This is a genomic window from Arthrobacter globiformis NBRC 12137 (genome assembly GCF_000238915.1).
Lineage (GTDB): Bacteria > Actinomycetota > Actinomycetes > Actinomycetales > Micrococcaceae > Arthrobacter > Arthrobacter globiformis.
In genome coordinates, this window is sequence record NZ_BAEG01000058.1 from 56,091 (window position 1) to 104,642 (window position 48,552).

Genomic DNA, 48,552 nt, shown 5'->3' on the forward strand with positions numbered 1-48,552 from the left:
GCGGGAGTGCACGCGCCACGGCAAACCCACACTTGGGTCCGGCGGCGCCTACAGAGGCAGGGCTCGACGGCGGGATCCATTGGAAGACGTCCGGAAAACGCGCCGAAGATGACCACGAATGTCAGGCGCGTTACTGACTGTGACGGCACTGATCGAGCTCTTCCGGAGCGCCGCCGACGGGCGTAAAAAGGAACTGGAGGGCAACATTTGTAACCTTCGCCTCACCGGGCCCCGGGAACCCGGAGTCCGGGAGACGGGCTGACAAGGAGGTCGTCGGGTGTCCCATCAAGATCGTCCTGACCCGAAACAGCGCCCCGTCCCGGGGGCTCCCCCTGGCGCCGGACGGCCAACCCGCAACACTGCAACCCGTGGTCGGGCGCGGCGCGCGCCGTACCGTCGTCGCCGGCGTATTGCTTTCCTTGGCGATCCTGCTCCCGCTGATGCCGCAGACCTACTCCTTCAACGCCCCGACCCTGGGCGGCATGCCGTTCTTCTACTGGTACCAGCTGCTCTGGGTTCCCATTTCCGCGGCCTTGAGCGCCGTGGCGTACAGGCTTGTGACAACGGAAGACCGGCGACGGCGGGCAGCGGCCCGCGCTGGCGCCGCCGGGTCCGGCGGCGACGCAGCAAACGGAGATGAACGGCCATGAACGGGCGCGAGATCAACTGGACCGCCCTCATCATCGTGGTGCTGCTCTTCGTCATCGTCGCCGTCATGGGCTTCATGGCCGCCCGGTGGCGCCGGACGGCAGAGAGCGAGGGGCTGCACAGCCTGGACGAGTGGGGGTTCGGTGGCCGCGGCTTCGGGACGTGGATCACGTGGTTCCTGCTGGGCGGGGACCTCTACACCGCCTACACGTTCGTCGCCGTTCCTGCGGCGATGTGGGCCACAGGCGCTGTCAGCGGCTTCTTCGCGGTGCCGTACACGATCGTCCTCTACCCGATCATCTTCATCATCATGAGCCGGCTCTGGTCGGTGTCCCACCGGCACGGCTACGTCACCTCGGCGGACTTCGTGGGCGGCCGCTACGGGAGCCGGTGGCTGTCCCTTGCCATCGCCGTCACTGGCATCGTGGCTACCATGCCCTACATCGCCCTGCAGCTTGTGGGCATCAAGGCTGTGCTGACGGTGCTCGGGCTGGGCAGCTCCGAGAACGTGCTGCTGACAGACCTGCCACTCATCCTGGCGTTCGTCGTGCTGGCGGCATACACCTATACCTCGGGGTTGCGGGCGCCTGCGATGATCGCCGTCGTCAAAGACCTGCTCATTTACCTCGCGGTGATCGTCGCGGTCATTTACCTGCCGATCAAATTCGGCGGCTGGGACGCGATCTTCGGAGCGGCGAAGACGAAGCTGGACACCGTGAACGAGGCGACAGGGAAGCCCACCGGGGTGTTCATCCCGTCGGCTGCCAACTTCTCGGCCTACTGGACACTGGCGCTCGGGTCGGCCCTGGCACTGTTCATGTACCCGCACTCCATCACCGGCGTGCTCGCGTCCAAGGGGCGCAACACGATCCGGCGCAACGCCGCGATTCTTCCGCTGTACTCCCTGATGCTCGGCTTCCTTGCGCTGCTGGGATTCGTGGCCATTAAGGCGGGCACCCGGCCGATCGACCTCAACGGGCAGGTCAACCCGCAGCTCGTGGTCCCGCAGCTGTTTCTGGACCACTTCCCCGCGTGGTTTGCCGGCGTGGCCCTGGCAGCCATCGCCATCGGCGCGCTGGTGCCGGCGGCGATCATGTCCATTGCCGCGGCAAACATGTTCACCCGCAACATTTACCGGGACTTCCTCCGGCCTGATGTCGACCCGAAGACCGAGGCGAAGGTGTCCAAGATCGTCTCCCTGGTGGTGAAGGTCGGCGCGCTGATTTTCGTCATTGCCATGGACCAGTCCGCGGCCATCAACATGCAGCTGCTGGGCGGCATCTGGATTCTGCAGACGTTCCCCGCTGTTGTCGCAGGACTCTACACGCGGTGGTTCGACCGGTGGGCGCTGCTGGCCGGATGGGCCGTGGGCATAGCCTTCGGCACCGCATCGGCCTACAACGTCATCAACCCCGTCACGCGCGCACACTTCGGCGGCTCCCTTGCTCCCATCCCGGGAACAGGCTTCACGGTGTACATCGCCGTGTCGGCGTTCGTGCTCAACCTGGTTGTCGCCGTCGTGCTTACCCTGGTGCTGCGCGCACTCAAGGTGCCCCAGGGAGAGGACAAGACGCGCCGGTCTGACTACGGTGCTGATGAAACGGACCCGAAGGTTGTGGAGATCGAGCGGACCCAGCGTTTCGTTGAACCCGGAGGGCCGGCGCCGGTGTAGCCGGCCAGGTGTCCCGGGGAGTCGCCGCGCAGGCGCTCGAAACGCACGTGGCCCGGCGTGACACGGCCTAGGCTGGTTCGGTGACCCCAAACCCTTCACCGACTCCGCTGGATGTCTTCGTCCACACCGGACCCGCCGAGTGGTGGCAGATTCTGGCAGCACTGGGCCCCTTGGCAGTCCTGCTCGGTGCGCTGCTTGCCGCGTTCATCGGTTGGAACACCCTGCGGCAACGCACGGTCGCCGATGAAAAGGCGCTGGCCCAGAAGCGTGAAGCCGACAGCCGGGCCGAGTGGTGGCGCCGCGCCCAGTGGGCGTTCGAAGCTGCCATGGACGAAAATGAGGAGAAACAGGATGTGGGCCTCGCTGTGTTGGAGCTCCTCAATACCAGCAATCTGGCCGGTCCGGAGGAGGCCGAGATTATTGCCGAAGCCTGGAAGCGACCGCTCCAGAACGGCGAGGCCACGCTGGACCTGTTGCCGCCGTTGCCGGACAATGGGGTGACAGACGACCCTGAGGATGGTGAGCAATGAGTGCAGTAGCCGAAAAGAAGACTGCGGACGAAAGCCCGAAGCGATATGTCAGTCCTGCACAGGAGCGCGTCATTGTTCGTGCAGCCCGGCTCCGCCTGTCGACAGACAAGAAGCAGGGCATCGAGAGCCCGGCCTGGGTCAGGAAGATTGCCCGGCGGCCCCTCTAACCCCGTAGCGTGCTACAGGGCCAGCCCGCGCCAGTCAGGCTGGCCCTTCTGTTAGTGTTTTCAGACTATTTTTATCCAGCATCTGGATTTATTCTGAGGGAAGTCCCCGGAGCTTTATCTGCCGGTCCGGGGTCCTCCGTTCCGTCGAAAGGCTGGTCTCAGAATGTTTGGAAAGATCATGCGCCCTGTGGTTCTCGGCATCGGTGGTGCCTCACTCCTGGCGCCCGTTGCAGCACTGCCGGCTAACGCCGCTGCTACGCAGGGCGTCGAAACCATCGAATCGTCGTGGTGCATTCCCATCGAGGAGTTCGGCATAACGGTCTGCTCCACCGCAACGGAGCGCTACCTTGAGGTCCACACCCCGACGGGGCGGGCACTTTTCCGCAGCACGGGAACGTCCACGATGACCACCACCTACGACGACGGAACGGAGGAAACGTCCGTCGGCAGCCACCGCGTGCAAAGCGTCTTCAGCTTTTGGCTGGACCCGCTGATCTACGACGCGACGATGGTCAGCATCGACGGCTCAAGCACGCGGACTCTGCCCGACGGAACGAGCTGCACGTTCGTCGATGATTCGATCGCCGTTCGCGACCGGCTGGTCCGGGGAGGAACGACGGTCACCTGCACGCCGCCGAAGTGAACGCTTGAGGGACGGCCCATGCCATGGACGTCAGCGACATCCGCGGGCTTTTCCCCGGGCTCAAAGACACCATCTACCTCAACACCGCCACCATGTGCGTGGGCTGCGCTCCTGCCAGGGAAGCCTACGAACTGGCTGTAGAGCGCTGGTCCACCGGGCGGTTCGACTGGATGGAAGCAGAGCAGGCGGGTGAGGAGGCCCGTGGCATGTTCGCCGAGATCATTGGAGCCGCAGCGGCAGACATTGCCATCGTCCCCGCCGTCAGCACCGCGGCGGGGATTGTGGCCGCCAATCTGCCACCCGCCAGAAGCGGGGAGAACATCGTGGTGGCCGAGAACGAGTTTGCCTCGAACTACTACCCCTGGCTCCTGCTCCGGGAGCGTGGCTACGACGTACGTGCCGTCGCTCCGGAAAGGGACGTGGTGCCGGCCGAGGCCCTCAGCCGGGCGGCCGACGGCGGAACCCGCCTGATCGCCGTCAGCGCCGTACATCCCGTCACCGGATTCCGGGCAGACCTGGCATCGATCAGCCGCATTGCCGCCGGCTCAGGCGCCTGGTTTTTCGTTGACGCCTGTCAGGCGGCCGGTGCCGTGCCCCTTGACGTGAAGCGCGACGGGGTGGATTTTCTGGCCACGGCCAGCCACAAGTTTCTGCTCGGGTCGCGGGGCATGGGCTACCTCTACGTCCGCCCGGGGCTGATCGGCGGCCTGCAACCCGTCCTGCCGGGCTGGAAGGCTGCCCGGCTGCCGCTCGAAAGCTTCCTCGGCCCGGACATGGACCTGTCGCCGACAGCCTCGAAGCTGGACGCTTCGTTGGCGTGGTTCCCGGCACTGGCCGACCAGGCGGCCCTTGCCGTCCTTCGCCGGTTCGGCATTGGCGCGGTCCTCGAGCGTAACGCGCGGCTTGCCCTGCACCTGCGGAACGCGCTGGAAGCGGAGGGCGTGGACTTCCTGTCCTTCCCCGAACGGCACCGGTCCACCATCATCTCCGTTCCGGTGGACGACCCGGACGCCGTCATGGCCAGGCTGCGCCATGCGAACGCGGTGGTGTCCGTCCGGGCCGGCAGGATCCGGCTGGCGACCCATTTCTATAACCTCGAGGAAGAGCTGGACCGGGTCGCGGAGCTCATTGCCGGCCGTTGAGCGCAGCCGGTGACTAGGGCTGGCCACGGTTTCTGGTCCGGTTATGACGCCCGTGCGCCGGCGGTCAGGTGGAGGTTGCGCGTGTCAATGAGCTTGCGGAGGTAGCGCGCCAGGAACAGCTTCTCCGCAAGGCGTCCCAGGAGACCGAAGGGTGCCGCGAAGTCGATCCGGTCCACCATGACGGTTCCGGCCGGGACCTCACTGAATTCGTGGACGTGGCGAAAGCGGAGGAACGGCCCCCGGACCTGTTCATCAACGAAGTAACGGGGTGCCTGCATCTCGGTGATCCGGCTCGTCATCCGTATCGGCAGCCCGAAGTGCCAGGCGCGCCAGGTCACCTCCTGCCCCAGCGAAATCAGCCCGGACGTAACGCCGCCAATGGCTTCCTCCCGGGAGTTGGCCATCGACTGCTTGTGCGCGTCAATGCTTCGGGAACGGTCAAACAGCTCGGTCATGCCCATGCTTGTCCGTGTGGTGCATTCGAAGGTGACGGCCATGCTCCGAGTATGCCAGCAGATCCGGCGGCCCGCGGACAGCCCTGAAGCACACCAACCCGGCCGCTGATAGGCGTAAGCTATCAGGGCCTCGGCAGGTGGTTCCACCGCAGAGTCCATCGCAGGGCCCGGGGCAAACAGCAGAGCGCACCGGGATAGGAGCTGGCGTGGACACGCGAAAGCTGAAGTATTTTTTGGCCGTCGTTGACCACGACGGATTCAACCGCGCGGCAGAGCACTTGCTCATTGCACAGCCGTCCCTGTCCCAGACCATCGCCAGCCTGGAGAAGGACCTGGGTGTGCCGCTGTTCCACCGGATCGGGCGCCGGGCCGTCCTCAGTGAAGCCGGAAAGGAACTTGTGGGCCCCGCCCGGCTGGTGATGCGCGACCTGGACGCTGCCCAGTCCGCAGTACAGTCACTCCGCGGCGTGCGGAGCGGCCGGCTGGACATCATCACCATGCCATCCCCGGGCATCGAGCCGCTGACCTCCATGATCGCCGGGTTCACCCGGCTCCACCCCTCCGTCCGCCTCAACGTCAGCGCAGCATTTACGCCGGAGGAGGTCATTGAATCCGTCAGGACCGGCAGCACGGAGATCGGGCTCGCCGGCTCAGCAAGCCCCATCCGGGTCCCGGGAGTCAACGTGCTGGACCTCGAACGCCAGCCGCTGATCCTCATCGTGAACCCGCAGGCGGACACGTTCACCCCGGGGACCACCATCCAGCGCGAAGACCTGGGCGGCCACCGGCTGATCGCCAGCCAGCGCGGTTCGCTGATGCGCTGGCTTGTGGACGATGCGCTGGCGCGGGGCGTGAACACAGAAATCGTCGTCGAAGTGGCACACCGGACCTCCATCCTGCCCCTGGTGCTGGCCGGCGTCGGACACGCTGTCATGCCCTCCTCCTGGGCGCCGACGGCGCACAAGGCAGGGCTCCGCACACTGCAGATCGAACCGGTTTCCCACCTCGATGTTGCGATTTTGAGCAGGAGGGAAGACCTGACGCCTGCCGCCCGGGCGTTCCTGAAGGTTGCTGAGCTGCACGTGGTGCAGGATCCCGACACCGGTAAGGTTCCAGATTGATAGGCAGATCCTATCTCCCGTATCGAAACTTAGTCTTGGACGCGCGTAGCCGCCGGACCGTCTACTTGAAGAGGAAGAAAAACGGTGTGACCCCGCTAACAGGATCACGCTGCCAACACACTCAACGAGGAGGTCGGCATGAGCGCCAACCAGACATTCAGCATCGCTTCAATCCCCGCAGACGGCGTCGGCAAGGAAGTGGTTTCCGCAGGCCGCCGCGTGCTGGACGCCCTGGCAGAGAACTCCGGCGGCAAGTTCGCCTTCCAGTGGACGGAGTTCCCCTGGGGCTGCGGCTACTACGAAAAGACCGGCCAGATGATGGACCCCAACGGCCTGGAAGTTCTGAAGGACTTCGACGCCATCTACTTCGGCGCCGTCGGCTGGGAAAACGTCCCGGACCACATCAGCCTCTGGGGCCTGCGCCTGAACATCACGCAGAACTTCGACCAGTGGGCCAACATCCGCCCGGTCAAATTCCTCCCCGGAGTCCAGTCCCCGCTGCGGAAGGCGGACAACACCGAACTCGACTGGATCGTGGTCCGCGAGAACAGCGAAGGCGAATACGCCGGACTGGGCGGGCGCAACCTCAGCGGCCGCGGTCCGGGCAACGAAGTCGCCCTGCAGACCGCGCTGTTCACCGAGAAGGGCTGCGAGCGCATCATGCGCTTCGCCTTCGACCTGGCCCGGACCCGCACGGTCAAGAAGGTTTCCTCGGTTACCAAGTCCAACGCCCAGCAGTACGGCATGGTCCTCTGGGACGAAACCTTCAACCGCGTGGCCCTGGACTACCCGGACGTCCAGACTGAAAGTGTCCTGGTTGATGCCATGAGCGCAAAGTTCATCCTCAAGCCTGAGGACCTGTCCGTGGTGGTTGCGTCCAACCTGAACGCGGACATCCTGTCAGACCTGGGCTCGGCGCTGGCCGGCAGCCTCGGCCTGGCGGCCAGCGCCAACCTGAACCCCGAGCGCCGCTTCCCGTCCATGTTCGAACCGGTCCACGGCTCCGCCCCGGACATTGCCGGCAAGGGCATCAGCAACCCGATCGGCGCAATCGCCAGCGCCGCCCTGATGCTGGACCACTTCGGCCTGCACGAAGAGGCCCGCAAGGTTGAGGCGGCCATTGAAGGAGCAACAGGTGCCGGCCACCTGACCCGCGACGTCGGAGGCGACGCCAACACCGACGATGTCACCGAGGCCATCATCAAGGCCCTGACCCTCGCCCCGGTCGCCGTCTAACTGAAACGACGACGGCGGCCGGCGGGCCGCCGTCGTCGCGGATGTCCCTCCCCAACGCTCGCAGGCTCGCGTAGGGACCCTTGGGCCGCCGTCGAACGCCCCCCATACACTTCAGAACGTCTCCAGCGACATTCCACAATGAGGTAGGAATCATGGACCACATCACCACCGCCGGCACCGCGCCGGCCCGCAAGACCCGCTGGTACAGGCAGCTGTACTTCTGGGTGCTGACCGCCATCGTCATCGGCATCCTCGTCGGATGGCTTACGCCGAGCACCGGCGTCGCCATGGAACCCATCGGCACCACCTTTGTGAATGCGATGAAGATGCTCATCGGCCCCATCGTGTTCCTCACGATCGTGGGCGGCATCGCCAGTGTCGCCGACCTGAAAAAGGTCGGCATGACCGGCCTGAAGGCCCTGACCTACTTCCAGATCGGCACCATCTGCGCCATGACCTTCGGCCTGGTGGCCATCAACGTCTTCCGGCTCGGCGAAGGCGTCAACGCCGATGCCAGCAAGATCGAGACCTCCGAATCTGCCGCGAAACTCATTGACGCCGGCCAGAACCAGCAGTGGTGGGAGTTCCTCACCCACATCATCCCGAAGAGCATCGTCGGTCCCTTCGTCGAAGGCGACATCCTGCAGATCATCTTCATCGCCGTGGTCTTTGGCATCGCCCTGAATGCCATGGGCAAGGTCGGCGCGCCGGTCCTGGACGGCGTGCAGCGCCTGACCGGGGTGATGTTCAAGATCCTGAGCTTCATCATGAAGGCCGCCCCGATCGGTGCCTTCGGCGCGATGGCCTACGCGGTGGGCAAGTTCGGTGTCTCCTCCCTGACCAGCATGGGCGGGCTGATCGCCCTGTTCTACATCACCTCCATCCTCTTCGTGGTGATCGTGCTCGGCTCCATCATGGCTTTCCTGAAGCTGAACATCTTCAAGATGCTCAAGCACTTCAAAGAGGAATACATGCTCATCCTCGGCACCTCTACCGCCGAACCGGCCCTGCCAGGCCTGATGCGCAAGCTCGAGCACGCCGGCGTCAAGAAGGAAACAGTCGGCCTCGTTGTCCCCACCGGGTACAGCTTCAACCTCGACGGCGCCGCCATCTACCTCTCACTGGCCGCCCTCTACATCGCCCAGGCCACCAACACGGACCTCACCATCGGCCAGCAGCTCGGCCTGCTCGCTGTCATGCTGCTGACCTCCAAGGGCGCGGCAGGCGTTGCCGGCGGCGGCTTCATCGCCCTCACCGCAACCCTGACCACCATCGGCACCATCCCCGCCGCGGGCATCATGCTCATCTTCGGCATTGACAAGTTCATGTCCGAGTGCCGGGCGCTCGTCAACTTCACCGGCAACGCCGTCGCCACCCTCTTCATCGCCTGGTGGGACCGCACCCTCGACGCCGACCGTGTCCGCCGCGTCTTCAACGGCGAAACCGTCGAGCCCATGCCGTCCGAGGACCCCGTCCACCTCGCCGAAGTCACCGACATCGACGACGACCTGGCCGAGTACGGCCACCACGCCCCCAAGGAAACCGGCGCCAGGCACGCAGGACCCGCCACCGACGCCACATCCTCCACGAACGACCGTCGCCCCGCCTACTCGGAAACCGTCTGACATGACCAGCCCAACCGCCCCGAAAACCGTCCGGACCCTCATCGCGCCTGACAAGTTCAAAGGCAGCCTCACCGCCGGCGAGGTAGCCGAGGCCCTGGCCGCCGGGCTGCGCTCCGTATCTGATGCGTCCGGCAAAGCCGGAGCGGTCCGCTGCGAACTCCTCCCCCTGGCGGACGGAGGTGACGGCAGCGTCGATGCCGCCGTCACCTCCGGCTTCACCCGCCGCTGCTACACCGTGGCCGGCCCCACCGGCCAGCCCGTCCAGGCAAGCATCGCGTTTGACGGAACCACCGCCGTCGTCGAGGTCGCCAACACCTGCGGTTTGGCGCTGCTGCCAAACGGGAAGCTGGAACCGCTGAATGCCTCCAGCCGCGGCTTCGGCGAGGCAGTCCTCTTCGCCCTCAGCCTCAACCCGGCCAGGGTCGTCATGGCCCTGGGCGGCAGCGCCAGCACTGACGGCGGCATGGGCATGCTCACCGCCCTCGGCTACCGCTTCCTGGATGCGGAGGGCCGCCAGCTCTCCGGCAGCGGCAAGTCCCTGGCGCAGATCCACGCTGTCGAGCGGACCGGCCTGCCGGAACTGGACGAGACGGACTTCATCGTCGCCAGCGACGTCCATAACCCGCTGCTCGGACGCCAAGGCGCACCCGCCGTCTTCGGCCCCCAAAAGGGTGCCGGAACGGAAGAGATCACAGCCCTCAACGACGGGTTGGCACACTACGTGTCCAAACTGGCCGAGGCAGGCGACCTCCGGGCCGAAGCCCTGGCCAACCACGAAGGTGCCGGAAGCGCCGGAGGACTCGGCTTCGCCTGCCTGCTGCTGGGTGCCACGCAGGTGTCAGGCGCCGATTATTTCCTGGACCTGCTGGACTTCAACACCAGAAAGGACAGCTGCGACGTCGTCATCACCGGCGAGGGAAGCATCGACGAACAGACCCTGGCCGGGAAACTTCCAGCCGCCGTCGCCCGGCGCTCGGGCGGCCGCCCCATCATCGCGGTGGCTGGCCGTTCTCTGCTGCCGAGGGAGCGCTGGGCCGAGATGGCGTTGAGCCGGGTCTACACGCTGGCAGACTACACCGACCGGGACTCCGCCAGGGACCCCGCGCTGTCAGCCGCCCTGCTGCGCCGGATCGGGCAGGACATAGCGGCAGGCCTCCTCTAGCAAAAGGCCAAGTGGAAGGAAGAAAGAAGGGCCCCGCAGCGGCGGGGCCCTTCTTTGCTGTGCCTACGCGTTCTCGCGGATGCGGCCAGGCTCATGGTCAGCGGTTTCCTCCAGACGGGCGAGGTAGGCCCACATCCTGCTTTCCTCAGCCTGCACCTGGGGTTCAGGGGTCTCGGCCGGCCTTGCTTCCGGGCGTCCCTCAGCCTCCTTAGCCGCTTCCTTCCTGTAATTCCGCCATCCCTCACACGATGAATAGCACATCACCGACCTCCTAACAGTTGGTGTACCTTTATCGTCCTCCCATTGCCGGACAGTGTCGATTGCCCGGAGGTTGCCGGGATGCCGTGGCACGGCGTTTGTTCAGGTGAGCCGCTGACGGACGATGTCGCTCACGGCCTTTCCGTCGAAGCGGCCTGCCACCCGGGCCGTGACCGGCTTCATCACGGCTCCCATGTGCCGCACGGACAGCTCGGCGCCGTCGGCCCGCAAGCCCCCGATGACCTCGTCCACGATGCTTTCCACTTCAGCAGCAGAGAGGGCCTTCGGCAGGTAAGCCTCAATGACCTCCGCCTCGGCGACTTCCGCCGCGGCCCGCCCCGTTTCCCCGGCTTCCGTGTAGATGCGGGCCGTGTCGCGCCGTTTCGCCGCCTCCTTCTGCAGCAGTGCCGTCACCTGCGAGTCGTCGAGCTCCACCGGCGTCTTGCCGGACTTCTCCCGGGTTTCGATCTCGCCCAGGACGCTGCGCACGGTGCCCAGGGCCACCTTGTTGTGCTCCTTCAGATGTGCAACGACGTCCCCGTGCAGGCGTTCCTTCAGCGTGGCCATGATTTCCTTCTCTCGGGATTGGTGTGTACTTCAATCGTGGACCCCCTCCGGGCCGCACTGCTACAACCCCGCACCGCATGGGACGGGCAGCGCCCGTGATCAGGTGTTGCCGCGTGTCTTTCGCCGCTGCCGGCGGCATTCGCACATATGTTCTAGGTATGGAAGAGGAACATCCCGGTGAACTTGCCGGGCAGATGTCAATCAATGAGCTCCTTGTCGCGATGGGTGAAGCCCCCGTGGAAAGCATGCTGCATCTGGTGGTTCCGGACGACGCTTCATCGCTGACGGAGGATCCGCCCACGCTGCCCGGATTGTGAGCCGGACCCGAAAGGCACAGCCCCTGTAGCCTTGACTCCTATGGTTTATGTGCAAGTCCCCGGCCCGTCCCTGCCCGAACAATGGTGGGACCGGGTGGCTGCCGGATTCACCCAGACGGCCGTTCCCGCGGTCTCCGTCACCGAGCTCGTGGCTGTCCTGCTTATTGCGGCGGTGCTGTCCGTTCCCCGCGCAACCTGGCGCTATTTCGGCCTGCTCGCAACAATCACCCATGAACTCGGGCACGCCTTTGCTGCCCTGACCAGCGGCCAGCGGCTGGGCGGCATCCGCCTGCAGCTGAATCACGGCGGCACCACCACCTCCTACACCCGGGGACGTGCCGCCGCCGTCTGGTCAGGTTTTTGGGGCTATCCCGTTCCCGGAGTGACCGGCGCCGCCCTGGTGTGGGCGGGCTTCAGCGGCTGGGGCCCGGCCGCCCTGTCTGCCGGACTGCTGGTCCTGCTGGTCTCGCTGATCTTCATCCGCAACGCCGCCGGCGTGCTCATCCTCCTCGGGGCGGTGGTGGCGGTGGCGGCCATGATCATCAATGTGCCCGCAGCGTTCACCGGCCATGTGGCGATCATTCTGGGCCTGGCCCTCCTCGTTGCCGCCGTCCGGGACCTGCTCAAGCTCACAAACGTCCACCTCCGCCGCCGGGACCAGTTGCGGTCCTCCGACGCTTACATCCTCTACCGCGCCACCGCCGTGCCGTCAGGCGTCTGGATCACCCTGTTCTCGCTGGTGGTAGCAGCGTGCTGGGTGGCTGCCTGGCTGCCGATGTCGCGGGTCTTTGGAGCGGCAACATAGTCTGGTGCCATGAGTGAGAAGACCAGCACAGTCGAAGCACACAGCAGGGGACGCCACGCCGCGGAATCCCAGCCCAGGGAATTCCACAGCGCGGAGCCCCGCAGCACGGAACCCCACAGTACAAAGGGCGCCTATGTCACCGGCGGCGAGTTCACCCGGGACACCAACTACATTGAGGACCGCATCACCCGGGACGGCACCCCCGGGCCGAACGGTGAACCAGGCTGGCCGGCGGGACCGGGGCGCTACCGGCTGATTGCCGCGCGGGCGTGCCCGTGGGCCAACCGCACCGTCATCGTGCGCAGGCTCCTGGGGCTCGAGGACGCCATCAGCCTCGGTCAGCCCGGCCCCACCCACGATGCCCGGTCCTGGACCTTTGACCTGGACGCGGACGGCAAGGATCCCGTGCTGGGCATCGAGCGGCTGCAGGAGGCCTACTTCCGCCGTTTCCCGGACTACCCGCGCGGTATTACGGTTCCTGCGGTGGTGGAGATCGCCAGCGGCGCGGTGGTGACCAACAACTACCCCCAGATCACGCTGGACTTCTCCACGGAATGGACGGACTTCCACCGCCCGGGTGCGCCGCGGCTGTACCCGGAGCATCTGCGTGGGGAAATCGACAGCGTTAACAAGCGCGTCTTCACCGAGGTCAACAACGGTGTCTACAGGTGTGGCTTCGCCGGGTCCCAGGAGGCCTACGATGCTGCCTACACCCGGCTGTGGAACGCGATGGACTGGCTGGAGGAACGGCTCTCCGGCCAGAGGTACCTGGTGGGCGACTCCATCACCGAGGCGGACGTCCGGCTCTTCACCACGCTCGCGCGTTTCGACGCCGTCTACCACGGCCACTTCAAGTGCAACCGGAACAAGCTCACCGAAATGCCTGCGCTGTGGGGTTATGCCCGGGACCTTTTCCAGACGCCCGGCTTCGGGGACACCATCGACTTCGTGCAGATCAAGCAGCACTACTACATCGTGCATGAGGACATTAATCCCACCCAGATCGTCCCCGCGGGCCCGGAGCTGTCCGGGTGGCTGAGCGCCCACGGCAGGGAGTCCCTGGGGGGCAGCCCGTTCGGCCAAGGCACTCCGCCGGGGCCGGTCAAGGCCGGCGAGGAAGTGGCCCCCGGCCACGGAGCCGGCTAGCACCGCAGGGACCCGATGAGCTCCTCGGAACAGCACCAGACAGCGTCCCGTGATCCACTGCCACGCAGGATCTGGCAGTCAGTGGCCACCAGGATGGCCCGGGCCCTCGCCGCACCGCGTCTTCAGCTCGCCGCCAAGGCGGGCCTGGCGGCAGGCATCGCGTTTTGGGTGGCCCCTCTCATGCCCGGTGGCGCCGCCCAATACGCTTACTACGCCCCGCTCGGCGCACTGGTGGCAATGTACGAGAACGTCTCGGGTTCCATGCGCCAGGGCTTCCAGACCCTGGTTGGCCTGGGAGCGGGCATCGGCCTGGCGTTCCTTCTCATCAGTTTCGGAGCCACGCCCCTCACCGTGGCAGCGGTCATGGCACTGGGCGTCCTGCTCGCGGGGCTCCCGCGCCTGGGCGCCGGCCGGGACTGGATTCCGACGGCGGCCCTGCTGGTGCTGCTGGTAGGCGGGCAGAATCCGGACGATTTCTCCTTCGGCTACCTGCTGCAGATGGGCGTGGGCGTGGTGGTCGGCATTGCCGTGAACCTGCTGGTGTTCCCGCCGCTGCACTTCAACGCGGCCGCCCTCAGCCTCGCTGAGCTGCGGCTGTCCCTGGCCCGCCAGCTGTCCGACATGGGCGCCGCGATGCACGAAAAATGGCCGCCCGAACACGAGGACTGGTCGCGCCGGTCCGAGGACCTGGCCCAGTCGGCCCGCTCGGTCCGGGCAGCGGTCCAGAAGGCTGACGCGAGCAGGGCGAAAAACCCGCGGCGCCGTTTCCACCCGCGTGACGTGGACAAGGACTACCGCAACGTCCGCGACCTGGAGCACATCACCTTCCACATCCAGGACATGACGGAGGTGCTTGCCGACGTCATCTGGAGCGAGGACATGCCCTTCACCATCCCGCTGCCCTACAGCGAACCGCTCGCGGAGGCCCTTTCCGCCGTGGGTGAAGTACTTCGTGCGGCGGAGGAGGACGACGTCGACCGGCAGGCTGAGCTGTTCCGGGCGGCTGAAGAGGCGGTCGCCTCCCTCGAGGACCGCACCGCCGCCGAAGGCGACGGCGGCGGCACGCCGAGCGCGGCCGGATCAATCCTGCTCAGCCTGCACCGCATCCTCCGGGTCGCCAAGCCGAACGGCAAGTAGCCGAGCAGCTCTGCTGTGCAGCACACCCCTGGCTACAGCGCCGCCACCGATCCGCTGAAGTGCTTCCGGCCGGACCGCGGACTCCAGGCCACATAGTCGGACCGCTGCCAGCCGCCGTCCACAGACTCTGCCGTCGAAATGTCCAGCGCCACCCGTGCGGGCAGGAAAACCGGAGCCTCGAACTCCACGTCCCAGCGAAAGGCATCGCCTTTGGCCGAGCCCACGTCCGCCAGCGCCCTCGACGCCAGGTACATGCCGTGGGCGATGGACCGGCGCAGGCCCAGGGCTCTGGCGGAAAGGACACTCAGGTGGATCGGATTGAAGTCCCCGGACACGGCAGCGTAGGCGCGGCCGGTGTCCACGCCAAGCTGCCAGAGCCCTGTGGGGTCCGGGGCGGTGAAACCCTGCGGCGCGGCTGTTGCCGAGGCCTTGTCGATGCCGGGCAGGAACACGCCCTTGGCGAGATAGGTGGACACGCCACACCAGCACGCAGCGCTTTCGCCGGCGGCGCGCACCTCCACCGCGATATCCACCTGGGTTCCGGCGCGGTGCGCCCGGAGCGTCTCCGCCCTGGCCACAATTTCCAGCGGTTCAGTGAACCTGACCGGCCTGCTGTACTCAATGACATTCCGCAGATGGAGCATTCCCAGCAGAGGCAGCGGAAAGTCGTCGCGGTTCATGACGCTTATGGCCACGGGGAACGCCAGCGCATGGATGAACCCTGCCGGCAGCACGTCACTGGCGGTCTCACCCAGCAGATGCTGGTAGGCCGTGAGGTTTTCGACGTCGGGACGGACGTCCCGGACTTCGTGGCTGACGGCGGGCAGCACGGCGGCGGCATGCGAGCCCAGGATCCTGCGGCGGGCCGCCGTGGCCGCGGCATTCACGTACAACTTGGAGAGGGACGGCATCTCCCCCAGGATGAGGTGCTGGCCGCTAGTCATGCCCCCACCAGGTTTTGTCCGCACACCCTCAGTACCTCTCCGGAAATGCCCCCGGCGGAATCGCCCGCGAGGAAGGAAATGGCCTCGGCAACGTCCCCCGGCAGCCCTCCCTGCTGCAGGGAATTCAGCCGCCGCGCAATTTCCCGGGTGGCGAAGGGAATCCGTGCCGTCATCTCCGTCTCGATAAAGCCGGGTGCCACGGCGTTGATTGAACCGCCGTGCTGCGCCAGCAGCGGTGCGGTGGCGCGGACCATACCCATAACCCCGCCCTTGGACGCCGCATAGTTGGTTTGTCCGCGGTTGCCGGCGATGCCGCTCGTGGAGGCAACCGAAACGATGCGCGGCTCGGAACGGAAGTGCTCGGAGGCCAGGAGGGCCTCATTGATGCGCAGCTGGGCGGCGATGTTCACATTGATAACCGAACCCCACCGGGACTGGTCCATGTTGACCAGCAGCTTGTCCCGGGTGATGCCGGCATTGTGGACCACGACGTCGAGCCGGCCGTGGCGGTGCACTGCGTGGTCGATGATTCTTTGCCCGGCGTCGTCACGTGTGATGTCCAGCTGCAGCGCGGTCCCGTGGATCCCGTTGGCAACCTCCGCCAGGTGGTCCCCGGCCGCGGGAACGTCCACTGCCACAACGGTGGCTCCGTCACGGTGAAGTGTCCGGGCAATGGCGGCACCGATCCCTCGGGCCGCGCCGGTCACGACGGCGACCTTCCCCGCGAGTGGTGCGTCGGCGTCGTCGGGCAGGCGGCCTTCGGCGGAACTGACGCGGATGAACTGGCCATCCACGAACGCGGACCGGCCGGAAAGGAAGAAGCGCAGCGCCCCCAGGGCGGAGGGGGCGGTGGGGCTGACGTCCTCGGCAAGGACGATGCCGTTACCGGTGGCGCCGGCGCGCAGTTCCTTGGCCAGTGACCGCAGCAGCCCATCCACCCCTTGCCGGGCGGCGGCCGTGGCCGGCGTTCCGCCGGGGACGCGCGAAACGGTGACTACCCGTCCGCCGGGCGCAAGGTCGCGCAGTGACGGGGCTGCCGCGAGGACCGGCTGCTCCAGGTCGCCGGGGGCCTCGAGGGCGTCGAGGACCAGCACGATTCCGCCGAGCCGTTCCTTGGGAACAGCGTGGCGGCGGACATCGAGTCCCCACGAAAGCAGCGCCGCTGCGATTCTGTCGGCGCCGGGTCCGGAGCCACGCACCAGCACGGGGCCGTCGATCAAGGGCTGGCCGGGCCGGTAGCGCCGCAGGTCGGCCGGCTGCGGCAGGCCGAGCTTCCGTGCCAGATCCCGTCCGAGGCCGTGGTTAACCAGCCGTGCATAGGTGTCAGTCATGGATGTCCCCCGCGGTGGTTCCTGCCGAGTACGCCTCGAGCAGCGCGACGACGCCTTGGCCGCCGGCGGCGCAGACGGACACGAGCCCCAGGGCGGGGCGCCCGCCGGCTTTGCCCTTCTCATGCAGCATTTTGGCAAGCGTGGCCACGATGCGTCCGCCCGTGGCAGCGAACGGGTGCCCGGCTGCCAGCGATGATCCGTTGACGTTCAGCTTGGACCGGTCGACCTTGCCGAAGGCGCCATCCAGCCCGAGTCGTTCACGGCCGAACTTTTCGTCCTCCCAGGCGGCGAGCGTGCTCAGTACCGTCCCGGCGAAGGCCTCGTGGATCTCGAAGTAGTCGATGTCGTCCAAAGTGAGGCCGTTGCGTGCCAGCAGGCGGGGGACGGCGAACACCGGCGCCATCAGCAGCCCGTCCTTGCCGTGGACGAAATCCACGGCGGCTGCCTCGCCGTCCAGGACGGTGGCGAGCTTGGGCAGGTCGTGCGCGTCGGCCCAGTCCTCCGAGGCGAGCAGCACCGTGGAGGCACCGTCGGTCAGCGGCGTGGAGTTGCCGGCCGTCATGGTGGCTTCCGAACCGAGGCTCCGGCCGAACACCGGCTTCAGGGACGCCAGCTTTTCAGGGCTTGTGTCTGGCCGGAGGTTGGAGTCCCGGGTGAGCCCCCGGTATGGCGTGAGGAGATCGTCGAAGAACCCGGCATCGTAGGCGGCGGCGAGGTTCCGGTGGCTGTTGAGGGCAAGCTCGTCCTGCGCCTCACGGGAGATGTTCCACTGGGCCGTGGTCAGTGCCTGGTGCTCGCCCATCGACAGTCCTGTCCTGGGCTCTCTGGTGCTCGGTGCATCCGGGGCGAGGTCCTTGGGGCGCAGGCGGGCGAGGATTTGAAGCCGCTGCGGGAGTGTCTTGGCGCGGCTGAGGTCCAGCAGCACCTCGCGGAGTCCTTCACTGACGGCGATCGGTGCGTCGGAGGCGGAGTCCACACCGCCTGCGATGGCGGAGTCCAACTGGCCGAGCCTGATCTTGTTGGCCAGGCCCAGCACTGTTTCCAGGCCGGTGGCGCAGGCCTGCTGCAGGTCATAGGCGGGAGTTTCCGGTGACAGCGCCGACCCCAGCACTGCTTCGCGCGTCAGGTTGAAGTCCCGGGAATGCTTGAGGACGGCGCCTGCAGCCACTTCACCGATGCGCTCCTCCTGCAGGCCGAAGCGGGCGATCAGGCCGTCCAGGGCTGCCGTGAGCATGTCCTGGTTGGACGACTTGGTGTACGCACCGCCTGTCCGGGCGAACGGGATCCTGTTGCCACCGACTACCACGGCTTTCCGCACGGTTTGAGGCTGACGATCCACGGGCATGTGCTATCTCCTTTGATCCGGCTGGTTATCGATACCCAGCGTACCTGATACGCTGGGTATCGTGAACTTGACTCCCCCGACCGGACCCCCGGGCTCCCCCTCAGATGCGGTGGACGGCCGCGCCTCGCGATGGCAGGGGCACCGCGAGGAGCGGCGGCGCGAACTCATCAAGGCCGCGCGGCGGGCCGTGCACACGCTCGGCAGCGACGCGCCGATGGAGGACATTGCCGCTGCGGCTGCCACCTCCAAGTCCGTGTTCTACCGGTACTTCGGCGACAAAGCCGGCCTGCAGCAGGCCGTCGGGGAAGTGGTGCTCGGGCAGATGCAGCAACGCATCAGGGAGGCGGCGCAAAGCGCGCAGACGCCCCGGGAGGGCTTGTTCGCCATGGTCGCGGCCTACCTCCAGATGGCCGAAACCAGCCCCAACGTCTACACGTTTGTGACCCGGTACTCCGCTGCAGAGGCCGACGGCAGTCCCACCTCCATCAGGACAGCCGGCGCCCTGGGCCATTTCTTTGACGCCATCGCGGACATGATCGCCGCGCCCATGCGGGCCCACCTCGGTGAAGGCAAGGAATCCGTCATCGGCTACTGGCCCAATGCCGCCATCGGCCTGGTCCGCAACGCCGGCGAGCAGTGGCTGGCCAGTCCGGACTCCCCTAGCAAGCCGGACCAGGAAACCATGGCACGCCAGATCACCGACTGGCTGTGCGTCGGCATCGCGCCGGAACTCACGGACATTCAATAGCACCGGAATCTGTCAATACCAGCGAAGGAATCGACATGACTGAAGTAGCGGACCGCCAGGGCGCAGCCACCCATGCAGCAGCCGCCGGAACTGCGGAGCCCTTGCCCGCCGTCGACGTCGCGGCCCTGGGCGAGCTGCTCCTGGGCAAGTGGGCGGAGGTCCGCCGGCAGGCGCGTGACCTGGCGGCGCGCGACGAGCTCCACAAGACGGAAGGGCTCACGCACACGGAGCACAGGGCGCGCACCTTCGGACAGCTGAAGCTCCTTGTGGACAGCGGCGCCGTGCACCGTGCCTTCCCGGCCAGCTTCGGCGGGTCCGATGACCACGGCGGCAATATCGCCGGCTTCGAGGAACTGGTCACCGCAGACCCGTCCCTGCAGATCAAGGCCGGTGTGCAGTGGGGCCTGTTCGGCTCGGCCGTAATGCACCTTGGCACGGCGGAACACCACGAGAAGTGGCTGCCGGGCATCATGAACCTGGACATCCCCGGGTGCTTCGCCATGACCGAAACGGGACACGGTTCGGACGTCGCCAGCATCGCCACCACTGCAACCTACGATCCTGACGCGCAGGAGTTCGTGATCCACACCCCGTTCCGCGCCGCCTGGAAGGACTACATCGGCAACGCGGCCATTGACGGCCTCGGGGCCGTGGTGTTCGCCCAGCTGGTGACGCGCGGAGTCAACCACGGCGTGCACGCGTTCTACGTGGACCTTCGAGACCCCGTCAGCAAGGCATTCCTGCCGGGAATCGGCGGCGAGGATGACGGCCTGAAGGGCGGGCTCAACGGTATCGACAACGGCCGGCTGCACTTCGACCATGTCAGGGTCCCGCGCGCCAACCTGCTCAACCGCTACGGCAACGTCGATGCCGCGGGCAACTACACCTCACCCATCGCGAGCCCCGGACGGCGGTTCTTCACCATGCTCGGCACGCTGGTGCAGGGCCGCGTGAGCCTGGACGGCGCGGCCGTCGCAGCGTCCAAGATCGCCCTGAAGACGGCCATCACCTACGCAACCGAACGGCGGCAGTTCAACGCTTCCTCCCCGGTCGAGGAAGAGGTGCTGCTGGACTACCAGCGGCACCAGCGCCGGCTCTTCACCCGGCTGGCCACCACCTACGCCGCGGGCTTCGCACATGACCAGCTGCTCGAAAAGCTGGACGATGTCTTTTCCGGCGTCCACGATTCCGACGAGGACCGCCAGGACCTGGAGACCCTGGCCGCGGCTCTGAAGCCGCTGAGCACCTGGCACGCATTGGATACCCTGCAGGAATGCCGCGAAGCGTGCGGCGGAGCGGGGTTCCTGATCGAGAACCGCTTCGCCTCGCTCCGCGCCGACCTCGACGTCTATGTCACCTTCGAAGGCGACAACACCGTCCTGCTGCAGCTCGTGGCCAAGCGGTTGCTGGCCGACTACGCCAAGGAATTCCGCAGCGCCACGTTCGGTGTGCTGGCACGGTACGTGGTCAACCAGGCCGCTGGTACCGCTGTCCACCGCACGGGCCTTCGCCAGGTGGCCCAGTTCGTGGCTGACAACGGCTCTGTCCAGAAGGCCGCCATTGCCCTCCGCGACGAGGAAAGCCAGCGCGCACTGCTCACCGACCGGGTCCAGACGATGGTTGCCGAAGCGGCCACAGCCCTCCGGGGCGCGAACCGGCTGCCCCAGCGCGAAGCGTCCGCCCTGTTCAACCAGCACCAGGACGAGCTCATCGATGCGGCCCGGGCGCACGCCGAACTCCTGCAGTGGGAGGCCTTCACCGAGGCACTGGGCCGGGTCGCCGACCCGGGAACCAGGACCGTGCTGACCTGGCTCCGCGACCTGTTCGGGCTCTCGCTCATCGAGAACAACCTCTCGTGGTACCTGATGAACGGCAGGCTCTCGATGCAGCGCGCACGGACCGTTGGCGGCTACATCAACCGGCTCCTGGTCAAGCTACGCCCCCATGCGCTGGACCTCGTGGACGCCTTCGGCTACGGCCCGGCCCACCTCCGCGCGGCTATCGCCACCGGCGCCGAAAAGGTCCGCCAGGACGAGGCACGGGATTACTACCGGGTGCAGCGTGCCAGCGGAACAGCCCCCGTGCCGGAGAAGTCACTTCCGCCCCGCGGCTGATTGAACTACAACGCCCGACGGCGGGGACCTGGGTTGGGAGGTCCCCGCCGTCGGGCGTTGAATTAGGTGACGCTAGCTGAGGACGGAACGGTAGACGTCCAGCGTGGTCTGCGTGATCGACTCCCAGGAGAAGTGCTCCTCGGCTCGCTTGCGGCCGGCCTGGCCCATCGCGCGGGCACGCTCCGGGTCCGACACAACCTCGGTTAGGGCCGCGGCGAACTCGCTGACGAACTTCTCCGGGTCCAGCGGCGTGCCGGTACCGTCGGTCACCTGCTCGAGCTCCACCAGCAGGCCGGTCTCGCCGTGGCTGACCACCTCGGGGATGCCGCCCGTTGCACTGGCCACCACGGCAGCGCCGCAGGCCATCGCTTCGAGGTTCACGATGCCGAGCGGCTCGTAGATGGAGGGGCAGGCGAACGCCGTGGCGTGGCTCAGGACCTGGATCAGCTCGTTGCGGGGAAGCATGCGCTCGATCAGCACCACGCCGCTGCGCTGGCTCTGCAGCTCCTCGATCAGCCGGGCGGTCTCCGCCGCGAGTTCGGGCGTGTCCGCCGCGCCGAGGCAGAGGACCAGCTGGACGTCGGCGGGGAGCTTGGCGGCGGCCCGCAGCAGGTACGGGACGCCCTTCTGCCGGGTGTTGCGGCCAACGAACACTACGCTGGGCCGGGCGGGGTCGATGCCCAGGGTGCGGATGACGTCGTCGTTCTCGTCACGGTTCCACAGGCTGACGTCGATGCCGTTGTGCACCACTTTGACCTTGGCGGGGTCCACCTCCGGGTAGCTGCGCAGGATGTCCTGTCGCATGCCCTCGGAGACGGCGATGATGGCGGCCGCCGCCTCATACGCGGTTTTCTCCACCCACGAGGACAGGGCGTAGCCGCCGCCCAGCTGCTCAGCCTTCCAGGGCCGCAGCGGTTCCAGGCTGTGGGCGCTGAGCACGTGCGGGATGCCGTGCAGCAGTGATGCCAGGTGGCCTGCCATGTTCGCGTACCACGTGTGCGAATGCACCAGATCCGCGCCGGCGACGTCCGGGACGATGCGCAGGTCCACGCCCAGGGTCTGCACGGCGGCGTTCGCTGCGCCCAGGTCCTCGGGCACCGAGTAGGAGGTCACGGCGGCGCCATGGTAGTCGGCGTCCCGGGGCGCGCCAAAGGCACGCACCTGAAGGTCGACATGCTTGGCCAGGACCCGGCTCAGCTCGGCAACGTGGACGCCCGCGCCGCCATAGATTTCCGGCGGAAATTCTTTAGTCACAATGTCTATTCGCACGTTACCCAAGGTAGTCGTTACGGTGGAACTGTTCTAGTGTGAAGAAAGTCCGGACAAACCGGATTTTTTGGGGAGTTACGAAGGCGTACAGGAGCGACCATGCCGTTAACAAAGAAAGTCCTGGCCATTGTCCTTGCAGGGGGCGAGGGAAACCGTCTTATGCCGCTGACGGCAGACCGGGCGAAACCTGGCGTGCCTTTTGCCGGCAGTTACCGCCTCATCGACTTCGCGCTGTCCAACCTCGTCAACTCCCGGTACCTGCAGATCGTGGTCCTGACGCAGTACAAGTCCCACAGCCTTGACCGCCACATCTCCGAGACCTGGCGGATGTCCACGCAGCTCGGCAACTACGTAGCCTCCGTCCCGGCGCAGCAGCGCGTCGGCAAGAGCTGGTTCCTCGGCAGCGCCAACGCCATCTACCAGTCCCTGAACCTGATCCACGACGCCAATCCCGACATCGTCGTCGTGGTGGGTGCCGACCACGTTTACCGCATGGACTTCGCCCAGATGGTTGAGCAGCACGTCCTGAGCGGCGCGAAGGCCACCGTGGCGGCCGTCCGCCAGCCCCTGAACATGGCCAACCAGTTCGGCGTCATCGAGGTGGACCCCGAAGACCCCCAGAAGATTGCTGCGTTCGTCGAGAAGCCCGCGTCCACCCCGGGCCTGGCAGCAGACCCCACCCAGTTCCTCGCCTCCATGGGCAACTACGTCTTTGACGCCGACGCCCTGGTTGACGCGCTTCACGTTGACGCCGAACGGCTGGACACCAAGCACGACATGGGCGGGGACATCATCCCCTACTTCGTGAACCAGGGGCAGGCCGGTGTTTACGACTTCACCCTCAACGACATTCCCGGCTCCACCGAACGGGACCGGACCTACTGGCGTGACGTCGGCACCATCGACTCCTTCTACGAAGCCCACATGGACCTGATCTCGCCGCTGCCGGTGTTCAACCTGTACAACTCCGAGTGGCCCATCTACACCCGGCAGAGCATTTCCCCGCCGGCCAAGTTCGTCCGCGGCGACAACAACACCGTGGGAACGGCGCTTGATTCCATCGTGGCCAGCGGCGTGGTCATCTCCGGCGGCATCGTGGAAGGCTCCGTGCTGTCCAACGACGTCTACGTCGGCGCGGCCAGCCGCGTCATCGACTCCGTACTCATGGACAAGGTGCAGATCGGCGAAGGTGCCGTGGTGCGCCGGGCCATCATCGACAAGAACGTCAAGGTGCCCGCCGGCGCTGCCATCGGCCTTGACCCGGAGCTGGACCGCGCCCGCGGCTTCAAGGTGACCGACTCCGGCATTACGGTTCTCTCCAAGTACCAGGCCGTTCCTGAACCGGGCGAGGAGGAGCGGGCACTGTCCGCCGCGAACCTGCACCTGGTCCCCGATGCCGTCAAGGCCGCCACGGAGAACTGGCCCGAGGTCCGCAGCTCGGTGGAACAGGTAGGCAAGGTCCAGGCGGCCGCCGTCGGCGTGGACTCCCCGCCGCAGCAGACAGTCCGCTCCTAATCCCCCTGTTCAGGTAGCCCCTGTTCCACGCAATTTCCCTGAGGCAGGTCTGACGCTCCACAGGCTGTAAAATCAGATCAATGAGCTCCGCCGATCTGACGCCTGAAGAGATTCAGGCCTGCCTCAAGGTTTTGAACACCATCCACGTCTACGACGAGGAACACCCCGACTACGTCTCGGTGCGCCGCGCCACCGGCAAGATGTTCAAGGCCGTGAAGCGGCACCGGCGGGTGACCAAGCGCGATCTGATCGCGGAGGCGGACCGCGCCGTGCTGGCACAGACTGCCACCGCCGCGCCGGACCGGATCGACGACGAGACGCGCGGCAACAAGCTCGCCCCGTCCGCCACGGGAAAGGTCGCCGGCCACCTCATCAGGTCCCGGCCCTGCTACATCTGCAAGCAGCACTACACCCAGGTGGACGCCTTCTACCACCAGCTGTGCCCGGAGTGCGCGGCGTTCAGCCATTCCAAGCGCGATGCCCGCACCGACCTCACCGGCCGGCGGGCCCTGCTGACCGGCGGCCGCGCCAAGATCGGCATGTACATCGCCCTGCGGCTGCTGCGCGACGGCGCACACACCACCATCACCACGCGTTTCCCCAAGGACGCCGCCCGCCGCTTCGCCGCCATGGAGGACAGCGGGGAATGGCTGCACCGGCTGAAGATCGTGGGCATCGACCTCCGCGACCCGTCGCAGGTCATGGCCCTCACCGATGACCTCAACGCCGCCGGGCCGCTGGACATCATCATCAATAACGCAGCCCAGACGGTGCGCCGCTCCGGCAATGCCTACAAGCCGCTTGTCGACGCCGAGGACGAGCCGCTCCCCGCCGCCCTGGAGGCAGCCAACGGCGGCCCGGAACTGGTCACCTTCGGCCATGCCCACGACAAGCACCCGCTCGCACTTGCCAGCAGCGTCACCGAACACCCGGTCCTGGCCGGCGACGCCGTCACGTCCCTCGCCCTGTCCACGGGTTCGGCGTCACTGGAGCGGATCGCGGCCGGAACAGCCATCGACGCCGGCGGCCTGGTCCCGGACCTCGCCACCATCAACAGCTGGACGCAGGTGGTGGACGAGGTGGACCCGCTGGAGATGCTCGAGGTCCAGCTGTGCAACGTCACCGCGCCCTTCCTGCTGGTCAGCCGCCTGCGGGACGCCATGAAGCGCTCAACGGCGCACCGCAAGTACATCGTCAACGTCTCCGCCATGGAAGGCCAGTTCTCCCGGGCCTACAAGGGACCCGGCCATCCGCACACCAACATGGCCAAGGCGGCCCTGAACATGATGACCCGGACCAGCGCCCAGGAGATGCTGGAAACCGACGGGATCCTCATGACCGCCGTCGATACCGGCTGGATCACCGACGAACGCCCGCACTTCACCAAGGTCCGGCTGATGGAGGAAGGCTTCCACGCACCCCTGGACCTGGTGGACGGCGCGGCCCGGGTCTACGACCCCATCGTCATGGGTGAAAAGGGCGAGGACCAGTACGGCGTATTCCTGAAGGACTACAGGGCCAGCCCCTGGTAAACCGGCGCTGTCCGGTTCATGGCCTCGCGGCAGTTGGCGCCATTTCGTAGCATGGGTCCATGAACAGCGCACCGCAGGACGGAAAGCTCACCTTCGACCAGTGCTGGGAGCTGCTGGCCGCTTCGGTGGTCGGCAGGCTCGCCCTCATCGTGGACGGCCACCCGGAAATATTTCCGGTCAACTTCGTCATCGAACACCGCAGCATCGTTTTCCGCACAGCCGCCGGCACCAAGCTCTGGCAATCCGGCAAGGAGACGCCCGCGGCGTTTGAGATAGACGGCTACGATGCAGACAGCCAGGAGGCGTGGAGCGTCGTGGCCCGCGGTACCACGGCCATCGTGGACAGCGACGTGGAGCAGGCGGCGGCGGACGCACTGGGCCTGGAGCCCTGGGAGCCGGGCGACAAATCGCATTACATCCGCCTGTCACTGCAGGTGCTGACCGGCCGCCGCTTCAAGGTGGCGGCTCCGCACATCTGGAGCACCAGGCTCACGGACCAGCGCAGGACGTCGTTCGAGTAGCCGGCTGCGCTCTGGCAGGACCCACGGCTCGGGCGTAGGCTCTGGTCCATGACGAACGTGCAGCCCGCCGACGCATCCCATGAATCCGTTGAGCACCTGGATTCCAGCCAGTGCTGGAATTTGCTGAGGCAGGTTTCGGTGGGCCGCCTCGCCGTGTGGGTAGACGACCATCCGGACATTTTCCCGCTCAACTACACCGTGGACCACGGAACACTGGTGTTCCGCACGGGTGAGGGCACCAAACTTGGTGGCGCCCTCGGGGAGTCCGCCGTGGCGCTGGAGGCCGACGGCGTCGATGCAGCTTCCGGATTGGCCTGGAGCGTGGTGGTCAAAGGGAAGGCTGCCGCCCTCAAGAGCACCGAGGAAATCCTCGATTCCGCCTCGCTCTTCCTCTTTCCCTGGCAGGCAGGGCAAAAGGACAACTTCATCCGCATCACGCCGGACTCGGTCACCGGCAGGCGGTTCAAGGTCACCGCACCGCTTACCTGGTGGACCCAGCTCAGCGGTGCGGTGAAGGCCTCGCCCGAGTGAAGCTTCCGCCCGGGCTTGCCCGGGCAGTACAGCTAGGCCAGCCGGGTGATCTCCACGCTCACGCTCAGGTTCGAGCCGCCGCCGCCGGAGAGGATGCCCTTCAGGGGAGGCACGTCCCGGTAGTCGCGGCCGCGCGCCACCGTCACATGGAAGTCGCCGGCCGGCTTGTGGTTGGTCGGGTCCCAGCTGCGCCATTCGCCGTCCCACCACTCCAGCCACGCGTGGGACTGGCCGGCCACCGTCTCGCCGATGTCCGCCGTCGACCGCGGGTGAAGGTACCCGGAGACGTACCGGGCCGGGATCCCGCAGCTGCGCAGGGAACCAATGGCGAGGTGGGCCAGGTCCTGGCACACGCCCTGGCGCTGGGTCCAGGCTTCCTCGGCGTTGGTGGTCACGCCGGTGGTGCCCTTCATGTAGGTCATTTCGCCGCGCATCCAGGCGAAGATGGCCATGGCTGCCTCATGCGGGTTCTTGCCCTCGACCACACCGGGGATGATGCCGAGGACCTCCTCCCCCGGTCCGGTCAGCTGTGACTGCGGCACCCAGTCGCTGAACTGGTTGAGCGTCTCGGGGGAAGCGAGGTCGTCCCAGCCCACAATGTCGGCCTCCGACGGGACGCGTATCGCCCGGTGGACCTCCACTGTGGTGGTGGCAAGGACTTCCAGGTGCTCGTGCGGCATCTGCATGTCGAACGCTGTGACCCGGGTACCCCAGTAGTCGCGGTAGCTGCTGACGGCAGCCTGCGACGGCGTGACCTTCATGGAGGACTCCAGCACCACCTGCTGCGGGTCCGTCAGCGGCGTCATGCGTGCCTCGTTGTAGGACAGCGTGACCCTCTTGTTGTACTTGTAGCCGGTTCTGTGAACGATGCTCAGCCGGGTCATGAAACTTCTCCCACCCAGGCCAGTTCGTCCGCCTGATTGAAGTACTTACGGGAAATGGCGTCGGAGGCCTGGGACACGGCCTTCTGCACGCGCTCCATGTGCTCCGGCAGCTCGGACATGAGGTCGTCCGTGCGGTGGAACTCCAGGAAGGTGCGGGCCTGGCCCACGATCCGGCGGGCGTCGTTGATGAAGCCGACGCGCTGGGCCGAGGGGTCCAGCTTCGCCAGGCACTCGTCTGCGTCGCGCAGGGCGTAGACGATGGAACGCGGAAACAGCCGGTCCAGCAGGAGGAACTCGGCCGCGTGCTGGTCGCCGAACGCCGCCCGGCGGGTCCGCAGGAAGGACTCGTAGGCGCCGGCGCAGCGGAGCATGTTCACCCAGGACATGCCTGCGGAGAGGACGTCCCTCGTGGAGAGCATCCGGGCGGTCATGTCGGCCCGCTCCAGCGAGCGGCCCAGCGCCAGGAAGAGCCAGCTGTCGTCGTGGCTGACCGTGGTGTCGGCCAGGCCGCTGACCATGGCGGTGCGCTCGAGCACCCAGTGGCAGAAGCGGTAGGTGCCTACGACGTCCTTGCGGTGCTGGTTCAGCCCGTAGTAGGTGGTGTTCAGGCTCTCCCAAAGGCCGGACGAGACCGTTTCACGGGCACGCCTGGCGTTCTCGCGGGCGGCGCCGAGGGACCCTGCAATCGAGGTGGCGCTGTGCTTGTCGTAGGCGAGGGCGTGGAGCAGTTCCTCCAGCCCGAAGTCCTCGCTCTGCGGCCGCGCCCCCATGACACCGAGCAGCTCGCGGGCAACGCTGCGCCGCTCCTCGGTGGGCAGGTGGTTCAGGCGCTCCAGGTGGACGTCGAGGATGCGGGCCGTGCCGTCGGCCCGTTCAACATAGCGGCCGATCCAGAACAGGGATTCAGCAATTCGGCTAAGCATTCGCGGGTACCTCCTGCGGGTCAGAAATCTGCTGCTGCTGCTGTTCCGACTGCCGGTCGCGCCAGTTGCTCTCGACCGGCCACACGGAGACCCGCTCACGGACGGTGACAGACTGCCGCGGCAGCCGCTCCACCGGCACCTGCGGCGAGCCCGCCAGCACCCAGGTGTCCTTCGACCCGCCACCCTGGCTCGAATTCACGATCAGCGACCCTTCCTTGAGGGCCACCCGGGTCAGGCCGCCGGGCAGCACCCAGACGTCGTCGCCGTCGTTGACCGCGAACGGCCGGAGGTCCACGTGCCGGGGGCCGAACTTGTCGCCGCTGAGCGTGGGCACGGTGGACAGCTGCAGCACCGGCTGCGCGATCCAGCCGCGCGGGTCGGCAATGATCCGCTTGCGCAGCGCGTCGAGTTCGTCATTGGACGCGTCCGGGCCGATCACCAGGCCCTTGCCGCCGGAGCCGTCCACGGGCTTGACCACGAGCTCGTCCAGCCGGTCCAGGACGTGCTCGCGGGCTTCCTTCTCCTCCAGCCGGAAGGTGTCCACGTTGGCGATCACCGGTTCCTCGCCGAGGTAATAGCGGATCAGGTCCGGAACGTAGCTGTAGACCAGTTTGTCGTCCGCCACGCCGTTGCCCACCGCGTTGGCGATGGTGACGCCACCGGCGCGGGCGGCGTTGACCAGCCCGGGGCAGCCGAGCATGGAGTCGGAGCGGAACTGCAGGGGGTCGAGGAAGTCGTCGTCGATGCGCTTGTAGATGACGTCCACGCGCTGCTCACCGTCGGTGGTGCGCATGTACACGCGGTTGCCGCGGCAGATGAGGTCACGGCCCTCCACGAGCTCCACGCCCATCAGGCCGGCCAGGAGCGTGTGCTCGAAGTATGCGCTGTTGAAGACGCCGGGGGTCAGCACCACCACGGTGGGGTCGTCCACGCCCGAAGGCGCCGTCTTGCGAAGGGCCGAAAGCAGCCGGCGCGGGTACTCCTCCACCGGGCGGATGAGCTGCTGGCCGAAGGCCTCCGGGAGGCCCTTGGCCATGGCCCGCCGGTTCTCCAGCACATAGCTCACGCCGGAGGGCACACGGACGTTGTCCTCCAGGACCCGGAAGGTTCCGGCGGCGTCGCGTACCACGTCGATACCTGAGATGTGCACCCGCACCCCGCCGGCAGGTTCGAAGCCGTGCACAGCGCGGTGGAAATGCGCGCTGGTGGTGACCAGCTGCCGCGGGATCACGCCGTCGGACACCACGGTCATCTTGTCGTAGACGTCGTTCAGGAACGCCTCGAGGGCGCGGACCCGCTGTGCGACGCCGCGTTCCAGCACGTCCCATTCGGCGGCAGGTATGACGCGCGGCACGATGTCCAGCGGAAACGGGCGCTCCTCCCCCGCGAAGTCGAAGGTCACGCCGCGGTCCAGGAATGTCCTCGCCATCGAGTCCGCCCGGGCGCTGACGTCCGCCAGGGACAGTTCCCGCAGAGCACCCGCAACCTGGCCATACGACTGGCGTGCCTTTTGCCCGGGGGCAAACATCTCGTCGTAGGCGCCGGTGCGGCCGGCAGCCTCGGAGTAATCCTGGAATAGGTCAGACATGGTCATTAGCCAACCACCTTTTTGTTGCGAATTCATTTCCCGTCCCGCCATGGCGTGTTGGCGGGCGTCCGGTTGGTCTTTGGCGGCGACGTCCGGCAAGGTTGGGAGGTGCCAGACTTCCGACTCCCGCCGCCGCTGCTCACGCAGTTGCGCGGGATGACGCATCAGAACCTTACCCGGATTCTGCCCGGCCTGCTGACCGCCGTCGTCGCCCTGGCCGTCGCGTTCGCAATTCATGCCGCCGTGCCCGCACTGCCGGCCATGACCCTGGCCGTGGTCCTGGGACTGCTGGCGGCAAACCTTCCCGGCACAGCGGTGTGGACGGCCGGACGCGCCCGGCCGGGGCTGGACTTCGCCGGCAAGCACCTGATGCGCGGCGGTATCGTGCTCCTGGGCCTGAAGGTGAGCCTCTCTGACGTCCTGGGCCTCGGCTGGCTGGCCCTCCTGCTCATCACGGCGGTGGTGGTGGCCAGCTTCGCTGGCACCTACTGGATTTCCCGGTTGTTCCGGCTTCCGGCCGATACTGCGTTGCTGATCGCCACCGGGTTTTCCATCTGCGGTGCTTCCGCCATCGGCGCGATGGCCGCGGTCCGGCGCATCAGCCACCGGGACACCGTCCTGCCCGTCGCGCTCGTGACGCTGTGCGGGACGCTGGCCATCGGCGTGCTCCCGCTGCTGGTCCATCCGCTGCGCCTGAGCACCGAGGCCTTCGGCGCGTGGACCGGCGCCTCGGTCCACGACGTCGGGCAGGTCGTGGCCACAGCGCAAACCGCGGGTCCGGCGGCACTGGCCCTCGCCGTCGTCGTCAAACTCACCCGGGTGATCCTCCTGGCGCCGATGGTGGCCATGGCCGGGGCGGAACAGCGGATCCGGCACCGCCGGGAGCAAGGCAGCCGCGCCGGGGGCCCTGCCGCGGGCAAGCCGCCGCTTGTTCCGCTGTTCGTCGCCGGATTCATCGTGATGGTGGCGCTGCGCTCCAGCGGCTGGCTCTCCCCCGGGTGGCTTGAGGCGGCGGCCGGGCTGCAGGACGTGCTGCTGGGCGCTGCCCTGTTTGGCCTCGGATCGGCGGTGCGTATCCGCACGCTGCTGCACACCGGGGCGCGCGGCGTACTGGCAGCCCTCGCGGCGTGGCTGCTGATCGCGGTCCTCGGCCTGGCCGCCGCGCTGCTGATGGTTCCGTAGCCCCCGTGATTCAATAGCTTGGTGCCGAACCAGAACCTCCAGCGCAGCGAAGCGGCAGAGCGGTCCGCCCTCATCACCACTCACAGCTACGACGTCTCGCTCGACGTCCGCAGCGCACCGGATCCGGCGCAGGCCGGCTACACCAGCCGCAGCACCGTCGCCTTCTCGGCGGCGAAGCCGGGGGCATCCACCTTCCTGGACTTCATCGCCGGCGACGTGCACAGCGTTGTCCTGAACGGCGTCGAGCTGCCGGTCCCCGAGGTGGTGGACGGTGCACGGATCCGGCTGGACAACCTCCAGGCCGAGAACAAGGTGACGGTTACCGGAACTGCGCTGTACAGCAGCTCGGGCGAAGGCATGCACCGGTTCTTCGACCCGGCCGACGGCCAGTGCTACCTCTACACCCAGTACGAGCCGGCAGATGCCCGCCGGGTCTTCGCGAACTTCGAACAGCCCGACCTCAAGGCCAGGTTCACCTTTTCCGTCACCGCCCCGGCCGGCTGGGAGGTGGCCTCCAACGGCGCAGAGGCGGCGCGCCTTCCGCTGGCGGAGGACGCCGCCGCGGCCCGCTGGGACTTCGCAGCCACCCTGCCCATGTCCACCTACATCACCTCGGTGCTGGCCGGGCCCTACTTCAAGGCCGAGGACCGCTGGAGCAGGACGGACGACGGCGGGACCCGCCTTGACGTGCCGCTGGCACTTTACTGCCGGGCCTCCATGGCGCCGTCGTTCGACGCCGCCGAGCTGTTCAGGCTCACCAAGCAGGGACTGGAATTCTTTAACGGACTGTTTGACTACCCGTATCCGTGGGGCAAGTACGACCAGGCGTTCGTCCCCGAATACAACCTGGGGGCGATGGAGAACCCCGGCCTGGTCACCTTCACGGAAAACTACGTGTTCACGTCGCGGGCCGCCGATTCCCAGTACCAGGGCCGGGCCAACACCCTGCTGCACGAGATGGCGCACATGTGGTTCGGCGACCTCGTCACCATGCAGTGGTGGGACGACCTGTGGCTGAAGGAATCGTTTGCGGACTACATGGGAACCCTCGGCGTGGACCGTGCCACGGACTGGGAGACCGCCTGGGTCAATTTCGCGAACAACCGCAAGGCGTGGGCTTACGTCCAGGACCAGCTGCCCACCACGCACCCGATCGTCGCCGACATCCCGGACCTCGAGGCGGCCAAGCAGAACTTCGACGGCATCACCTACGCAAAGGGCGCCTCCGTCCTCAAGCAGCTCGTGGCGTACGTCGGCTTCGACGCCTTCATCGCCGGCTCCCGGCAGTACTTTAGGGAGCACGAGTACGGCAACACCACGCTGGCTGACCTGCTCGGTGCCCTGGCCGATTCCTCCGGCCGCGACCTCACCACCTGGGCGCGGCAGTGGCTCCAGACATCCGGCATCTCAACGCTGAGCGCCGAACTGGTGACGGCTGAAACGGCTGACGGCACTGCAACTCCTGATGACACTGCAACTCCCGACGGCGGCATCCTCGAGCGGGTGACACTGCTCCAGGACGCCGCCGACCCGGCCACGGGCCGCCAGGAGCCGCGCCCGCACCGGCTGCGGATCGGGCTCTACAACTTCGATGCCGCCGGCATGCTGGTCCGGACGGATTCAGTGGAGACCGACCTGGCCGCCGGGTCCGAGCAAATCACGGCCCTGTCCGGGAAGCCCCGCCCGGCGCTGCTCCTGGTCAATGACGAGGACCTCAGCTATGCCAAGGTCCGGCTGGACCCCGTTTCCGAGGCGACCGTCCGCGCCTCGCTGGACCGGATCAGCGATCCCATGGCCCGCGCCCTGTGCTGGTCTGCGCTGTGGAATTCGGCCCGGGACGGCATCACGCCCGCTTCACAGTACGTGGACGCCGTTCTCCGCTTTGCTGCCGCCGAGTCCGGAATCGGTGTCCTGCTGAACGTCCAGGGCAACGCCACCATGGCCCTGGAACAGTACGTGCCGGCCACTGAACGCGACGGCCTGCGGAAGTCCTTTGCCGAGGGCGCGGCACGGGAACTGTACGCGGCGGAGCCCGGCTCCGACCAGCAGCTCTCATGGGCCAGGACGCTCGCCACGGTCAGCCGGACCGAGGGCAGCCAGGCGGCGCTGCTCCGCAGGCTGCTGGACGGCATCGAGCGGGTGCCCGGACTGGCCGTGGACGCGGAGCTGCGCTGGAGCCTGTGGCACGCCCTGGCGGCCCTGGGCCTGGCAACGGAGCAGGAGCTTGACGCCGAGCTGGCCAGGGACACCACCGCCTCCGGACGGGCAGGCCATGCCACGGCGCTGGCCGCCCGGCCTGAGGCGGCCGTCAAGGCTGCGGCCTGGGACGCGGCGGTCCGCGGGACGGGGCTCTCCAACCAGCTGCTCAGCGCGACCATTGCCGGGTTCAACACCGCCTCCGAAGAACTGCTGGACCCGTATGTGGAACCTTACTTCGAGTGCCTGGAAGAGGTGTGGGCGGAGCGGAGCATCGAAATCGCGAGCCGGATCGTGCGGGGGCTCTTCCCCGGGGTCCGGGACCTGGGCCCGGACGGAAACCCCGAGGCCCATCCCGTGCTGGCGCGCACCGACCGCTGGCTCGCAGAGCACCCGGACGCCCCGCGTGCGCTGCGGCGGATCATCATCGAACAGCGCAGCCACCTGCGCCGTTCGCTCGCCGCGCAGGCGCTTTCGGTGACAAGCCCATCGGCTGCTCCACAGCTGCCCTTATGAGGGCTCAAAAGGGCAGCTGTGGAGCAATCGATGGGCTGCTTAATGCACCCGGTGCAGCCACGCGTCCGTGCCGAACTTTGATTCGACACGTTCCCGGGCGGTCTCCAGCTCCTGCGCCGTGATCTCCGACGGCGTGGCCCCGTAGCGCTCGGCGAACACGTCCATCATGGCCGCCACGATCTCGGCCCGGGCCAGGCCTGTCTGGCGGCGCAGCGGATCCACGCGTTTCTTGGCGCTGGTGGTTCCCTTGTCGGAGAGCTTTTCCTTGCCGATCCGGAGGACGTCCACCATCTTGTCGGCGTCGATGTCGTAGCTCATGGTCACATGGTGGAGCATGCCGCCGTTGGCCAGCCGCTTCTGGGCCGCCCCGCCGATCTTGCCCTGGCCGGTGGCGATGTCGTTGAGCGGGACGTAGAAGGCGTCGATGCCGAGTTTCTTCAGGGCGGCCATGACCCACGCGTCGAGGAACGCGTAGGAGTCGGCGAAGCTGATGCCGTCCACGAGGGTCTGCGGCAGGTAGAGCGAGTACGTGATGCAGTTTCCGGCCTCCATGAACATCGCTCCCCCGCCGCTAATGCGCCGGACCACGGTGATGCCGTGCCGGGACACGCCGTCGGGATGTACCTCATTGCGGTAGGACTGGAAGCTGCCGATCACCACCGACGGTTCCTCCCAGTCCCAGAAGCGGATGGTGGGGTTGCGGCGCCCGGCCCCCACCTCTTCGGTGAGGACCTCATCCAGCGCCACATTGAGGTGGGTGGGCAGCACGCTGGGCGCAATGATGTTCCAGTGATGGTCCGTCCACGCGGTGGCCTTGGCCAGTGCCCTGCGGACGGCGATGGCCACGGCATCGGCGGAGAACCCGAACAGCACCGCGTCCTCCGGGAGGGACGCCTCCACGGCGGCGGCGATCTCGGCCGCCGTCGAACTTTCCGGCAGTCCTCCCAGGGCGGCGTTGATGGCCAGGAGGGCCTCGTCCGGTTCGAGGAAGAAGTCGCCGCTAAGGGAAACGTCCGCGAAGGCGCCGTCCACGACGTCCAGGTCCACCACCACGAGCTTGCCGCCCGGGACCTTGTACTCGCCGTGCAGCCCCGGGGCCGCCTCTCCCCTTGCAGATGTTGGCGTGGCAGTCATGCCTTCCATCCTGCCCCACAAACGCGAAAAGCCCGCACCGTTGCCGGTGCGGGCTTTCCAAAGAACCTTGGGGCGAAGTGAATTACTTCTTGCCGCCGAAGCCCTTGAAGCGAGCGTTGAAGCGCTCGACGCGGCCAGCGGAGTCCATGATGCGCTGCTTGCCCGTGTAGAACGGGTGGGACTCGGAGGAGATTTCGACGTCAATGACCGGGTAGGTGTTGCCGTCTTCCCACTCGATGGTCTTCGAGGAAGACACGGTGGAGCGGGTCAGGAACTTCGTGCCGGAGGCCAGGTCGTTGAAAACAACAGCTTCGTACTTCGGGTGGATATCAGACTTCATAATGGGACCTTTTGTTCACGCAGCTGGATTTTGCCAGTTGCCAGGTATGAATGGGATGGCTTCCGTCCGTGCTCCGGCCGGCCAAAAGGCCAGCGAAAAACACAGGGGAACCAGCTATCAATCATAGCGGATGGCGGAGGATCTAACGAACCCGCCGCTCGGTGCGCTCAGGCCCGCGGCCGCAGCTCCCAGAATGCGACGGCGGACGCCGCCGCCACGTTGAGCGAGTCCACCCCAGCGCGCATCGGGATCTTGACGGCGAGGTCGACGGCGGCAAGCGTCTCCGCGCTCATGCCGGCACCTTCCGTGCCCAGCACCAGAGCGAGCCGCTCCGGGTTTCTAGCCGCCAGTTCGTCCAGGTCCACGGCGTCGGCGGTGAGCTCCATGGCTGCCACCGTGAAGCCCTGCTCCTTGAGGAGGGTGAGGTCCTGCGGCCAGCTGTCCAGCCGGGCCCACGGCACCTGGAAAACGGTGCCCATGCTGACGCGGACGCTGCGGCGGTACAGCGGATCGCCGCAGCGGGGCGAGACCAGGACGGCGTCGACGTCCAGCGCTGCTGCGGACCGGAAGATGGCGCCGACGTTGGTGTGGTCCACGATGTCCTCGAGCACTGCCACGCGCCTGGCCCCGGCCACCAGTTCCGGCAGCGGAACCGGTGCCGGACGGTGCATGGCCGCCATGGCTCCGCGGTGCAGGTGGAACCCGGTGATTTCCTCCAGGAGGCCTGCACTGCCGATGTATGCGGGAACGTCCGGGTACTGCTCAAAGATGTCCGCGAGGTCCGGCAGCCATTTCTCGGCGAGGAAAAAGGACCGCGGCCGGTGCCCGGCAGCGAGGGCACGCCGCAGGACGCGGGAAGATTCGGCGATATACATGCCCTCGGCGGGTTCACGGAGTTTCCGGAGGTGTACGTCCGTCAGCTGGGTGTAGTCGGCGACGCGCGGGTCCGCGGCAGACTCGAGGTAGTGGAAAGTCACCGGTCAGTCATTTCACTTGAGCAGGTTCGCGACCAGGAAGCCGAGCGCCACCAGGCCGAGGGCAAAGATCACGCCGCGCAGTACGGGCGGTGACAGCCTGCGGCCCACCTTGGCGCCGACGAGGCCGCCGATGAGGGAACTGACGGCGATGATGGCCACCACCGCCCAGTTGATCCGGTCGAAGGCAAAGAGCAGATAGGAGGCGGCCGCGATCAGGTTCACGCCCAGCACCAGGACGTTTTTCATGGCGTTGGCGTTCTGGATGGTTCCCGTCATGAACACGCCGAGGATGCCCACCAGCAGGATTCCCTGTGCCGCCACGAAGTAGCCGCCGTAGACGCCGGCGAGGAAGACGAGGATCACCAGCAAGACGCCGTGGTGCTTGTCCCGGAGGGCGTGCTCGGGGTTTTCCTCACGGTTCCGGACCCAGCGCTGCAGCCGGGGCTGGAACACCACCATAAGCAGGGCCAGGACAATGAGGACCGGCGCCGCGTAGTGGAAGACCTTCTCCGGCAGGTGGAGCAGGAGCCAGGCCCCGCTGATGCCGCCCAACAGGGACGCCGGGAGCAGCCGCAGGAGCTGCCGGCCGCGGCCCTTCAGCTCGCGGCGGTAACCCCACGCCCCCGCAGCGCCACCGGCGACGAGGCCCATGGCATTGCTCATGGAGGCCGTCACCGGTGCGATGCCCAGGGCGATCAGTACTGGGAAGGTGACAAGCGTTCCGGACCCGACGACGCTGTTGATGGTGCCCGCCCAGAGGCCGGCGAAAAACACAAGGATGCCGCTGAAAAACTCCACGCTGTGCGGGCCGCTCCGCTAGCGGCGGGCGGTTGCCGTGTAACGGCCGGCGTTGACCGAGACGTCCAGGGGCAGGCCGAAGGTCTCGCTCAGGTTGCCCGAGGTGAGGACGTCGTCGACCGGCCCGGCAGCCACCACTTCGCCGTCACGCATGAGCATGGCGTGGGTGAAGCCCGGCGGGACTTCCTCAAGATGGTGGGTGACCAGCACGATCGCGGGTGCATCCTCGTCCGTGGCCAGTTGGCTAAGACGGTGCACCAGGTCCTCGCGGCCGCCCAGGTCCAGGCCGGCGGCGGGTTCGTCGAGCAGCAGCAGTTCGGGGTCGGTCATGAGGGCCCGGGCGATCTGAACGCGCTTGCGTTCACCCTCGGAGAGCGTGGCGAACTTGCGGTTCAGGAGCGGACCCATGCCCCAGTCGTTCAGGAGGGCAAAGGCGCGGCGCTCGTCGTCCTTTTCGTAGCCCTCGCGCCAGCGGCCGGTCACGCCGTAGGCCGCGGTGACCACGACGTTGAGCACCTTCTCGTATTCGGGGATCTGGTTGGCCAGTGCGGCCGAGGAGAGGCCGATCCGCGGCCGCAGTTCGAAGACGTCAACCTTGCCGAGGCTTTCGTCCAGGATGCCGGCGACGCCGCTGGTGGGATGGAGCCGCGCAGCGGCAATCTGCAGCAGAGTGGTCTTGCCGGCGCCGTTGGGTCCAAGGATGACCCACCGCTCACCTTCCCTGACCTGCCAGTCCACCTTGCTCAGGAGCGTTTTGGCTCCGCGCACAACGCTGACGGCGGCCATTTCAAGAACATCACTCATAGAAGTAGACACTAGGACAAAACACGGTGCGACTGATAACCGGTAACGCCAGCCGTCGTCGGGCCGCCGCACTTATGACAATATATGCGTATGAACGCAGATAAGCAGGCTTGCGGGCTCGACGTCGACAGCCAGTACGTGGAGCTCGCAGTTGAGATCTTCGCCATGCTGGCTGACGCCACAAGGGTGCGGATCATCCTGGCTCTGCGCGAGGGCGAGATGGCCGTGGGGGCTTTGGCCGAGGTGGTGGGAAAGTCACCGGCGGCCGTGTCCCAGCACCTGGCCAAAATGCGGCTGGCGCGCATGGTGTCCACGCGTCAGGACGGGACCAAGGTTTTGTACCGGCTCGAAAACGAGCACGCACGCCAGCTGGTCGCGGATGCAATCTTCCAGGCCGAGCATGCGCTCGGCGGGCAGCCGTCCCACCACCGCATGAAGGGAACCGCATCATGAGCGACCGGACGCAGACCACGGGCGTGCCCGCGGGCGGAAGCGCCCCGGGCCACCACGACCCCCACGAACACGAGCACCACGGACACGACCACCATGAGCACGATCACGGTGATGACACCGCACACGGCCATGACCACGAGGGACATCATCACCACGACCACTCACACGGTCACGGGCATACGGATCACAGCCATGCGCATCACGGGCATACGCATCACAAGGGGCTGAAGGGCTGGCTTTTCGAGCTGTTCGTCCCGCACACCCATGACGCGGCCGATTCAGTTGATGACGCCCTGGAGGCAAGCGCGCAGGGCATCCGGGCGCTGAAGGTCAGCCTGTTCATGCTGCTCGGGACGACCGTCCTGCAGTTCCTTGTCGTCCTGGTGAGCGGTTCGGTTGCCTTGCTGGCCGATACCATTCACAACTTTTCCGATGCCCTGACCGCCGTTCCCCTGTGGGTGGCGTTCATTCTGGGGCGCCGTGCGGCCACCCGCCGCTACACCTATGGCTTCGGCCGGGCAGAGGACCTGGCAGGGCTGTTTATCGTCGCCGTCGTCGCTCTCTCGGCGGTCCTGGCGGCCTGGCAGTCGGTGGACCGGCTGATCCACCCGCAGGTGCTCCAGAATCTGGGCTGGGTCATGGGCGCAGGGCTGATCGGCTTCGCCGGAAACGAAGCAGTCGCGATCTACCGCATCAGGATCGGGCGCCGGATCGGCTCGGCGGCGCTGGTGGCCGACGGCGTTCACGCGCGGATGGATGGCTTCACGTCCCTGGCCGTGGTCCTCGGCGCCGGCGGCGTCATGCTCGGCTTCCCCTTGGCGGACCCGATCGTTGGCCTGCTGATCTCCGCGGCCATCATCATCCTGCTGTGGGGAACCGTCCGCAGCATCGGGCGCCGGCTGATGGACGGAATCGAGCCGGAACTCGTGGACCGCGCCCGCCACGCCCTTGAGGCGACGCCCGGCGTGGTTGACGTGAAGCGGGTGCAGCTGCGGTGGGTTGGGCACCGCCTGCAAGGTGCGGCGACCATCGCCGTGGACGCCGAGGCCAGTCTTCGGCTGGCTGAACAGACCCTCCATGAAGCGGGGCACCGGCTCCGGCACGCCCTGCCCAAACTCGACGAGATGGTGGTGACGCCCACGGCTGCCGGCACGCACACGTCCTAGCTGTCACGTGTTCCTAGGCTGCCAGCTCCGCAGGGGCTCGGGACCCGGTGCACAGCACCCAGGGCCCTCGGCCCCGGTGCGCTCAGGGTCCGTGAGTTGTCATGGTTGAACTGCATAACCCATGACAGCACAGTTGTCTTGTGGAGTAATCCACGACGAGCACCTGCCCGAGGGGACCACACGACGTGACCAGCACCGCCGAAGCAACCCGTTCCACCCAGCGCCGCATCGTGTGGGTCCTGTCGGTCGCACAGATCTTCTCCGGCCTGGGCAACGGGTCAACGCTCGCCTTGGGCTCCATCCTGGCCGTTGATCTGGCAGGCTCCGAAGCGTGGGCCGGGTCCGTTAACACCGCCCTCACCCTGGGCACCGCGGTCACGGCGATTCCGCTCTCCCGGCTGGCCCTGCGGCGGGGACGCCGGGTGGCGCTCACCACCGGCCTGGCTGCAGCGATCGCCGGCACGTTCCTGATGGTCGCCGCGGTGGCCGCAGAACTGTTTGTGCTCCTGCTCGGCGGGGCCTTCCTGGTGGGCTTGGCTTCGGCTGTGAACCTGCAGGCCCGCTTTGCCGCCACCGACCTGGCCGAGCCGGCCCACCGGGGACGGGACCTGTCCCTGGTGGTGTGGGCGATCACCGTCGGCGCTGTGGCAGGCCCCAACATGGTTGCCCCCGGTGCCGTACTGGCCGGTTGGCTGGACATTCCGCCTGCTGCCGGCCCCTTCCTGATTTCCGCGCTCGGAATGGTGGTCGGCGCTGCCATCGTGACGCTCTCCCTGCGCCCGGACCCGCTCCTGACCCGTCGCGCCCTCGACCGGGTGGACCTTCTGCCTGCTTCCAGGCGCTCCGGCGCGTGGCGGGAAGGATGGCGAACCGTCAAGCAGCACCCCACGGCTCTCGGTGCCGTTATCGCTGTCATTGCCGCCCACGCGGTGATGGTCGCCGTGATGTCCATGACACCGCTGCACATGCAGCACCACGCGGGACACACGGCCGGTAATCCGGACACCATCGCACTGACCGGCCTGACCATCTCCCTGCATATCGCGGGGATGTAGGCCCTCTCACCGCTGATGGGCGTCCTCACCGACCGGCTCGGGCCACGCACCGCGGCGCTGGCGGGTCTGCTCACCCTGGTCGCTGCTGTGGCACTGACCGGACTGGCGTCCCAGAACATGGGATCGGTCACCTTCGGGCTGATCCTTCTCGGGCTGGGCTGGTCGGCAACCACCGTTGCCGGTTCCACCCTGCTCGTGGCTACACTCACACCCGCTGAACGCGTCCCCGTCCAGGGGTTCTCCGACGCCACCATGTCCCTGGCCGGTGCGCTGGGAAGTGCGGCTGCAGGGCCCGTCATGGGCCTGACCGGCTACTCCGGCGTCAGTGCCCTGGCGGCGGCAGTGGTGGCGGCCGCAGCCGTGGCGCTGCTACGGCTCCGCGTTCCGCGCTGAAGAATCAGCAGGCCCCTGCTTGCCCGGGGTTTTGGAGCGATTCTTCGCAGAACCGTGCCGGGCTGCGTCTGTGAACACCGCTACCGCTGCAACTGCCAGCGCCACCCCGAAGGAAGCCACGACGTCGGTGAGCCAGTGGTAGCCCAAATACAGCCGGCATACGCCAACCAACGCCGTGACTGCACAGGCCGCCGAGAAGCCAAGCACCGCCGTCGTACGCGTCCCCGACCGGGACACGACGAGGTACGCGAGGACCAGCGTGAACACGCCAATCCCCACGGTGTGCCCCGAGGGGAACGAGAGTGCGTCATCCGGGCCGAGCAGAAAATCATCGGCGGGCGGGCGCGACCGGCTCACAAGTTGCTTGATGAGGGTGGTCAGCACGACTGCCAGCACCATTGAGCCCATGAGTATGGCCGGCCGCCACAGTTCCCGCTTCCACAGCGCCCAGGCCAGGGCAAACACCGCGCTGATGACGCCCAGCACTTCCGGCGATGTCACAGTGGCCAGGGCCGCCAACAGCACCGTGGCGGCGGGATTCCGGGAATCCACCATGAGGCTGTGCACAGGACCGTCCATTGCTGCCAGCCCCGAGTCCGACTGGATGGCAGCGAACATGAGCCAGAAAACAGCGTCACCGGCCACCAGGAGGGCCCCGGCCCAGCAGAAGAGTACCTCCTGTGACGCCCGAAGCAGCGGCGCCGGGCGCAGGCGGGCGATCAGGGCAAAGAGCATCGGACCATTCTGCCCGATAGGCCTCCGGGTTGGCCGGACGTTTGCTGGGAACCGGCTGGGGGCCGCCGCTGTGCAATGGACCAACGCAACGATTCGGGAGGAGGCGCTGCGCTGGATAAGATTGGAGCCATGACTTCGAACGTGACTGCGGTCAGCTATGGCCTGAAACTGTCCCCCTCGGAACCGGAAATTCTGCGGTCCCTGCTGGCGGATTTCGGTGCCACCTTCGGAGGAGCCACCAGCACAGGCGACGGACGCTTCGAAGTCTGCACCGTGGACTTTTCCGTACCCTCGGGCTACGCCGCAGACATCGCCGGCCTGCGGCACGCGATTGCCGCCGCGAAGGAGAATGCGGGGCGGACCGGCGTGGACACCGCCATCGTTCCCGCGGAACTCCGGAATGCGGAGCGCAAGCTGCTCATCATGGACGTCGACTCCACCCTGATCCAGCAGGAGGTCATCGAGCTCCTGGCCGCCTACGCCGGAAAGCGCGACGAAGTCACTGCGGTCACGGAGGCCGCCATGCGCGGTGAACTCGACTTCGCGCAAAGCCTGCACGCCCGCGTTTCCGTTCTCGCGGGGCTGCCGGCCGACGTCGTCGAGTCCGTCCACGCGGAAGTGAAGCTGAGCGAGGGGGCGGCCGAGCTGGTGGCCGCGTTCAAGGCCGCAGGCCATGCGGTGGCGGTGGTCTCCGGCGGCTTCAACCAGATCCTGCGCCCCATCGCCGAGGACCTCGGCATGGACTACTGGATTGCCAACGAGCTGGAGATTGTGGACGGGACCCTGACCGGCAAGGTCCTTGGGGCCGTGATCGACCGCGCCGCCAAGGAAAAGTACCTCCGCGAATGGGCAGCCGCAGAGGGCATCGCGCTGGAGCACACCATTGCCGTGGGTGACGGAGCCAACGACCTGGACATGCTCGGCGCCGCCGGCATTGGGGTGGCCTTCAACGCCAAGCCGGCAGTCCTCGCCGTGGCAGACGCCGCCATCAATATGCCGTACCTGGACGCGGTGCGGCACATCGCCGGCGTCTGAACCGCCGGAGTTAGAAGCCCACGGCACTAGAAGCCTCAGGAACCAGAAGCCCACGGCACTAGAAGCCCGACGGCGGCGTGAACTGGCTTGCCGTGAACACAGCCCCGCCAGGGTCCCTGATCAGGGCGGTCCGAGTCCACTCGGTGTCGTCCTGCCCCAGGACGTGGCCGCCCAGGCGCTCTGCGTCCTGCACCGCCCGGTCCCGGTCCGCGACGGTGAAGGTGACATGCCAGTGCGGCCGCCCGCCCGGTGCCGCCGGCGCCAGCCAGCCGACGGCGTCCGCGAAGCCTGCCGGGACCATGTCACCCGATTGCCGGGCCCTGATGTCGGGGTCGACGGTTGCCTCCAGATGGTCGCCGTACCCGGGGCGGCGGATCATGGTGCCGAAGTCGAGGCGGTCGAACTGCCAGCCGAAGACCCTGGCGTAGAAGTCCGCGGCCGCGTCCGTGTCCGCCGTGTGAAGATCACTGAAGTTCCAGCCACCCGGCAGGTTGACTGCCTGGGCGCCCGGCCGCTCCCCCGGCTGCCAGATGCGGAACTCGGCCCCCTCGGGATCGGCCAGCGCGGCCCACACGCCGCCAACGCCCGTATCGGCCGGAGCCGATTTCAGGGTGGCGCCGGCTGAGAGCAGATGACGGACAGCGGAGTCTGCATCCTCGACCGCTATGTAGGTGTTCCAGGCGGGCACACCGTGGGGCCCGGCGCCCAAACCCGTGATGGCGGCCGTCTCCTGGCCGCCGAGCCGGGCGACCACGTAACTGCCGGTGTCCCCGGGCGGCGCCGTACCGGCGTCGAACTCCCAGCCGAACAGTCCCCCGTAGAACCTGATGCCAGCTCCCACGTCGGGCTGCTGGCTGTCCACCCAGCACGGCACGCCGGCCGGATAGGTCCGCTTCGTCACTGCTGCATCCTCTGCCATGGCTATGACCCTAGGCGCCCCGGCCCGTCCGGACAACGGCCGCGGGGGACGGCGGAGGGACGGCGAAGGCCCGGCGCTGTTGCGCCGGGCCTTCGCGTCAGCCGGCCTTCGTGTCAAGCCGGCCTCCGTGTCGAGGAACCGCGTCAGGAAGCCGCGGCGGGAGTGCCTATTCGGCGTTCTTGCCGAAGTAGTCCGCGCCGCCGGCGTATTCCGTGTGGCCGGATTCGACGTCGGCGGTGGCCATGCTGGCAACCACTGCGGCGAACTCCTCGACGGAGTACAGCTTGCCGGCCTCGGCGCGGCGGGCCTCGATGGCGCCCGGGTTTGAACGGTCCAGGAGCGTGGCGGTCACGGTTCCCTCGATCATGTCGCCGGACACGACCACCAGGGAGATGCCCTTGTCCGCCAGGTTCGGCAGGAGCTCGCGCAGGGCGTCCTCACCGGCGCGCTTGCTGCGGGCCACGGGCTCGTACTCGGGCATGGTGGCGACCGAGTTGATGAAGTGGGCCTGGTGGCTGGTCACGAAAACCACCCGGGAGCCTTCCTTCATGAGGGGCACGACGGCGTTGAGCATGTTGACCTGGGCGTCGCGGTTGAGCTTGAGGGCATAGCCCTCCTCCATGCCGGTTTCCATGCCGCCCGAGGCGTTGAGGACCAGGACGTCGAGCGAGCCGAAGTTTTCCATGGCGGCGCTGGCCAGCGCCTGCACGCCTTCGAGGGTGGTCAGGTCCGCGCCAACGGCAACGGCGCGGCCGCCGTCGGCCTCGATCCCGGCCACCACTTTGTTGGCGCGCGGCGCCTTCTGGCGGTAGTTAACGACGACGGCGGCGCCCTCGCCGGCGAGGATCTTGGCCACTTCGGCGCCGATGCCGCGCGAAGAACCGGTGACGATGGCTGTCTTGTTGTCCAGCTGTCCCATGTGGGCTCCCTTGTCTAAAGCTTTATCTTTGTGCAAAACGTCCAATTACTGATGGCCTGCAGTCCATCATGCCAGCGGGCGCGCCGGTTTCCTTTGTCGGAATGCGACAAAGAAGGTGCCGGCCCGCCCGTTGGCGAAAGCGGTGTTGGCGCCAGAGGGACCTAGTGCCCCATGCCCAGGCCGCCGTCGACCGGAATCACGGCGCCGGAAATGTACGCGGCCTCATCGCTGGAGATCCAGCGCACCACGTTCGCCACCTCGGAGGCATCGGCGAAGCGCCCGGCGGGGATGCTGGACAGGTAATCCTTCTGGGTTGCTTCCGGCAGCTCTGCCGTCATGTCCGTGTTGATGAACCCGGGTGCCACCACGTTGGCCGTGATCCCGCGCGAACCGAGCTCGCGGGTCAGGGAACGGGCAATGCCGACGAGCCCGGCCTTGGACGCGGAGTAGTTGATCTGCCCCGGCGCGCCGTACAGGCCCGAGACGGAGGAGATGAGCACCACGCGGCCCCTGCGCAGCCGGATCATGCCCTTTGAGGCGCGCTTGATGACGCGGAAGGCGCCGGTCAGGTTGGTGTCGATGACGGAAGTGAAGTCGTCCTCGCTCATGCGCAGCAGCAGCGTGTCCTTGGTGATGCCGGCGTTGGCCACCAGAACCTCGATGGGGCCGTGGGCGGCCTCAACCTCGGCGAATGCAGCGTCAATGGAGGCTTCGTCGGTCACGTCGGCCTTGACGCCGAGGATCCCCTCCGGCAGCTTCGATTCGCTGCGGTACGTCACGGCCACTTTGTCGCCGTTGGCCAGGAATGCCTCCGCGATGGCCAGGCCGATGCCGCGGTTTCCGCCGGTGATGAGGACGCTGCGGGCCGTGGTTGCTGCTTCAGACATGTGTGCTCCGGATTTCCGCGGAGCCGCGCTCCGCTGTGGTGGCTGGATTTTTAACTGCCTTCGATCTTATCGCCCGATTGGGAGCCATCTTCGGATGGTGAGAGAATTGGGGTAGCCAATGGAGCGTGATGAGACAGTCGTGATACCTGAACCCCAGCCCGGACAGCCGACGCCCGGGAAGCGTGATGCCGCAGCCGGCCATCCGGAAGTAATCAGCATCACCGACGCCGCCGCGGCGCATTCCGAAGACATGCGTGAGCGAATGATCAAGTACGCCCTCGCCATGGGTATCCGCATGGTGTGCCTGATCCTGATCTTCGTGGTGGACGGCTGGTTCAAGCTGGTTGCCGTGGCGGGCGCAGTGTTCCTGCCATGGGTCGCCGTGGTGATCGCCAACGGTTCGGACAAGGCGGAGATCCACAGCGATGCGCTGCTCGATTACACGCCGTACGCTGAACTGGGAGCGGCCGACGACTCCGGGACTGCGGAAAGCGCCGACACCGCGGAGGGACCGACGGTGCTCCAGGGCGAACTCATTGCTGATGACGAAGAAGACGACGACGGCCGGGGACAGAAAGCTTCATGAACATTTTCAACCTGGGTGGCGGCAGCGCCGAGCTTGCCGGACCGGCATCCGCGGCCACGTGCTCCCGCAAAGCCTGCCGGGCCAACGCGTCCTGGCAGCTGCTGTGGAACAATCCCAAGATCCACACGCCCGACCGCCGCAAGGTGTGGCTGGCATGCGGTGAGCACAAGGCGTGGCTGGAGGACTACCTGCAGACGCGCGGGCTCTGGAAGGAGACCGTGCCGCTTGAGGCCGCAGAGACCGGCGGGAACAGCTGAATGTACAAGTTCCTGTTTTCCAGCAAGTGGCTGGGCTACCTCCTGCTGGCCGCGATCTTCGCAACCGGCTGCGTGTTCCTTGGCCGCTGGCAGATGGACCGCCGGGCGGAGACGCTGGCGGAAATCCAGCGCGTAACGTCAAATTACTCAGCAACGCCCGTCACGTTTGATCAGGCCCGCGATGAGTTCAACCAGCTGGACCCGTCCCGTGAATGGACCCAAGTCGAGCTCCAGGGCAGCTACGACGTCGACGGGCAGCGGATCGTTCGTAACCGGCCCCTCAACGGGCAGCCCGGGTACGAAGTGGTGGTCCCGTTCAAGCTCGTGTCAGGCGAGACCGTGGTGATTGACCGCGGCTGGCTGCCGATTGGCAACAAGACCCCGGGCCGGCCGGACTCCATTCCGGCGCCACCATCCGGGCAGATCACGGCAGTTGTGCGGCTCAAACACAGCGAACCCACGCTTCAGCGCGGGGCGCCGGAAGGCCAGCTGGCCTCCATTGACCTGCCCACGTACGCCGCCGAACTCGGTTACCCGCTCCTGACAGGGGCCTACGGGCAGCTCGCGTCCGAGACGCCGCCGGTGTCGGACATGCCGCAGCCGTTCCCCATGCCCTCGGTGGACGAGGGAACGCACCTGTCCTACTCGCTGCAGTGGTTTGCCTTCGGCATCCTCATGTTCGTCGGTTTTGGTTACGCCGCCCGGCAGCAGGCGCGCAACGCCGCGATGGATGCCGAGGACGCCGAGGTGCTGGACGGCGAGCCTGCCCACACCGCCGCGGGAGCCCGCCGTCGTCCGCCGGTACCCCGGAAACGCAAACGGCCGACGGCGGAAGAAGAGGAAGACGCGATCCTGGATGCCCAGGGCTACTGACGACAGGAGCGCGGACATGCTCACCAACCCGGTTGCCGCCGACCCGGTGGCCAACGTGCGCCGCGCCCTCACCGCCGCAGGCGCCCGCGACACAGTCACGGTTCTGCCCGGTGCGGTGCCGACGGCGGCCGCCGCGGCTGACGCGCTCGGCTGCGACGTTGCGGCAATCACCAACAGCCTGGTGTTCGAAGTGGACGGCGCCCCCCTGCTGATCCTGGCCAGCGGCGCCGCGAAGGTGGACGTCCGGCTGGTCGCCTCCCAGCTGGGGACCGGACGGATCCGCCGCGCGGCACCAGATTTCGTGCTGCACCACACGGGCCAGGAGGTGGGCGGCGTTGCGCCGGTGGGCCATCCTGCCAAGATCCGCACCCTGCTGGATGCCTCGCTCGAAGAGCACCCGACGCTCTGGGCCGGGGCCGGCGACCATCACTCGATGTTCTCCATCAGCTACGGCGAGCTGCAGCGCATCACGGACGCCCACGCTCTCCGGGTACGGTGAGCGCCGGAGCCGTTCAGACCCCTTTTTGGCGTGGTCGCCCTGGAGTCAGGCGTGCAGGGTGGGCCGGTAGATGAGCTCCTGGGTGTGGCCGTCGAGGGTCCGGCTCTCGATCAGCTCGAGGTCGAAGTCGGCGGCGCCTTGGAAGATCGGCTCCGCCCCGGTCTGACCCGTGATCACAGGGAAGAGGGTCACCTGCACCCTGTCCACCAGACCGGCGGCCATCAGTGCCCGGTTCATCGACAGGCTGCCGTGGGAGCGCAGCGGCACTGCTGACTCGTCCTTGAGCCGGGCCACGACGTCGACTGCGTCGCCGCTCGCGACAGCCGCGTCCGGCCAGTCGAGCGGTTCCTGCAGCGTTCTCGACACCACTGTTGCCGGCAGGTTCATCATCCGCGTGACCCAGGGGTCACGGACCTCGGCCTCCTCGCTCGAGGCCAGCATCCGTGCGAACGCCCGATACGTGTTCGCCCCGAAGACCATCCGCTGCTCCTGGCCGTACAAGGCGAGGCGATGCTCGAGCAGTTCGGGCCCTTGCTTGCCCCAGTAACCGCCCCAGTTTCCGCTGTGGGAACCGAAGCCGTCGAGGCTGCAAAAGACGTCGAAGGTGTAGGTAGCGGCCATGATGCTCTCCTCGGGTGTGGCGTATCGGGTCTGGGAATACACATGCCACAGCGGGACGAGCTTAGCTACCAAAGCGGAGGCTGACCACGGCTGATCACTGCGACGACACCGGCCCGAAGTATCGCCGCCCCGGATCAGCTACGGCGAGCAGCATCGCAATCCACGCAGCGCAACGCAATACACGCAGCGCAACGCAATACAGACGCCCAGGCTCGGGTGCACAGTGCTCGGGGCTGTTCATTCCCGTTGGGGTCGTGAGCGGAAGTAGTGGTTGCGGCGGGGTTTTCGGTGGGGGTCGAGTTCTGGTGGGGGTTTGAACCAGGGGACTTCG

50 protein-coding genes are annotated in these 48,552 nt (G+C 67.0%); 31 read left to right on the plus strand and 19 right to left on the minus strand.

Annotated elements, in window-relative coordinates; genetic code table 11:
* The first annotated feature begins 368 nt into the window (after positions 1 to 368).
* The 6 genes from ARGLB_RS11050 (at position 369) to ARGLB_RS11070 (ending at position 4,802) form a co-directional block, all read left to right on the plus strand.
* Positions 369 to 650 carry a DUF3311 domain-containing protein gene (locus tag ARGLB_RS11050; RefSeq protein ID WP_003802273.1) on the plus strand — a complete coding sequence of 94 codons (282 nt, stop codon included), beginning with the start codon at positions 369 to 371 and terminating at the stop codon, positions 648 to 650.
* Positions 647 to 2,320: a monocarboxylate uptake permease MctP gene (gene mctP / locus ARGLB_RS11055; protein WP_003802274.1), complete on the plus strand. Its 1,674-nt coding sequence runs from the start codon at positions 647 to 649 to the stop codon at positions 2,318 to 2,320. The genes ARGLB_RS11050 and mctP overlap by 4 nt, the downstream gene beginning before the upstream one ends.
* A gap of 80 nt (positions 2,321 to 2,400) precedes the next feature.
* Positions 2,401 to 2,850, plus strand: coding sequence for a hypothetical protein (locus tag ARGLB_RS11060; protein WP_003802275.1), 450 nt, complete (start codon positions 2,401 to 2,403; stop codon positions 2,848 to 2,850).
* Positions 2,847 to 3,017 carry a hypothetical protein gene (locus ARGLB_RS23585; RefSeq protein WP_003802276.1) on the plus strand — a complete coding sequence of 57 codons (171 nt, stop codon included), beginning with the start codon at positions 2,847 to 2,849 and terminating at the stop codon, positions 3,015 to 3,017. The genes ARGLB_RS11060 and ARGLB_RS23585 overlap by 4 nt, the downstream gene beginning before the upstream one ends.
* A 178-nt stretch (positions 3,018 to 3,195) precedes the next feature.
* Complete coding sequence (locus ARGLB_RS11065) at positions 3,196 to 3,660, plus strand: hypothetical protein (protein WP_139023316.1); 465 nt, start codon at positions 3,196 to 3,198, stop codon at positions 3,658 to 3,660.
* A gap of 23 nt (positions 3,661 to 3,683) precedes the next feature.
* Complete coding sequence (locus tag ARGLB_RS11070) at positions 3,684 to 4,802, plus strand: aminotransferase class V-fold PLP-dependent enzyme (RefSeq protein ID WP_003802278.1); 1,119 nt, start codon at positions 3,684 to 3,686, stop codon at positions 4,800 to 4,802.
* Positions 4,803 to 4,843: 41 nt separating this feature from the next.
* On the opposite strand, the gene ARGLB_RS11075 is transcribed toward ARGLB_RS11070, so the two are convergent.
* The gene (locus tag ARGLB_RS11075; RefSeq protein WP_043418790.1) at positions 4,844 to 5,299 is read right to left on the minus strand and encodes an SRPBCC family protein; all 456 of its coding nucleotides are present in this window, start codon (positions 5,297 to 5,299) and stop codon (positions 4,844 to 4,846) included.
* 164 nt (positions 5,300 to 5,463) lie between these two features.
* On the opposite strand from ARGLB_RS11075, the gene ARGLB_RS11080 reads away from it, so the two are divergent.
* From ARGLB_RS11080 to ARGLB_RS11095, 4 genes are all read left to right on the plus strand, one after another.
* The gene (locus tag ARGLB_RS11080; RefSeq protein ID WP_003802281.1) at positions 5,464 to 6,378 is read left to right on the plus strand and encodes a LysR family transcriptional regulator; all 915 of its coding nucleotides are present in this window, start codon (positions 5,464 to 5,466) and stop codon (positions 6,376 to 6,378) included.
* A 138-nt stretch (positions 6,379 to 6,516) separates the two neighbouring features.
* The gene (locus ARGLB_RS11085) at positions 6,517 to 7,614 is read left to right on the plus strand and encodes a tartrate dehydrogenase (RefSeq protein ID WP_003802283.1); all 1,098 of its coding nucleotides are present in this window, start codon (positions 6,517 to 6,519) and stop codon (positions 7,612 to 7,614) included.
* Between the two features lie 152 nt (positions 7,615 to 7,766).
* Positions 7,767 to 9,239: a C4-dicarboxylate transporter DctA gene (gene dctA, locus ARGLB_RS11090; protein WP_003802284.1), complete on the plus strand. Its 1,473-nt coding sequence runs from the start codon at positions 7,767 to 7,769 to the stop codon at positions 9,237 to 9,239.
* Position 9,240: 1 nt separating this feature from the next.
* Positions 9,241 to 10,401: a glycerate kinase gene (locus ARGLB_RS11095; protein WP_003802287.1), complete on the plus strand. Its 1,161-nt coding sequence runs from the start codon at positions 9,241 to 9,243 to the stop codon at positions 10,399 to 10,401.
* A gap of 360 nt (positions 10,402 to 10,761) precedes the next feature.
* Here the strand turns inward: ARGLB_RS11095 and ARGLB_RS11100 are convergent, their stop codons facing one another.
* The gene (locus tag ARGLB_RS11100; RefSeq protein ID WP_003802291.1) at positions 10,762 to 11,226 is read right to left on the minus strand and encodes a GatB/YqeY domain-containing protein; all 465 of its coding nucleotides are present in this window, start codon (positions 11,224 to 11,226) and stop codon (positions 10,762 to 10,764) included.
* Between the two features lie 158 nt (positions 11,227 to 11,384).
* Here ARGLB_RS11100 and ARGLB_RS23590 point away from each other — a divergent pair, with 158 nt between their 5' ends.
* The 4 genes from ARGLB_RS23590 to ARGLB_RS11115 all read left to right on the plus strand — a co-directional run bounded on the left by ARGLB_RS23590 (position 11,385) and on the right by ARGLB_RS11115 (position 14,631).
* Complete coding sequence (locus ARGLB_RS23590; RefSeq protein ID WP_175304982.1) at positions 11,385 to 11,543, plus strand: hypothetical protein; 159 nt, start codon at positions 11,385 to 11,387, stop codon at positions 11,541 to 11,543.
* Between the two features lie 40 nt (positions 11,544 to 11,583).
* Positions 11,584 to 12,348: a M50 family metallopeptidase gene (locus ARGLB_RS11105; RefSeq protein WP_003802294.1), complete on the plus strand. Its 765-nt coding sequence runs from the start codon at positions 11,584 to 11,586 to the stop codon at positions 12,346 to 12,348.
* Between the two features lie 9 nt (positions 12,349 to 12,357).
* Positions 12,358 to 13,494: a glutathione S-transferase family protein gene (locus ARGLB_RS11110; RefSeq protein WP_003802297.1), complete on the plus strand. Its 1,137-nt coding sequence runs from the start codon at positions 12,358 to 12,360 to the stop codon at positions 13,492 to 13,494.
* Between the two features lie 93 nt (positions 13,495 to 13,587).
* The gene (locus ARGLB_RS11115; RefSeq protein WP_043418820.1) at positions 13,588 to 14,631 is read left to right on the plus strand and encodes an FUSC family protein; all 1,044 of its coding nucleotides are present in this window, start codon (positions 13,588 to 13,590) and stop codon (positions 14,629 to 14,631) included.
* Between the two features lie 32 nt (positions 14,632 to 14,663).
* On the opposite strand, the gene ARGLB_RS11120 is transcribed toward ARGLB_RS11115, so the two are convergent.
* Genes ARGLB_RS11120 through ARGLB_RS11130 form a run of 3 tightly spaced genes read right to left on the minus strand, consistent with a single transcriptional unit; the run spans position 14,664 to position 18,251 of the window.
* Positions 14,664 to 15,575 (minus strand): MaoC family dehydratase, encoded by a 912-nt coding sequence (locus ARGLB_RS11120; RefSeq protein ID WP_003802301.1) that lies wholly within the window; start codon positions 15,573 to 15,575, stop codon positions 14,664 to 14,666.
* On the minus strand, positions 15,572 to 16,906 hold the full coding sequence (locus ARGLB_RS11125) for a 3-oxoacyl-ACP reductase (protein ID WP_003802302.1): 1,335 nt from the start codon (positions 16,904 to 16,906) through the stop codon (positions 15,572 to 15,574). The genes ARGLB_RS11120 and ARGLB_RS11125 overlap by 4 nt, the downstream gene beginning before the upstream one ends.
* Complete coding sequence (locus tag ARGLB_RS11130) at positions 16,899 to 18,251, minus strand: acetyl-CoA C-acetyltransferase (RefSeq protein ID WP_003802305.1); 1,353 nt, start codon at positions 18,249 to 18,251, stop codon at positions 16,899 to 16,901. Before ARGLB_RS11130 ends, ARGLB_RS11125 begins: the two co-directional genes overlap by 8 nt.
* Positions 18,252 to 18,312: 61 nt before the next feature.
* On the opposite strand from ARGLB_RS11130, the gene ARGLB_RS11135 reads away from it, so the two are divergent.
* Positions 18,313 to 18,999 (plus strand): TetR family transcriptional regulator, encoded by a 687-nt coding sequence (locus tag ARGLB_RS11135; protein ID WP_245531514.1) that lies wholly within the window; start codon positions 18,313 to 18,315, stop codon positions 18,997 to 18,999.
* A 35-nt stretch (positions 19,000 to 19,034) separates the two neighbouring features.
* Positions 19,035 to 21,113, plus strand: coding sequence for an acyl-CoA dehydrogenase family protein (locus tag ARGLB_RS11140; RefSeq protein ID WP_003802310.1), 2,079 nt, complete (start codon positions 19,035 to 19,037; stop codon positions 21,111 to 21,113).
* A gap of 72 nt (positions 21,114 to 21,185) precedes the next feature.
* On the opposite strand, the gene glgA is transcribed toward ARGLB_RS11140, so the two are convergent.
* Positions 21,186 to 22,382 (minus strand): glycogen synthase, encoded by a 1,197-nt coding sequence (gene glgA / locus ARGLB_RS11145; RefSeq protein ID WP_003802312.1) that lies wholly within the window; start codon positions 22,380 to 22,382, stop codon positions 21,186 to 21,188.
* Positions 22,383 to 22,481: 99 nt separating this feature from the next.
* On the opposite strand from glgA, the gene glgC reads away from it, so the two are divergent.
* From glgC to ARGLB_RS11165, 4 genes are all read left to right on the plus strand, one after another.
* The gene (gene glgC, locus ARGLB_RS11150; protein ID WP_003802314.1) at positions 22,482 to 23,897 is read left to right on the plus strand and encodes a glucose-1-phosphate adenylyltransferase; all 1,416 of its coding nucleotides are present in this window, start codon (positions 22,482 to 22,484) and stop codon (positions 23,895 to 23,897) included.
* An 80-nt stretch (positions 23,898 to 23,977) separates the two neighbouring features.
* The gene (locus ARGLB_RS11155; RefSeq protein ID WP_003802316.1) at positions 23,978 to 25,429 is read left to right on the plus strand and encodes an SDR family NAD(P)-dependent oxidoreductase; all 1,452 of its coding nucleotides are present in this window, start codon (positions 23,978 to 23,980) and stop codon (positions 25,427 to 25,429) included.
* 59 nt (positions 25,430 to 25,488) lie between these two features.
* Entirely contained in the window at positions 25,489 to 25,950 is a 462-nt protein-coding gene (locus ARGLB_RS11160; protein ID WP_003802319.1) for a pyridoxamine 5'-phosphate oxidase family protein, read from the plus strand.
* Positions 25,951 to 25,998: 48 nt separating this feature from the next.
* Positions 25,999 to 26,481: a pyridoxamine 5'-phosphate oxidase family protein gene (locus tag ARGLB_RS11165; protein ID WP_003802321.1), complete on the plus strand. Its 483-nt coding sequence runs from the start codon at positions 25,999 to 26,001 to the stop codon at positions 26,479 to 26,481.
* 32 nt (positions 26,482 to 26,513) lie between these two features.
* On the opposite strand, the gene ARGLB_RS11170 is transcribed toward ARGLB_RS11165, so the two are convergent.
* From ARGLB_RS11170 to ARGLB_RS11180, 3 genes are read right to left on the minus strand one after another with little or no spacing between them, the layout of a single operon-like run.
* Positions 26,514 to 27,365 carry a transglutaminase family protein gene (locus ARGLB_RS11170; RefSeq protein ID WP_003802323.1) on the minus strand — a complete coding sequence of 284 codons (852 nt, stop codon included), beginning with the start codon at positions 27,363 to 27,365 and terminating at the stop codon, positions 26,514 to 26,516.
* A complete protein-coding gene (locus ARGLB_RS11175) occupies positions 27,362 to 28,288 on the minus strand; it encodes an alpha-E domain-containing protein (protein ID WP_003802325.1) in 927 nt (308 codons plus the stop codon). Before ARGLB_RS11175 ends, ARGLB_RS11170 begins: the two co-directional genes overlap by 4 nt.
* Complete coding sequence (locus ARGLB_RS11180; RefSeq protein ID WP_043418825.1) at positions 28,281 to 29,876, minus strand: circularly permuted type 2 ATP-grasp protein; 1,596 nt, start codon at positions 29,874 to 29,876, stop codon at positions 28,281 to 28,283. Before ARGLB_RS11180 ends, ARGLB_RS11175 begins: the two co-directional genes overlap by 8 nt.
* A 156-nt stretch (positions 29,877 to 30,032) precedes the next feature.
* Between ARGLB_RS11180 and ARGLB_RS11185 the strand changes: the two genes are divergently transcribed.
* Together ARGLB_RS11185 and pepN are read left to right on the plus strand one after the other, a co-directional pair.
* Positions 30,033 to 31,058 carry a YeiH family protein gene (locus tag ARGLB_RS11185; RefSeq protein WP_003802330.1) on the plus strand — a complete coding sequence of 342 codons (1,026 nt, stop codon included), beginning with the start codon at positions 30,033 to 30,035 and terminating at the stop codon, positions 31,056 to 31,058.
* 21 nt (positions 31,059 to 31,079) lie between these two features.
* Positions 31,080 to 33,770, plus strand: coding sequence for an aminopeptidase N (gene pepN, locus ARGLB_RS11190; RefSeq protein WP_003802332.1), 2,691 nt, complete (start codon positions 31,080 to 31,082; stop codon positions 33,768 to 33,770).
* A 39-nt stretch (positions 33,771 to 33,809) separates the two neighbouring features.
* Here pepN and lplAB read toward each other — a convergent pair whose 3' ends face one another.
* The 5 genes from lplAB to ARGLB_RS11215 all read right to left on the minus strand — a co-directional run bounded on the left by lplAB (position 33,810) and on the right by ARGLB_RS11215 (position 37,823).
* On the minus strand, positions 33,810 to 34,904 hold the full coding sequence (lplAB, locus tag ARGLB_RS11195; RefSeq protein WP_003802335.1) for a lipoate-protein ligase LplAB: 1,095 nt from the start codon (positions 34,902 to 34,904) through the stop codon (positions 33,810 to 33,812).
* An 82-nt stretch (positions 34,905 to 34,986) separates the two neighbouring features.
* On the minus strand, positions 34,987 to 35,244 hold the full coding sequence (locus tag ARGLB_RS11200) for a type B 50S ribosomal protein L31 (RefSeq protein WP_003802336.1): 258 nt from the start codon (positions 35,242 to 35,244) through the stop codon (positions 34,987 to 34,989).
* Positions 35,245 to 35,411: 167 nt separating this feature from the next.
* Entirely contained in the window at positions 35,412 to 36,221 is an 810-nt protein-coding gene (locus ARGLB_RS11205) for a TrmH family RNA methyltransferase (RefSeq protein ID WP_003802338.1), read from the minus strand.
* A gap of 12 nt (positions 36,222 to 36,233) precedes the next feature.
* Positions 36,234 to 37,019 (minus strand): sulfite exporter TauE/SafE family protein, encoded by a 786-nt coding sequence (locus ARGLB_RS11210; RefSeq protein ID WP_003802339.1) that lies wholly within the window; start codon positions 37,017 to 37,019, stop codon positions 36,234 to 36,236.
* Positions 37,020 to 37,037: 18 nt separating this feature from the next.
* Positions 37,038 to 37,823, minus strand: coding sequence for an ABC transporter ATP-binding protein (locus ARGLB_RS11215; RefSeq protein ID WP_043418793.1), 786 nt, complete (start codon positions 37,821 to 37,823; stop codon positions 37,038 to 37,040).
* Between the two features lie 90 nt (positions 37,824 to 37,913).
* Between ARGLB_RS11215 and ARGLB_RS11220 the strand changes: the two genes are divergently transcribed.
* From ARGLB_RS11220 to ARGLB_RS24075, 4 genes are all read left to right on the plus strand, one after another.
* Positions 37,914 to 38,276: an ArsR/SmtB family transcription factor gene (locus ARGLB_RS11220; RefSeq protein ID WP_043418796.1), complete on the plus strand. Its 363-nt coding sequence runs from the start codon at positions 37,914 to 37,916 to the stop codon at positions 38,274 to 38,276.
* The gene (locus ARGLB_RS11225) at positions 38,273 to 39,442 is read left to right on the plus strand and encodes a cation diffusion facilitator family transporter (RefSeq protein WP_003802345.1); all 1,170 of its coding nucleotides are present in this window, start codon (positions 38,273 to 38,275) and stop codon (positions 39,440 to 39,442) included. Before ARGLB_RS11220 ends, ARGLB_RS11225 begins: the two co-directional genes overlap by 4 nt.
* A 185-nt stretch (positions 39,443 to 39,627) precedes the next feature.
* Positions 39,628 to 40,497 carry an MFS transporter gene (locus tag ARGLB_RS11230; protein ID WP_003802347.1) on the plus strand — a complete coding sequence of 290 codons (870 nt, stop codon included), beginning with the start codon at positions 39,628 to 39,630 and terminating at the stop codon, positions 40,495 to 40,497.
* A 15-nt stretch (positions 40,498 to 40,512) separates the two neighbouring features.
* Positions 40,513 to 40,890, plus strand: a complete 378-nt coding sequence (locus ARGLB_RS24075) for an MFS transporter (RefSeq protein WP_003802349.1) — start codon at positions 40,513 to 40,515, stop codon at positions 40,888 to 40,890.
* Here the strand turns inward: ARGLB_RS24075 and ARGLB_RS11235 are convergent.
* Entirely contained in the window at positions 40,867 to 41,625 is a 759-nt protein-coding gene (locus ARGLB_RS11235; RefSeq protein ID WP_003802351.1) for a phosphatase PAP2 family protein, read from the minus strand. The two genes, ARGLB_RS24075 and ARGLB_RS11235, sit on opposite strands and share 24 nt — an antisense overlap.
* Before the next feature lie 129 nt (positions 41,626 to 41,754).
* Here ARGLB_RS11235 and serB point away from each other — a divergent pair, with 129 nt between their 5' ends.
* Positions 41,755 to 42,660 (plus strand): phosphoserine phosphatase SerB, encoded by a 906-nt coding sequence (gene serB / locus ARGLB_RS11240; protein WP_003802353.1) that lies wholly within the window; start codon positions 41,755 to 41,757, stop codon positions 42,658 to 42,660.
* A 58-nt stretch (positions 42,661 to 42,718) separates the two neighbouring features.
* Here serB and ARGLB_RS11245 read toward each other — a convergent pair whose 3' ends face one another.
* The 3 genes from ARGLB_RS11245 to fabG all read right to left on the minus strand — a co-directional run bounded on the left by ARGLB_RS11245 (position 42,719) and on the right by fabG (position 45,385).
* The gene (locus ARGLB_RS11245; RefSeq protein ID WP_043418798.1) at positions 42,719 to 43,579 is read right to left on the minus strand and encodes a VOC family protein; all 861 of its coding nucleotides are present in this window, start codon (positions 43,577 to 43,579) and stop codon (positions 42,719 to 42,721) included.
* Positions 43,580 to 43,745: 166 nt separating this feature from the next.
* On the minus strand, positions 43,746 to 44,498 hold the full coding sequence (locus tag ARGLB_RS11250) for an SDR family oxidoreductase (RefSeq protein ID WP_003802359.1): 753 nt from the start codon (positions 44,496 to 44,498) through the stop codon (positions 43,746 to 43,748).
* 161 nt (positions 44,499 to 44,659) lie between these two features.
* Complete coding sequence (gene fabG, locus ARGLB_RS11255; protein ID WP_003802361.1) at positions 44,660 to 45,385, minus strand: 3-oxoacyl-ACP reductase FabG; 726 nt, start codon at positions 45,383 to 45,385, stop codon at positions 44,660 to 44,662.
* Positions 45,386 to 45,503: 118 nt separating this feature from the next.
* On the opposite strand from fabG, the gene ARGLB_RS11260 reads away from it, so the two are divergent.
* From ARGLB_RS11260 to ARGLB_RS11275, 4 genes are read left to right on the plus strand one after another with little or no spacing between them, the layout of a single operon-like run.
* Positions 45,504 to 45,971: a DUF3099 domain-containing protein gene (locus ARGLB_RS11260; protein ID WP_003802363.1), complete on the plus strand. Its 468-nt coding sequence runs from the start codon at positions 45,504 to 45,506 to the stop codon at positions 45,969 to 45,971.
* Entirely contained in the window at positions 45,968 to 46,228 is a 261-nt protein-coding gene (locus ARGLB_RS11265; RefSeq protein WP_003802365.1) for a hypothetical protein, read from the plus strand. The genes ARGLB_RS11260 and ARGLB_RS11265 overlap by 4 nt, the downstream gene beginning before the upstream one ends.
* Complete coding sequence (locus ARGLB_RS11270) at positions 46,229 to 47,101, plus strand: SURF1 family cytochrome oxidase biogenesis protein (protein ID WP_003802368.1); 873 nt, start codon at positions 46,229 to 46,231, stop codon at positions 47,099 to 47,101. It begins immediately after the preceding gene.
* Positions 47,102 to 47,117: 16 nt separating this feature from the next.
* Positions 47,118 to 47,600, plus strand: coding sequence for a YbaK/EbsC family protein (locus tag ARGLB_RS11275; RefSeq protein WP_003802370.1), 483 nt, complete (start codon positions 47,118 to 47,120; stop codon positions 47,598 to 47,600).
* A gap of 45 nt (positions 47,601 to 47,645) precedes the next feature.
* On the opposite strand, the gene ARGLB_RS11280 is transcribed toward ARGLB_RS11275, so the two are convergent.
* Positions 47,646 to 48,221: a dihydrofolate reductase family protein gene (locus ARGLB_RS11280; protein ID WP_003802372.1), complete on the minus strand. Its 576-nt coding sequence runs from the start codon at positions 48,219 to 48,221 to the stop codon at positions 47,646 to 47,648.
* Positions 48,222 to 48,552: the final 331 nt, after the last annotated feature.

Coding starts and splice junctions, on each gene's coding strand:
- ARGLB_RS11180 (WP_043418825.1), bottom strand. CDS start 29,876: ATGTCTGACCTATTCCAGGATTACTCCGAGGCTGCCGGCCGCACCGGC.
- mctP (WP_003802274.1), top strand. CDS start 647: ATGAACGGGCGCGAGATCAACTGGACCGCCCTCATCATCGTGGTGCTG.
- ARGLB_RS11200 (WP_003802336.1), bottom strand. CDS start 35,244: ATGAAGTCTGATATCCACCCGAAGTACGAAGCTGTTGTTTTCAACGAC.
- ARGLB_RS11265 (WP_003802365.1), top strand. CDS start 45,968: ATGAACATTTTCAACCTGGGTGGCGGCAGCGCCGAGCTTGCCGGACCG.
- ARGLB_RS11175 (WP_003802325.1), bottom strand. CDS start 28,288: ATGCTTAGCCGAATTGCTGAATCCCTGTTCTGGATCGGCCGCTATGTT.
- ARGLB_RS11260 (WP_003802363.1), top strand. CDS start 45,504: ATGGAGCGTGATGAGACAGTCGTGATACCTGAACCCCAGCCCGGACAG.
- ARGLB_RS11140 (WP_003802310.1), top strand. CDS start 19,035: ATGACTGAAGTAGCGGACCGCCAGGGCGCAGCCACCCATGCAGCAGCC.
- ARGLB_RS11105 (WP_003802294.1), top strand. CDS start 11,584: ATGGTTTATGTGCAAGTCCCCGGCCCGTCCCTGCCCGAACAATGGTGG.
- ARGLB_RS11250 (WP_003802359.1), bottom strand. CDS start 44,498: ATGGGACAGCTGGACAACAAGACAGCCATCGTCACCGGTTCTTCGCGC.
- ARGLB_RS11155 (WP_003802316.1), top strand. CDS start 23,978: ATGAGCTCCGCCGATCTGACGCCTGAAGAGATTCAGGCCTGCCTCAAG.
- dctA (WP_003802284.1), top strand. CDS start 7,767: ATGGACCACATCACCACCGCCGGCACCGCGCCGGCCCGCAAGACCCGC.
- ARGLB_RS11185 (WP_003802330.1), top strand. CDS start 30,033: ATGACGCATCAGAACCTTACCCGGATTCTGCCCGGCCTGCTGACCGCC.
- ARGLB_RS11085 (WP_003802283.1), top strand. CDS start 6,517: ATGAGCGCCAACCAGACATTCAGCATCGCTTCAATCCCCGCAGACGGC.
- ARGLB_RS11270 (WP_003802368.1), top strand. CDS start 46,229: ATGTACAAGTTCCTGTTTTCCAGCAAGTGGCTGGGCTACCTCCTGCTG.
- ARGLB_RS11065 (WP_139023316.1), top strand. CDS start 3,196: ATGCGCCCTGTGGTTCTCGGCATCGGTGGTGCCTCACTCCTGGCGCCC.
- ARGLB_RS11100 (WP_003802291.1), bottom strand. CDS start 11,226: ATGGCCACGCTGAAGGAACGCCTGCACGGGGACGTCGTTGCACATCTG.
- serB (WP_003802353.1), top strand. CDS start 41,755: ATGACTTCGAACGTGACTGCGGTCAGCTATGGCCTGAAACTGTCCCCC.
- ARGLB_RS11075 (WP_043418790.1), bottom strand. CDS start 5,299: ATGGCCGTCACCTTCGAATGCACCACACGGACAAGCATGGGCATGACC.
- ARGLB_RS11235 (WP_003802351.1), bottom strand. CDS start 41,625: ATGCTCTTTGCCCTGATCGCCCGCCTGCGCCCGGCGCCGCTGCTTCGG.
- ARGLB_RS11115 (WP_043418820.1), top strand. CDS start 13,588: ATGGCCCGGGCCCTCGCCGCACCGCGTCTTCAGCTCGCCGCCAAGGCG.
- ARGLB_RS23585 (WP_003802276.1), top strand. CDS start 2,847: ATGAGTGCAGTAGCCGAAAAGAAGACTGCGGACGAAAGCCCGAAGCGA.
- ARGLB_RS11125 (WP_003802302.1), bottom strand. CDS start 16,906: ATGACTGACACCTATGCACGGCTGGTTAACCACGGCCTCGGACGGGAT.
- ARGLB_RS11130 (WP_003802305.1), bottom strand. CDS start 18,251: ATGCCCGTGGATCGTCAGCCTCAAACCGTGCGGAAAGCCGTGGTAGTC.
- glgC (WP_003802314.1), top strand. CDS start 22,482: ATGCCGTTAACAAAGAAAGTCCTGGCCATTGTCCTTGCAGGGGGCGAG.
- ARGLB_RS11165 (WP_003802321.1), top strand. CDS start 25,999: ATGACGAACGTGCAGCCCGCCGACGCATCCCATGAATCCGTTGAGCAC.
- ARGLB_RS11160 (WP_003802319.1), top strand. CDS start 25,489: ATGAACAGCGCACCGCAGGACGGAAAGCTCACCTTCGACCAGTGCTGG.
- ARGLB_RS11280 (WP_003802372.1), bottom strand. CDS start 48,221: ATGGCCGCTACCTACACCTTCGACGTCTTTTGCAGCCTCGACGGCTTC.
- ARGLB_RS11070 (WP_003802278.1), top strand. CDS start 3,684: ATGGACGTCAGCGACATCCGCGGGCTTTTCCCCGGGCTCAAAGACACC.
- ARGLB_RS11245 (WP_043418798.1), bottom strand. CDS start 43,579: ATGGCAGAGGATGCAGCAGTGACGAAGCGGACCTATCCGGCCGGCGTG.
- ARGLB_RS11095 (WP_003802287.1), top strand. CDS start 9,241: ATGACCAGCCCAACCGCCCCGAAAACCGTCCGGACCCTCATCGCGCCT.
- ARGLB_RS11215 (WP_043418793.1), bottom strand. CDS start 37,823: ATGAGTGATGTTCTTGAAATGGCCGCCGTCAGCGTTGTGCGCGGAGCC.
- ARGLB_RS11220 (WP_043418796.1), top strand. CDS start 37,914: ATGAACGCAGATAAGCAGGCTTGCGGGCTCGACGTCGACAGCCAGTAC.
- ARGLB_RS11275 (WP_003802370.1), top strand. CDS start 47,118: ATGCTCACCAACCCGGTTGCCGCCGACCCGGTGGCCAACGTGCGCCGC.
- ARGLB_RS23590 (WP_175304982.1), top strand. CDS start 11,385: ATGGAAGAGGAACATCCCGGTGAACTTGCCGGGCAGATGTCAATCAAT.
- fabG (WP_003802361.1), bottom strand. CDS start 45,385: ATGTCTGAAGCAGCAACCACGGCCCGCAGCGTCCTCATCACCGGCGGA.
- ARGLB_RS11170 (WP_003802323.1), bottom strand. CDS start 27,365: ATGACCCGGCTGAGCATCGTTCACAGAACCGGCTACAAGTACAACAAG.
- ARGLB_RS11120 (WP_003802301.1), bottom strand. CDS start 15,575: ATGACTAGCGGCCAGCACCTCATCCTGGGGGAGATGCCGTCCCTCTCC.
- ARGLB_RS24075 (WP_003802349.1), top strand. CDS start 40,513: ATGGGCGTCCTCACCGACCGGCTCGGGCCACGCACCGCGGCGCTGGCG.
- ARGLB_RS11225 (WP_003802345.1), top strand. CDS start 38,273: ATGAGCGACCGGACGCAGACCACGGGCGTGCCCGCGGGCGGAAGCGCC.
- ARGLB_RS11110 (WP_003802297.1), top strand. CDS start 12,358: ATGAGTGAGAAGACCAGCACAGTCGAAGCACACAGCAGGGGACGCCAC.
- lplAB (WP_003802335.1), bottom strand. CDS start 34,904: ATGACTGCCACGCCAACATCTGCAAGGGGAGAGGCGGCCCCGGGGCTG.